The organism is Agrococcus sp. AC640b, from assembly GCF_979255995.1.
In genome coordinates, this window is the sequence record NZ_CEEDMM010000043.1 from 88,524 (window position 1) to 144,239 (window position 55,716).

The following is a 55,716-nucleotide window of genomic DNA, read 5'->3' on the forward strand; positions in this document are numbered from 1 at the left end:
CTCGACACCACCGCGGGCAGCCCCGCCTCGGCGACGATCGCGAGCGCGCGCCGCACGCCACCGAGCGGCTGCGCCTTCACGACGAGCACGTCGGCCGCGCCTGCGGCGACGACCGCCATCGGGTCCTCGGCCTTGCGCACCGACTCGTCCGCGGCGACCGGCACGTCGAGACGATGGATGCGGGCGCGCAGCTCGGCGAGCTCCGGCACGGTCGCGCACGGCTGCTCCACGTACTCGAGATCGAGCGACTCGAGGGCGCGCACCGCCGACTCCGCCTCGTCGACGTTCCAGCCGCCGTTCGCGTCGATGCGGATGCGAGCGTCCGGCAGCAGCGTGCGCACCTCGCGCACGCGGGCGACGTCGTCGTCGAGCGTCTGCCCACGCTCTGCGACCTTCACCTTCACGGTGCGGCAGCCGTCGTAGCGGGCGAGCACGCCTGCGACGTCCTCCGGGGGCACGGCGGGCAGCGTCGCGTTCACCGGGATGCGGTCGCGCAGCGCAGGCGGGCGCGGCAGCCACGCATCCTCGATCGCCGCGGCGAGCCACGTCGAGGCCTCCTCGGCCTCGTACTCGAGGAACGGGCTCCACTCCGCCCAGCCCTCGGGTCCGCGCACGAAGGCCGCCTCGCGCTCGGTCACGCCGCGGAACCGCGTCGCGAGCGGCAGGCGCACGACGTGGAGGGACTCGAGCAGCGCATCGATGGGCGGGAGCATCGCGACCATCCTGGCGCAGCGCACGTCTCCCGTCACCCCGCGACGCGCCTGGCGGCACGACCGGAGCGCGTGTGTGGCGCGTTCGCGGCTGCACGTCAGCCTCGGCGTGCATGCGTACGGCACACTGGTCGCATGACGACGACCGAGATGCCGTGGGTGACCGAGACGCGGCTCGCCCCCGGGCAGCAGCTGAAGCGCAGCCCCGTGTACGGCATCATCGCCGCCGTCGGTGCCGCGCTCGGCGGCCTCATCTTCCTCGTGTCCATCGTGCTGCTGTTCACGCCGCTCGGCGGCCTCCTCATCACGGGCCTGCCCGTGTGGGGCATCCTCACGCTGGGGACCGTCGGCTGCGCCATCGCCGCCCTCGTGCGGCGCGGCCGCCTCAACGTCATCCTGGGCGCGGGCTCCCTCGCGCTCGTCGTGCTCACGAACCCGCTCATCCCGCTCATCGTCGTGCTCGCGCTGGGCATGTGAGCGTCGCTGAGGCGATCCACGCACGGGCACGCGGCCTCGGTCGCCTGTCGCTGCTGATCGTGCCCGTCGGCGTCGTGGGGCAGGTCGTGTCGTTCCTGCAGCAGGTCACGCACCTGTTCGCGCCGGCTCCGGGCGAGCGGCCGGTCGTCATCGGGCTGCTCGTGGCCGTGACGGTGCTGGGGGTCGCGGGCGTCGGCTGCGGACTGCTCGCAGCGTCGTCGCCGAACGGACGCCGCACGGGCGCGCTCGGGGCGTCGCTCGGCGGCGCGACCCTCATCCTCTTCCTCGTCGCGAGCGCGTTCGTGTGGCGGTCGCTCGCGATCTTCTGACGCGCGCGGCGCGTGACGCGGCACGCGGTGCGTCCAGCGGCGGTCGGGGGACGTCTGGAACACTGCACGTCATGGCCGCGCCGATGCCCGACTTCGTGCAGCCGGACGCTGCTGCGTCGAGCGGCCGGCGGCGCAGGAGCATCGGGATCGCCGTCGTCACGGCGGTCGCGCTCGTGGCTGCCGCGCTCGCGATCGGCCTCCCCGCGCTGCAGCGGGATGCGGCCGAGCAGCTCCCGCGGCTCGTCGACGACTACGTCGCGGCGGTCGAGGCAGGCGACGCGGAGGCGGCCGCGGCGCTGCACACGCCGGATGGGGGCGGGGCCGATCTGGCGCTGCTGGGCGTCGCGCGCCCGACCATCCCAGCCGTGCTCGACTGCGCCGACCCGGAGGTCGACGGCGACGTCGCCGACGTGACCTGCGTCGTCGTCGCAGGTGGTCCGGCGGATCGATCCTCGCAGGAGGGCTCGATGACGATCGGCCTCGCACGCGACGGCGACTGGGAGATCGTCGAGGGTCTCGAGCGCCGGGCATCCACGTTCCTCGCCGGCGGCGAGGTCGCCGCCGTCGGAGGCGTCGCGATCCCCGGCGGGTCCGGCGTCACGGGCGGGCCGCTGCTGCTGCCCGGGTTCTACGACGTCGACGTCGCGACCTCCCCGCTCGTGGAGGTCGTGGGCGACGCGGGCATGGTCGTCGGCCCTTCGGGTGCCTCGTTGCTCGTGGGGCGCATGCCGGCTGCCGAGGTGGTCGAGGATGCCGGCGCCGCCGCGCTCGCAGCCGTCGAGGCGTGCGTCGCGGCCGGCGGCGCGGCGGGGGAGTGCACTGCGGTCAGGCTCGCACCGGGTGCGACGCTCGAGGCGTCCCCGGTCGAGGCCGGACCGACGGTCGGCTGGCAGGGCACCGCGTTCGTGCAGCCGGTGCTCGTCGGCGAGGCGGGCGCCGCGCCGCAGGTCGAGGTCGTCGTGCGCGTGCGGTTCACGCCCGATCTCGTGAGCTACGAGCTCGAGATCGAGAGCGCATCGGCGGTGGCTCCGTGAGCGAGCGCATGCCCGACTTCACGATGCCCTCGGACGACGAGGTCGAGCGGGCGCGTGCGCTCGCCGACGACGAGGCACGTGAGCGAGACGCTCGCGTCGAGGCGCTCGCGCTCGAGCATGCGCACGTGCCCGCACCCGCGGTGCGCCGGGCGAACGCCTCCGGGGGCGACGCGCAGCAGCCGCGCCGCGCCCTCGCCCGCATCCTCGCCCTCGGGCGCAACCCGCTCGCGACGTTCATCGCGGGCGCCGCGCTCGTCGCCGCCACGTTCGTCGCCGTGCCCGCCATCCAGCGGCAGGCGGATGCGGGCTCGATGGCCGACCTGGAGCGCGTCGTCGCCGAGCACGTCGCCGCCGTCGAGTCGGGCGACTTCGCGCAGGCGAGCAGCATGGTGCAGCCCGACGCGGAGTACGCGGAGGCCGGGCTGCTCGACGCCGCCGAGCCGACGAGCCTTGCGACGTTCGACTGCGCCGAGCCGCGCGTCGACGACGACCGCGCCACCGTGTCGTGCGGCGTCGCGCTGCCCTCGTTCAGCCAGGGCTCGCCCATCCGCCTCGAGCTCGTGCGCGACGGAGGGTGGCGCCTCGACCGCGGCCTCGCGGTCGCTTCGCCGCTGTGGGTGTCGGTCGCCCGCGTCGAGGCGGTCGGCGGCGTCGAGGCGCCGGAGGGGTTCGCGCAGAGCGAGGATCCCGTCTGGCTGTACCCGGCCGAGTACGAGCTGGGCGTCGTGGCGCCCGTGGGGATGGAGGTCGAGGACACGGCCTTGCTGGTCACCGGCGACGGTGCGATGTGGTTCGGGGGCGTGACGCCGTCCGAGGCGCTCGCGGAGGACGCGCGCGAGGCGGCGGTCGCCTACGTCGACGCATGCGCTGCGACCCCGGCGTCCGGCTGCCCCGACAGCGAGCCGCTCGGCGCAGGCGAGCGCTACGAGGCGACGCTCGACGGCTCCACCTACTTCGGCGACCGGCAGTCGCTCACGTTCGGCGTGAGCGTGCGCGTCGTCGGCGGCTCGCCGGCGAGCTGGCGGCTGCAGGTGACCGTCACGTTCGCGGCCGACCTGCAGTCGTACGAGCTCGTCGCGAGGCCGGAGGGCGGGTTCTGAGCCGACGCTCGGCGAGCCGCGTGGGTGCCCCGGCGTAGGCTTATGGCGTGACCGTCTCCGAGCTGTTCGACCCGAGCGCATGGGTCGTCTCGCCCGAGTCCGAGGGGTTCGCCGACATCACGTCGCACCGCTCGCACGACGGCCGCATCGCCCGCATCGCCTTCGATCGGCCTGAGGTGCGCAACGCCTTCCGGCCGAGCACGGTCGACGAGCTGTACCGCGCCCTCGAGGCCGCACGCGTCGACTCGAAGGTCGGCGTCGTGCTGCTCACCGGCAACGGCCCGAGCCCGAAGGACGGCGGCTGGGCCTTCTGCTCCGGAGGCGACCAGCGCATCCGCGGGCGCGACGGCTACCGGTACGCAGACGGCGACTCGGCCGCGTCGATCGACCCCGCACGCGCCGGCAGGCTGCACATCCTCGAGGTGCAGCGCCTCATCCGCTTCATGCCGAAGGTCGTCATCGCCGTCGTGCCCGGATGGGCGGCAGGCGGCGGCCACTCGCTGCACGTCGTGTGCGACCTCACGATCGCCAGCGCCGAGCACGCGCGCTTCAAGCAGACCGACGCCGACGTCGGCTCGTTCGACGCCGGCTACGGCAGCGCGTACATGGCGAGGCAGACGGGGCAGAAGTTCGCACGCGAGGTGTTCTTCCTGGCCCGCGAGTACTCGGCCGACCGTGCGCTCGCCGCGGGCGCAATCAACGCGTCCGTGCCGCATGCCGAGCTCGAGGCGACGGCCATCGACTGGGCGCGCGAGATCCTCGGCAAGAGCCCCACCGCCATCCGCATGCTCAAGTACGCCTTCAACGCCGTCGACGACGGCCTCGTGGGCCAGCAGCTGTTCGCGGGCGAGGCCACGCGCCTCGCGTACGGCACCGACGAGGCCGTCGAGGGCCGCGACGCGTTCCTCGAGAAGCGCGACCCGGACTGGTCGCCGTTCCCGTGGGCGTACTGATGCTCCGCCGGCAGTCGGGGGCGCGCTGATGCCCGAGATCGTCGCGACCAGCGGCTCGTCCGGCGTGCCCAAGCAGGTGCTGCTCTCCGACGACGCCATCGCCGCCTCCACGGCAGCCGCCAACGAGGCGCTCGGCGGAGCCGGCCAGTGGGTGCTGTCGCTGCCCGAGTCGTTCATCGCCGGCCGCAACGTCATCTGGCGCAACGCCGCATCGGGGGCCGACCTCGTGCGCACCGAGGGCTCCTTCACCGCCGAGGCCTTCGTCGCCGCCGTCGAGTCGCTGGAGCACGACCGCCGCTACACCTCGCTCGTGCCCGCGCAGCTCGCCAGGCTCGTCGACGCCGCACAGCTCGACCGGTCGTTCGCGGCGCCGATCCGCAGGCTCGACCGCATCCTGCTGGGCGGGCAGCGCGCGCCGCTCGGCCTCATCGAACGCGCCTCGCGACTGGGGTGGAAGGTCACGCGCACGTACGGCATGACCGAGACGTGCGGCGGCTGCGTGTGGGACGGCAGGCCGCTGGGCGACACGAAGGTGCGGCTCACCGACCAGATCGAGATCTCGGGTCCGCACCTGGCAGACGGCTACTCCGACGCCGAGCTGACCGCGCGGCGCTTCGTCGAGGACGCGCGCGGCACCCGCTGGTTCCGCACCGGCGACGCCGGATCGCTCATCGGCGGGCAGCTGCAGGTGTCGGGCCGCATCGACGACGTCATCGTCTCGGGCGGCGTCAACGTGTCGCTCGCCGCCGTCGAGCACGTCGTGCAGGTGTTCGCGCCCGACGCCGTCGTCGTCTCTGGCCCGGACGCCGAGTGGGGCGAGGTGCCCGTCGTCGTCACGACGCTGCGACCCGACCTGGCCGAGATGCGGCAGGCCGTGCAGCACGCGCTCGGCAAGCCCGCGCGCCCCAACCACGTCGTCACGGTGTCGGTCATCCCCACGACCCACACCGGCAAGCCCGACCGCAAGCGCCTGGCTCGGCTCGTCGCGAGTCGCATGCGGCAGCGCAGGTCGTGGTGGCGGTCGACGCCCAGCGCCCCGCGCCCCCGCTGACGCGCCTCGCCCGCCGACCCTGCACGTGAGCGGGGTCTCCCGTGCCGCGTGCAGCCGAGGTCCCTCCCAGGTGTCGGTTCGGCGCAGCCGTCCACCGCGGCGGCCCGGTGGGCTGCAGCCCGTACGGCCGCGCGCCGGGCGTCGCGTGGCCGGTGGACGACGTCGATGCGGCGTTCCGATGCCTGCTGCGGTGCGCGACGGAGGAGGAGCTGGTGGTGGTCGCGGATTCGCTGCTGCACCTGCGCCTCGCGACGCGCGACGAGCTCGCGTCGTGGTCGCGCGATGCCCCGTCGACGGTGCAGGCCCTCCTCGAGCGCGTCGATGCCGCGGAGTCGGGGCTCGAGAGCATCGTGCGGCTTCGCCTGCGAGCGCGCCGCATCCGCGTGCGCACGCAGGTCCGCATCGGGCGGCACCGCGTCGACATCCTCGTCGGCGAGCGACTCGTCATCGAGTGCGACGGCGCCGAGCATCACGCCGACTGGCGTGCGCAGGCGGCCGATCGGGAGCGCGACCGCGAGCTCACGGCAGCCGGATACCTCGTGGTGAGGCTCACCGCCGCGCAGATCGTGCACGGATGGGATGCCGTCCAGCAGGACCTGCTCGCCATCATCCGTCGAGGCGACCACCGGGTGTCGCGCGGAACCCGCACGTGAGGAGGCTCTCGCGTGCGAGGGGCCGATGCGGTGGCCGTGGCGTGCAGGTTCGGCGGCGTGCGTGCCGCTCCCGAGCCGTGGCCCCACCCCTGCCCGGGTCGGGGCCCTCGGCTCGCGCAGCGCTCGTGCGGCTACGCTCGACGCCGTGGCGAAGACGAGACAGGCCCAGGGAGGCCGCAAGCAGGTCGAGCGCTCGCGCGAGCGCTCCGGCAACCCGGCCAGGCGCGGCACGGCCGTGCGGCAGGCGAAGCGACCCCCGACCCTCGGCGACTGGATCGCCGCCACGAGACCGCGCACGCTCACGATGGCGATCGCGCCCGTCGCGGTCGGCGTCGGTGCCGCCTTCAACGCCGAGGGCTACCACCTCGGCATCGCACTGCTCGCGCTCGCCGTCGCGCTGCTGCTGCAGATGGGCGTCAACGTCGCCAACGACTACTCCGACGGCATCCGCGGCACCGACCGCGACCGTCAGGGCCCTGCGCGCATCACGAGCTCGACCGCCGTCGACCCGAAGACGGTGCGCACCGTCGCGCTCGTGCTGCTCGGCCTCGGTGCCGCAGCCGGCGTCGCGCTCGCGATCGTGTCGCAGCAGTGGTGGCTGCTCGCGGTCGGCGCCGCATGCGTCGTGCTCGCCTGGTTCTACACCGGCGGCACGCACCCGTACGGCTACTACGGGCTCGGCGAGGTCGTCGTGTTCGTCGTCTTCGGCCTCGTGGCGGTCAACGGCACCGTGTACGCGACGCTCGGTCGGTGGACGGAGGACTCGCTCGTGCTCGGCGCTGCGATGGGCTGCTTCGCCGCCGCGACGATGCTCGTCAACAACATCCGCGACATCGACTCGGATCGCGCCTCCGGCAAGCGCAGCCTGCCGACGCTCATCGGCCGCGTCCCCGCCAAGGTGCTCTACGGCGTGCTCATGCTCGCACCGTTCGGCATCCTCGCCATCTACGCGCTCGCGCTCGCGTACGGCCCGTTCGTGCTGCTGGTGCTCGTCGTCGCGGCTCCCGCCGTCGTCATCGTCGCCATGGGGCGCACGACGCGCGACTACGTGACGGCGCTCGGCCTCACGTCGCTCGCGACGCTGCTCTACGGGCTCGGCACCGCCGTGGCCCTGTGGGGCGGCATCACGGGCTTCACCTTCTAGTCGCGCGAGGGGCTCGCCGCCTCAGCGTTCGGTGCGCTCGTCGGATGCGTCGGCGGGTTCGGCAGCGGCAGGCTCGCCGGAGGCCGTCGGCGACGACGCGTCAGCGTCGGCGTCGGCCGTGCGGTGACGATCGGCGTCGTCGGGTGCCGCGCTCGCGTCGGCACCCTCGGCGTCGATCGCGCGGTCCTCGGCGTCCTCGTCGGCGTTCGAGGCGTCCTCGCCCCGCATGCGGGCGATCTCGGCCGCCGCCGCCACCTTCTGCCTGCGCAGGAAGATGGAGCTCGCGGCGAACGCGAACAGCAGCGCGACGACGAGCGCGACGTACCACGGGACCTGCGCGGCGACGAGGATGGCGAAGGGCACGACGAACAGCGCACCCCTGAGCAGGGCGTAGACGAGGATGGCACGCACCCACCCAGCGTACGCGCGCGGCGGAACCTGCGTCGGCGCATGGGCTCGACGCGTACCATCATCGGCATGGCGCGCTTCTACATCATCGGCGGCATCCTCGCCGTCGCGATGGCGGTGTACGCGATCGTCGACCTCACGATCACCGACGACCGTCGCATCCGCAGGCTCAACCGCGTGCTGTGGGCCGTGCTCATCGTGCTCGTGCCCGTCATCGGTCCGCTGGGCTGGCTGCTGTGGGGCAAGGCGCCGCGCTCCGCTGCACCGCCCGAGGGTCCGGAGGACTCGCCCGCGTTCCGCACCCAGATGGGCACGTGGGTGAGCGCAGACGAGTCCGACCGCCGCATCTCGGAGCTCGAGGCGCAGCTCGCGGCGCTCGACGACGAGGCGCAGGCCGAGCGCACCCGCGACGGCGAGCCCGAGGCCGACGCAGGCAGCGCAGAGGCGGAGGGCGACGACGAGCCTCCGACCGCCGACAGCACGCTGCCCGCAGCCGACGACCGCGACGACGACGACACGCGCCGTGGCTGACGGCGGCTCCGCCGCCTATGCCGACCGACTGCTCGCGGCGCTCGCCGACGCAGGCGTGCACGACGTCGTCGTCTGCCCGGGGTCGCGCTCGCAGGCGCTCGCACTCGCAGCGGCTCGTCTCGCTCGCGACGCCAGGCTGACGCTGCACGTGCGCATCGACGAGCGCTCCGCCGGGTTCCTCGCCATCGGCATCGCGCGCGAGACGCGCACGCCCGTCGCGATCGTCGTCACGAGCGGCACCGCCGTCGCCGAGCTGCACCCCGCGATGCTCGAGGCGCACCACGCCGACCTCCCGGTCATCGCGATCACCGCCGACCGTCCTCCGGAGCTGCAGGGCATCCGCTCCAACCAGACCGCAGCGCAGCCCGGCATCTTCGGTGCCGGCGCGCGCGCGGTCGTCGAGGCGATCGCCGACGCCGATGCGACGCCCGAGGCCGACGCCGTGCGCGCGGTGACGGAGGCGCTCGGCGCTCACGGCATGCGAGAGCCGGGGCCCGTGCAGCTCAACGTCGCGCTGCGCGACCCGCTCTCGGGTGGCCACGTCACCCAGCACACGGCCGTCGAGGCCGTCGCCGCGGTGCCGCGCCCGACGCACCTCATCGCACCCGAGCCCGGCACGGTCGTCGTCGCGGGCGCCGACGCCACGCCCGCGGCATCGGCGCTCGCGATCGGGCTGGGCGCGCCGCTCGTCGCCGAGCCGTCGTCGAACGCGCGCTTCGGCCCCAACCTCGTCGTGCCCGACGTGCTCGCGACCGACCTCGCCGCCGAGGTGCGACGCGTCGTCGTCGTCGGCCACCCCACGCTCACGCGCCTCGTCGTGGGCCTCATGCGCCGCGACGACGTCGAGACGGTCGTCGCCGGACGCCGCGGGCTCGACAACGTGCGCGGCACGGTCGTCGAAGGCGACCTCGTCGCCGACGGCGAGCCCGGCGAGTGGGCACGGGCGTGGGTGGGCAGGTGGGTGCACGCGTCGAGGCGCATCCTCGACGCCGACGCCGCCCCCATCCCCGGTGCCGACCTGTCGCGCGAGCACTACGCGCGCGCCGTGCTCGAGGACGCCCGACGCCCTGTGACGCGCACGATGCTCGCGAGGGCCGTGTGGGAGCACACGTGGCCCCACGACCGACTCGTGCTCGGCGCATCCAGGCTCATCCGCGTGCTCGACCGCAGCGTCGGCGGCAAGCCCGTGACCGTGCACGCCAACCGCGGCCTCGCCGGCATCGACGGCACCGTGTCGACGGCGATCGGCGTCGCGCTCGCCCACGACCGGGCGGGCGGTCGCGGTGTGACGCGTGCGCTCATGGGCGACCTCACGCTGCTGCACGACGTGGGCGGGCTGCACGTGCCCGCCGACGAGCCGAGGCCGCGTCTGCAGCTCGTCGTCGGCAACGACGGCGGTGGCACGATCTTCGACGACCTCGAGGTCGCGGGCACCGCCGACCCCGCCGACTTCGCCCGGGTGCAGCGCACGCCGCAGACCGTCGACCTCGCGGCGCTCGCCGCCGCCTACGGCTGGCAGCACGTGCTCGTCGACGACCGTGCAGGCCTCGAGCGGGCGCTCACGGCCGCGGCGACGTGCCTCATCGAGGTGCGACTGGCGCCGTAGCCTCCGCCTGCGCCGCGCACCCGCGTGACTAGGCTCACGCCATGAGCGCCATCCCCGCAGCCGTCCGTCATCCGCGTCGCGGCATCCGCCTCGCCGAGATCGACACGCGATCGACGCCCGGCTTCGACGGCGACAAGGCGGCAGGGCAGGCGATGCTCGCCGAGCGCGCCGTGCACCTCGCGCAGCTGCAGGAGCGGCTCTTCGCAGCGTCGTCGGCGGGCGGCGCCACCAGCAGCGTGCTCCTGCTGCTGCAGGGCATGGACACCGCAGGCAAGGGTGGGCTCGTGCGCCACGTCGTCGGCGCCGTCGACCCGCAGGGCGTGCGCATCACCTCGTTCAAGCGGCCGACGCCCGCCGAGCGTCGCCACGACTTCCTGTGGCGCATCGAGCGCGCGCTGCCGCAACCTGGCCAGATCGGGGTCTTCGACCGCTCGCACTACGAGGACGTGCTCATCCACCGCGTGCGCGGGCTCTCGAAGCCTGAGACGATCGAGCAGCGCTACGGCCGCATCGTCGACTTCGAGCGGCAGCTGGGCGAGCAGGGCATCCACCTCGTGAAGGTCATGCCGCACATCTCCTACGGCGAGCAGGGCGCGAGGCTGCTGGAGCGCCTGGATCGTGCCGACAAGCACTGGAAGTACAACCCGGGCGACGTCGACGAGCGCACGCTGTGGGACGAGTACCAGCGGGCGTACAAGATCGCGATCGACCGCACGGCGCGTGCGTCGGCCCCGTGGCACGTCGTGCCTGCCGATCGCAAGTGGTACGCGCGGCTGGCGGTGCAGGAGCTGCTCATCGAGGCGCTCGAGGCCATCGACCCGCAGTGGCCGACGGCCGACTACGACGTCGACGCCGAGCGCGAGCGGCTCGTCGCCCTCGGCGGCATCCCCGAGGATGCGCTGGCCGCGTCGGCCGCGGCGTCGGTCGTCGACGACGTGGAAGGGGCGGCCGTCGACGCCGCGATCGGCGAGGGGGAGTCGACGTCGCCGAAGGGGTCGCAGCAGCGCATGGGCGGTGCCGAGCAGGGCAAGGCCAAGGATGGCGGCAAGGGCAAGGGCAAGAAGAAGGGCAAGAACAAGAAGAAGGGCAAGGGCAAGAGCAAGGGCAAGGGCAAGAGCAAGGGCAAGGGCAAGAGCAAGAGCAAGAGCAAGGGCAAGAGCAGCGGCAAGAAGGGCGAGGTCGCGGGCGTCGGCACGCCCACGAGCGCGGCCACGGGCTCGACGCGCACGGGCGGCTCGAAGGGCTCCGAGCGCGGCACGGCCCTGTGATGCTCGAGCTGCGCCCGGGCTGCGAGTGCTGCGACGCCGACCTGCCGCCGGCTGCCGTCGCGTTCATCTGCACATTCGAGTGCACGTGGTGCCCGGCGTGCGCCGACGCCTTCGCGCACGTGTGCCCGAACTGCGGCGGTGACCTCGTGCGCCGTCCGATCCGCCCGGCCGGCCTGCTGGCGGCGAACCCGCCGTCGACGGTCCGCGTCGTCGCGGCAGGCTGCACCGACCGCGTCCCCCTCGAGGCGCCGCTGCGCTGACCCCGACCCCCTCTCGGTTGCGTTTCGCAGGCGATCCGGGGTGGTCGAGGGAAGATACCCCTCGGACCACCCTGATCGCCTGCGAAACGCAATCGGGCGGGCGGATGGGCGCGTCAGGCGCGCACGTCGTGGCCCGATGCGCGCAGGGCTGCGAGGGCGCGATCGCGGTCGTCCTCGCCCACCAGCACGAGATCCGCCGTCGCGGTGCCGACGACGAACACCGCGAGGCCCGCGGCAGACAGCGGTGCGGCGATCGACGCCGTCATGCCAGGCGCGTCGAGGCCGTGGGCCGTGCCGCCCGTCCACAGCGCGATCCATCGCTCGACGTCCGCGTCGATCGCGGCGCGGATCGTCGTCGTCCCGTCGGGAGCCCGCACGAGCGCGACGACGCCCGACGCGTCGACGGCGGCGAGCGGGTCGGCGTCGTGCTCGACGACGAGGGCGAACGGCAGCGCCTCGACGACCTGCGGCACGATCCCGAGGGTCACGGACGGCGAGACGGCTGCGACCGCGGGAGGGCGCACGGCGGCGGCATCGAGCATCCGTCGACCCTAGCCCTGCGCAGACCCGCCGACCCGCGGCCAGCCCAGGTGCGTTTCGCAGGCGATCCGGGGTGGCGGAGGGAAGATGCCCCTCTGACCTCCCGGATCGCCTGCGAAACGCATCGGTGCTCGGGCGGCGCCTGCTACTCGAGCACCGGCCTCGGCGGCAGCGGATCGCCGAACGCGTCGACGATGGGGCGCAGCTTGATCGCCGTCTCGGCGAGCTCGTCGGCCGGCTCCGACTCCGCGACGATGCCCGCACCCGCGAACGCGCGGATGCCGCCGTCGGCCGCGACCTGCGCACCGCGCAGCGCGATGGCCCACTCGCCGCCTCCCGACGCATCCACCCAGCCGACGGGGCCCGCGTAGCGGCCGCGGTCGATGCCCTCGAGCGCACCCAGCAGCGCGAGCGCGTCCGCACGGGGCGTGCCGGCGACGGCAGCGGTCGGATGCAGTGCCTGCAGCGCATCGAGCACGGAGCCGTCGAGCGTGCCCGTGATGTCGGTCGCCAGATGCCACAGGTTCGGCAGGCGCAGCGGGTACGGCCCGCTCGTGGCGAGGTCGTGCGAGATGGGACGCAGCGACTCGAGCGCCGACTCGGCGGCGAGCCGGTGCTCGCCGACGTCCTTCGGATGCTCCGCGAGCGCCTCCGCCGCCTCGCCGTCGAGCTCGGGCGTCGCACCGCGTGCGGCGGTGCCTGCGAGCACACGCGTGAAGCAGTGGCCGTCGCGCGCGGCGACGAGCATCTCGGGGCTCGCGCCCAGCAGCCCGTCGACGGCGTACGTGATGGCGTCGGGGTAGCGGCGCCGCAACCCCAGCAGTGCGCTGCGCTGATCGGCGCCGGCAGGCAGCACCCCGACGAGGTCGCGGGCGAGCACGACCTTCTCGAGGTCGCCGGCGCGGATGGCGGCGACGGCCTCGCCGACGATCGCCTCGTAGCGTGCGGCGTCGATCGCGCCGGGAGCGAGCACCACGCGCACGTCGTCGATCTCGCGCTGCGGCAGCGGCTCCGGCAGCGGCTCGTCGTCGACGGCGATGCGCGTGATCCACGCGTCGTCGCCGCGGCGACCGTGCACGATGCGCGGCACGATGAGCACGCTGGTGGCGGCCGAGTCGTCGGCGAACGCGAAGGTGCCGAAGGCGACGAGTCCCGTGCCGTGCGCGTCGACCTCGTCGACGACGTCGGCTGCGGCGACGAGGTCAGCCCACTGGGCGGCGGCATCCGCGATGCGGCCCGCTCCGGACACCGTGATGCGCACCGACTCGCCCACGCCGACGAGCCCATCTCCCGATCGCACGAAGGCCAGCGGTGCGCCGGCATCCGCATGGGCGATGAGTCGACCGTGGGCGGCGCGCGTCGTCACGACGCGCAGTCGTCGCTGGGTCCGCACGGTGCCCAGCCTACGCTCGCCCGGCTCCGGATCCCACGCGGCTGACGAGCAGGATGCGCGCCACCGTAGGATGGACGTCGTGGGGGCAGCGGACCTGGGCAAGGACCCGAGCGAGGTCGCGGGCATGTTCGACGCGACCGCGAGGCGCTACGACCTCATGAACGGGCTGTTCACGCTCGGCAACGACCGCCTGTGGCGGCTGCAGATGACGCGTGCCGTCGCGCCGCAGCCCGGCGAGCGCATCCTCGACGTCGCAGCGGGCACCGGCACGTCGTCGGCGCCGATGGCGAAGGCGGGCGCGCTCGTGACGGCGCTCGACTTCAGTCGGGGCATGATCGACGAGGGGCGCAGGCGCTACCCGGAGATCGAGTTCGTGCACGGCGACGCGCAGGACCTGCCGTTCGACGCCGACACGTTCGACGCCGTCACCATCTCGTTCGGCTTCCGCAACGTGCAGGACCCGAAGGCGGCGCTGTCGGAGTTCTTCCGCGTGCTGAAGCCCGGCGGCCGCCTGCTCGTGTGCGAGGCGTCGAAGCCGCCGCTGCGCATCGCGCGCGTCGGCCACGCGGCGTTCCTGCGCACGGTGCCGCTCGTCGGCAGGCTCGCCTCGAGCAACCCCGACTCGTACCGGTACCTCGTGGAGTCGATCGCGGCGTGGCCCGATCAGCAGACCCTCTCGCGGTGGATCCGCGGCGCGGGCTTCACGCGTGTCGCCCACCGCGACCTGACGATGGGCGCTGTCGCATTGCACCGCGGCCGCAAGCCCACGGAGCAGACGATCCGCATGGCGACGATGCAGCGCGCGACGCCAGAGGAGACGACGGCGTGAGCGGCCTCGCCGCCTCGCTCGGGATCGCGCTCGACGAGGCCTCCGGCGCCGAGCGCGACCTCGTCGACGCCCTCGAGGCGGGGCTGCGGCGCGTCGAGGCCGCCCTCGATCGCGACGTCGCCCTGACGGATCCCGTGGCCGACTCGATGGCGCGCTACCTGAAGGATGCGGGCGGCAAGCGCACGCGACCCATGCTCGTCATGCTCGCCGCGCAGCTGGGCGACGGCGTGACCGACGACGTCGTGTCGGCTGCGGAGGTCGTCGAGATCACGCATCTCGCGAGCCTCTACCACGACGACGTCATGGATCGCGCGTCGATGCGTCGCGGCGTGCCCGCGGTGCACGAGGTGTGGACGAACTCGATCGCGATCCTCGCGGGCGACCTGCTCTTCGCCCGCGCGGGCGCCGTGGGCGCGCGCCTCGGCACCGAGTTCGCCGCGATCCACGCGAACACGTTCGAGCGCATGTGCCTCGGCCAGCTGCACGAGACGCTCGGGCCCCAGGGCACCGACCCCGTGGAGCACTACATCCGCGTCCTCGCAGACAAGACGGGGTCGCTCATCGCCTCCGCCGCCGAGCTCGGCGCGCTCATGGCGGGCGCCGACGCGGCGTACCGGCAGCCGCTGCGCGACTTCGGCGAGCGCATCGGCGTCGCGTTCCAGCTCGTCGACGACGTGCTCGACCTGTCGGCGTCGACCGAGACGGGCAAGCTGGCCGGCACCGACCTGCGCGCCGGCGTCGTGACGTTGCCGTTGCTGCGCCTGCGTGCCGCTGCCGAGACCGACGCCGACGCCGCTGCGCTGCTGGCCGACATCGAGCGCAAGGGCGACGACTTCCCGGATGTCGTCTCGAGGCTGCGCGAGCATCCCGCGACCCTCGACACCCTCGCGGAGGCCGAGCGCTGGCGCGACGGCGCGCACGAGGCGCTCACGGCACTGCCTGCCGGGGCCGTGCGCGACGCGCTCGACGCCTTCGCGGCCTCGCTCGTCACCCGCACCCGCTGACCACAGGCGCGTGACCGCGCGACCCACGAGAGGATCATCGTGCCCGATGCACTGAGAGTCGCCGTCGTCGGCGCAGGCCCGGCAGGCATCTACGCCGCCGACATCCTGAAGAAGGCCGCCGTGGAGCGTGGCAGCGACGTGTCGATCGATCTGTTCGAGCAGCTGCCGGCGCCGTACGGGCTCGTCCGCTACGGCGTCGCCCCCGACCACCCGCGCATCAAGGGCATCATCTCGGCATTGCGCGAGGTGCTGGAGTCGGGCGTCGTGCGCTTCTTCGGCAACGTGCGCTTCGGCGAGGACGTCACGCTCGACGACCTGCGGCGGCACTACCACGCCGTCATCTTCGCGACGGGTGCCGTGAAGGATGCACCGCTCGACATCCCCGGCGTCGATCTGCCCGGCTCCTACGGCGCCGCGGACTTCGTGTCGTGGTTCGACGGCCACCCCGACGTGCCGCGCACCTGGCCGCTCGAGGCGCAGGGCGTCGCGGTGCTCGGCGTCGGCAACGTCGCGCTCGACGTGGCACGCATGCTCGCGAAGCATCCCGAGGACCTCATGCCCACCGAGGTGCCTGCCAACGTCGTCGAGGGGCTCGAGGCGTCGCCGGTGACCGACGTGCACGTCTTCGGGCGCCGCGGCCCGCTCGACGTGAAGTTCACGCCGCTCGAGCTGCGCGAGCTCGGCGAGCTGCGCGACGTCGACATGATGCTGTACGACGAGGACTTCGGGGTCGACCCCGACGAGGACGCGAGGAAGGCGAACAAGCAGATCCTCGTGATCTCGCGCGTGCTCGAGCAGTGGCGCACGCGCGAGACGGGCGAGGCGTCGCGACGGCTGCACCTGCACTTCTGGTCGCGTCCCGTGGCGATCGTCGGCGACGACGGCGTCACCGCGTTGCGCATCGAGCGCACGCGCCCCGACGGCGAGGGCGGCATCGAGGGCACCGGCGAGCTGCGCGAGGTGCCGGTGCAGGCCGTGTACCGAGCGGTGGGCTACTTCTCGTCGCCGCTCACGGGCGTGCCGTTCGACGAGCTGCGCGGCGTGATCCCCAACGAGGCGGGCCGCGTGATGGACGGCATCCGTCCGCTGCCGGGCGTGTACGCCACGGGGTGGATCAAGCGCGGCCCCGTCGGCCTCATCGGCCACACGAAGTCGGATGCGAAGGAGACGGTCGAGCAGCTGCTCGCCGACGAGCTGTCGTGGTGGACGCCCGAGGACGCGAGCGCCGACGCGATCCCGGCGCTGCTCGCCGAGCGCGGCGTCGACTGGACCGACATCGCCGGCTGGATCCGGCTCGACGAGCACGAGATCAGCCTGGGTGAGCCGCACGGGCGTGCTCGCGTCAAGGTCGTGCCGCGCGAGACCATGGTCGAGATCTCTCGCGCCGGGCAGCACGCGGAGCGCTGACGCGCTCCACGCGCCCGGTCAGCCGGTCGCCTCGAGGTGCAGCAGCGCGAGCTGCTCCGGCAGCAGCGCGGGCGCGCGCATGCCGACGTGCGCGAGGGCGGCGCCCGTGAGCGTGACGCCGTCTGCCCACGGCAGCGGCGACTGCCCCGGCGTCGCGTCGTGGGCGGGGCTCAGCGTCGTCACGCGGTAGGCGCGCTCGGGGTCGAGCCCTGGGATGCGCACGCGAGCGCCGGGATGCGAGCGGCTCGAGGTGACCTGCGTGATCGTCACGAGGGCCTCGGACGCGTCGGCGGCGACGACGCCGCGCACGTCGACGCTCGCATCGGCGAGGTCGGCGTGCACGACGCGGCCCGTCGCGAGCATCCCGCGGTGCCGCCGCCACAGCGCGACCCACGAGGCGACGCGCTCGAGCCCGGCGTCGTCGAGCGCCGTGAGGTCCCATTCGATGCCGAGGTGGCCGAGCACCGCGACGCCGGCGCTCAGCTCGAGCGATGCCGTGCGTCCCGTGGAGTGCACGACGGGGCTCGTGAGGTGCGCGCCCAGCATCTCGGGTGGCACGACGAGGCCCGTGTAGCGCTGGATCTGCAGCCGCTCGATCGGATCGAGGGTGTCGCTCGTCCACACGCGGTGCGTGCGCTCGAGGATGCCGAGGTCGACGCGTGCCCCGCCGGACGCGCACGACTCGATCTCGAGGCCGGGGTGGCGGGCCTGCAGGTCGTCGAGCAGCGCGTAGAGGGCGGTGACGCCTGCGTGCACGCGTGCGCGTCCTCCTGGGCCGTCGCCGGCCTCCAGCAGGTCGCGGTTGTGATCCCACTTGAGGTAGGCGATGTCGTGGTCCGCGAGCAGCGCGTCGAGCCGGTCGCGCACGTACGCCCATGCGTCGGGGTTCGCGAGGTCGAGCACCTGCTGCTGGCGGGCGGAGACGGGCAGCTCGCCGCGGCCGCGCAGGATCCACTCCGGGTGCGCGCGTGCGAGGTCGCTGTCGGGATTCACCATCTCGGGCTCGACCCACAGCCCGAACTCCATGCCGAGCCCGCGCACGTGGCGAACGAGCGGGTCGAGGCCGCCGGGCCACACGGCGGGGTCGACGCTCCAGTCGCCGAGCCCGGCGGTGTCGTCGCGCCTGCCGAGGAACCAGCCGTCGTCGAGCACGAAGCGCTCGACGCCCACGGCCGCCGCGCGATCGGCGAGCGCCGTGAGGCGGCCGAGGTCGTGCGCGAAGTAGACGGCCTCCCACGTGTTGAGGGTCACGGGCCGCGGCCGGCGCGGGTGCTGGGGGCGCGCCCGCAGGTCGTCGTGGAGGCGGTGGGAGAGCGCGGTGAGGCCGTCGCCCCAGCTCGCTACGATCCACGGCGTCTCGTACGCGTCGCCCGGCGTCAGCACGACCTCGCCCGGCAGCAGCAGCTCGCCTGCCGTCAGCAGCGCCTCGCCCGTGACGGTGCGCTCTGCGCTCATGCGGTGGTTGCCGCTCCACGCGACGTGCACGGCGTGCACGACGCCGCGCTCGAACCCGAAGCCGGGCGTGCCGGCCGCCAGCAGCAGGCTCGCGTCGGCGCCGGGGCGGCCCCTGCGGCTCTCGCGCACGTGCGTGCCGATCGTGAGGCGGCGACGCTGCGGGGCGCGCTCGCGGAGGTGGTGGCCCGTGGTGTCGAGGATCTCGTCGGCGTCGTCGGGCAGCGGCAGCGTGACGTGGAGGTCGTCGACGGTGTAGTCGTCGTCGCCGACGTTGGCGATGCGGATGCGCGAGCGCAGCGTGCCACCAGCGGTGAGCTCGAGGCGGATGCTCGCTTCGAGCCCGCTCTCGTCGTCGGCGGCGAGGATCGTGACGCCTGCGTCGTCGGCGGCGACGTCGCCGGTGGCGAGCGCGGTCGTGAACGCACGTCCCGAGCGGTGTCCGGCGAGACCGGGCGTCTGGAGCCAGCCGTCGGACTCCTGCGGCAGCAGCGTGAGCCTGCCTGGGCGGTCGAGTCCGCCGGAGATGCGCTGGGGTCGGGCGGCGGTGGCGAGGGATGCGAGGATCTCGGGGGCGACGTCGCCGAGGTCGGCGCCCCAGTGCACGATGGCGGGCAGGTGTCCGGCGTCGAGGTCGACGACGACGCTCGTGCCGCCCGAGCGCAGGTGCAGCACCCGGTCCAGGGGGTCGGTGGGGGTCATGGCGGGGGTGCTCCTTCGCATCCGAGATGTTCACTTCTCTTCGCTATTGTGCGTTTCCGTTCTGTTCTGATAGGTTAGCCCCATCGCCGCGAGCCCGCGGCAGGAGCCTCGCACGACCACCGCGCGAGACGAGCGACACCGCGACGCTGCGGGTCGAGGAGGTTCGATGACGAGCATGACGCGCACTCGACGCGCAGGCGCCCCGCGCCTGGCGGGGCTCGGCTTCCTCGCCCCCTTCGCGATCGTCTTCGCGCTCGTCTTCCTGGCCCCCATCGCCTACGCGCTGTTCCTCAGCCTCTTCGCCGACCGCCTCGTCGGCGGCGTGCAGTTCGTCGGACTCGACAACTTCGCCCGCATCCTCGGCGATGCACGATTCTGGTCGGGCGTCGGCAACGTCATCCTGTTCCTGGTCGTGCAGGTGCCGATCATGCTGTTCCTCTCGTTGCTCGTCGCGCTCGCGATCGACTCCGGCCGGCTGCACGGCTCCGCCTTCGTGCGGCTGTCGGTGTTCCTGCCGTACGCGGTGCCGGCCGTCGTCGCCACCCTCATGTGGGGCTTCATGTACGGCGACCGGTTCGGGCTCGTGCGATCGTTCAACGAGCTCCTCGGCACGTCGATCGCATCGCCCCTCGCGCCCGACACCGTGCTCGCCGCCATCGGCAACATCGTCACGTGGCAGTTCGTCGGCTACAACATGCTCATCTTCTTCGCAGCGCTGCGCACGGTGCCGACCTCGCTCTACGAGGCGGCGGAGATCGACGGCGCGGGCGAGCTGCGCGTCATCACGGCGATCAAGCTGCCCGCGATCCGCGGAGCCCTCGTCATCGCGACGATCTTCTCGATCATCGGCAGCTTCCAGCTGTTCAACGAGCCGAGCATCCTGCGAAACCTCGCACCCAACGCCATCACGAGCTACTTCACGCCCAACATCTGGGCGTACGAGCTGTCCTTCTCCGGCCAGCAGCAGGGGCTCGCCGCCGCGGTCGCCATCCTCATGGGCATCCTGACCGCCGTCATCGCCTACCTCGTGCAGCTGCGCGGGATGCGGAGGGAGCAGCGATGAGCGCACCCGTCATCGTGCCGGGCGTCACCGGTCGCAGGCCGTCGTCGCTGCGCCCCACGTCCGCGCGCGCGCACCGCCGCCGCACGCCCGTCGGCGGGCCGCGCAAGCGTCGCAGCCTGCTGCTGACGATCGCGATGGCCGTCATCGTGATCTACACGCTGCTGCCGCTCGTGTGGCTCGTCATCAACGCCACGAAGACGCAGGCCGACCTCTTCTCGACGTTCGGGCTGTGGTTCGGCGGTGAGTTCGCCCTCTTCGACAACATCGGCCGCGTGCTGGCGTACGGCGACGGCATCTTCGGTCGCTGGCTCGCCAACACGCTGCTGTACGTCGTGCTCGGCGCGGGCGGCGCGACGCTGCTCGCGACGCTCGGCGGCTACGCGATCGCGAAGTTCCGCTTCCGCGGCCGCTCGGCGGCCATCGCGGTCGTGCTCGGCGCCGTCGCGATCCCCGGCACGGCGCTCGCGGTGCCGACGTTCCTCATGTTCGCGCGGATCGGCATCACCGACACCCCGCTCGCGGTCATCCTGCCGTCGCTCATCTCGCCGTTCGGCCTCTACCTCATGTGGGTCTTCGCGAGCGAGTCGATCCCCGACGAGCTCATCGAGGCGGCGCGCGTCGACGGCGCGAGCGAGCTGCGCATCTTCCGCTCCGTGTGCCTGCCGCTGCTGGGCCCCGGCATCGTCACCGTGCTGCTGTTCACGACGGTCGCGACGTGGAACAACTACTTCCTGCCGCTCATCATGCTCAGGAACCCCGACTGGTACCCGCTGACCATCGGCCTGAACGCCTGGAACAACCAGGCCACCACCGCAGGTGGCGACGCGATCTTCGATCTCGTCATCACCGGCTCGCTCCTCGCGATCATCCCGCTCATCGCCCTGTTCCTGCTGCTCCAGCGCTTCTGGCAGTCGGGCCTCGCGGCCGGGAGCGTCAAGGAATGAGCACCCCAGACCCCCGATCGCAGCACCGATCGGCGCCCACCCCGATGAAGAGACGAGGGCATGCCATGAAGCACCACCACAGCACCGCACTGCGAGCGGGAGCCATCGCCGGCGCGAGCCTCATCGCGCTGGCAGGCTGCTCCGCAGGCACCGAGGACCCCGACGCGGCCGCCGAGGCCGGCGGCACGCTCACCGTCTGGGCCTGGGAGCCGACGCTCGAGGCCGTCGTCGAGGCGTACGAGGCCGAGCACGAGGACGTCGACATCGAGCTCGTCAACGCCGGCACCGGCAACGACCAGTACACGGCGCTGCAGAACGCCATCCAGGCAGGCAGCGGCGTCCCCGACATCGCGCAGATCGAGTACTTCGCGGTGCCGCAGTTCGCCATCGCCGAGTCGCTCGCCGACATCTCCGACCTCGGTGCCGCAGACCTCGACGGCACGTTCGCGCCCGGCCCGTGGTCCGCCGTCTCGCAGGGCGACGCGATCGTCGGCATGCCGATGGACTCCGGCCCCATGGCGATGTTCTACAACGCCGAGGTCTTCGAGCGGCTCGGCGTCGCCGTGCCCACGACGTGGGAGGAGTACCTCCAGGCGGCCCGCGACCTGCGCGCGGCCGACCCGTCGGTCTCGATCACGAACGACACCGGCGACGCCGGCCTCGCGACGAGCCTCATGTGGCAGTCCGGCGCCGAGCCCTTCGCCGTCGACGGCACCACGGTGGGCGTCGACCTCGAGGGTGACGCCGCGCAGTACGCCGAGATCTGGCAGCCGATGCTCGACGAGGACCTCTTCGCACCCGTGTCGAGCTGGTCGGACGAGTGGTTCGCAGGCATGAACGACGGCACGATCGCGTCGATCACCACGGGCGCCTGGATGCCCGCCAACCTCGAGTCGGGTGCCCCCGACGCCGCGGGCGACTGGCGCGTCGCACCCATGCCGCAGTGGGAGGCAGGCGGGGCCGCGTCCGCCGAGAACGGCGGCTCGTCGCTCGCGGTCACCGCGGCGAGCGAGCAGGCAGCGCTCGCGTACGACTTCCTCGAGTTCGCGACGACGGGCGACGGCGTGCAGCTGCGCCTCGACGCCGGCGCCTTCCCGGCGACGACGGCCGACCTCGAGTCCGACGAGTTCCTCGACGTCGAGTTCGACTACTTCGGCGGCCAGCAGGCGAACCAGGTGTTCGCCGAGTCGTCGGCGAACGTCGTCGAGGGCTGGAGCTACCTGCCCTACCAGGTCTACGCGAACTCGATCTTCAACGACACCGTCGGACAGGCGTACGTCGGCGACACGACGATCGTCGAGGGCCTCGCCGCATGGCAGGAGCAGATCGACACGTACGGCACCGAGCAGGGCTTCACGATCGAGTGACCCGTCGGCTCGTGGATGGGCGGCTGCGGAGCCGCCCATCCACGAGCCCTCCTTCGACCCGCAGCGACTCGACGAAGAGGACCCCATGACCCGCGTGCAGCGCTGGGTGCACTGGCCGGACGGCCGCACCCGCATCGGCTACGGCGCCGACTACAACCCCGAGCAGTGGGACCGCGAGGTCTGGCGCGACGACGTCGCGCTCATGCGCGAGGCAGGCGTCTCGATCGTCACGGTCGGCGTCTTCTCCTGGGCGATGCTGCAGCCGGAGCCCGAGCGGTTCGACTGGGGCTGGCTCGACGAGGTCATGGACCTGCTCCACGAGCACGGCATCGCCGTCGACCTCGCGACGGCGACGGCGTCGCCGCCGCCGTGGCTCACGCGGATGCACCCCGAGGTGCTGCCGGTCGACGAGCGCGGCACCGTGCTCTCGCCCGGTGCCCGCCAGCACTGGCGCCCCACCTCCCGCGTCTTCCGCGAGCACGCGCTCGCGCTCGTCGAGCGCATGGCCGAGCGCTACGGCTCGCATCCCGCGCTCGCCGCATGGCACATCAGCAACGAGCTCGGCTGCCACAACGTGCACGACTACTCCGACGAGGCTGCGGACGAGTTCCGCGTCTGGCTCGCGAGGCGCTACGGCGACGTCGCGACCCTCAACGACGCATGGTCGACCACGTTCTGGTCGCAGCGCTACGCCGACTTCGCCGAGGTGCTGCCGCCGCGCGCGACGACGTCGTTCGCGAACCCCACGCAGCAGCTCGACTTCGCACGCTTCTCCTCCGACGCGCTCAAGGACTACCTCGTTGCCGAGCGCGAGGTGCTGCGCCGCGCGACGCCCGACGTGCCCATCACGACGAACTTCATGATCATGGGCGAGACGAAGGCGATGGACTACGCCGACTGGGCTGGCGAGCTCGACTTCATCTCGAACGACCACTACCGGCACCCCGGCCCGCAGGATCTCGACGAGCTGAGCTTCTCGGCGAACCTCACGAGCGGCGTCGCCGGCGGCGAGCCGTGGTATCTCATGGAGCACTCGCCCAGCGCCGTCAACTGGCAGCACGTCAACGTGGCGAAGCACGAGGGCGAGCTCGCGCGCGACGCCCTCACGCACCTCGCGCACGGTGCCGACGCCATCGCCTACTTCCAGTGGCGGCAGTCGCGCGGCGGCGCCGAGCGCCACCACTCCGCGATGGTGCCGCACGCCGGACGCGACTCGCGCATCTTCCGCGAGGTCGTCGGGCTCGGCGGGGTGCTCGATCGGCTCGCCGACGTCGCGGGCGCGCCCAGGCACGCCGCCGACGTCGCGATCCTCTTCGACTGGCAGTCGTGGTGGGCGGTCGACCTCGACTCCCAGCCGTCGTCGCTGCTGCGCTACAAGCAGGAGGCGCTCGACTGGTACACGGCGCTGCTCGACGCGGGCGTGCGCGCCGACGTCGTGCCCGCCTCCGCGCCGCTGCCCGGTCGCGGGCTCGTGATCGTCCCCATGCTCCACATCGTCACCGACGAGCTGCGCGACCGTCTCGACGCCCACGTCGCCGCGGGCGGCTCGGTGCTCGTCACCGCGTACGCAGGCATCGCCGACGAGCGCCTGCACACCGAGCTCGGCGGCTACCCGGGGCGGCTGCGGCACCTGCTGGGCGTGCGCGTCGACGAGCTGCTGCCGGTGCTGCCCGGCGAGCACGTGCACGTCGACGGAGCCGACGCGACGCTCTGGAGCGAGCGCGTGGAGGTCGCGCACGACGCCGAGGTGCTCGCGCGCTTCGACGACGGGCCCGCCGCCGGCGGACCCGCGGCGACGCTGCGCCCAGGCGCCGACGGTGCAGGCGCCGCCGCCTACGTCGCGACGATCCCCGGCGCCGAGCTGCGCGCGAGCCTGCTCGCACGCGTGCTCGAGGCCGCAGGCGTCGCGAGCACGCTGCCCGAGCACCTGCGCGGCCGCGTCGAGCTCGTCGAGCGCGGAGAGCGCGGCGCGTGGCGGTTCCTCGTGAACCGCGGCGCCGAGCCCATCGCGATCGACGACGACGCGCTCGGCAGCGTGCACGTCGCCTCCGACGGCTCCACCGACGCCGTCGTGCCCCCGCGCGGCGTGCTCGTGCTGCGCGCCCACGACTGACCCGCCTCCCGACGACCACCGCCAGACGAACCCGCAGGATCCGACTCGGCACCGCCGAGCCGATCGACCATGCCCCGACGAAGGAGTCGAGACGATGCACGCACCCAGACGACGTGGCCTCGCGGTCGCGCTCGCGGTCGCGACCGCCGTGTCAGGAGGGGTGCTCGTCACCGCTCCGGCACCGCCGGCGAGCGCAGCGACCGAGGTCACGATCACCCCCAACCCCGGCTACCGGCTGAGCGACTTCCAAGGATGGGGCACCTCGCTCGTCTGGTTCGCGAACGCCACGGGCGACTACCCGCCCGAGCTGCGCCAGGAGCTCTTCGACCGCCTGTTCGGCGAGGAGGGCCTCGACCTCAACGTCGCCAGGTACAACATCGGCGGCGGCAACGCGAGCGACGTCCCCGACTACCTGCGTCCCGGCGCCGCCGTCGAGGGCTGGTGGGCAGAGAACCTCGATCCCGAGGCGGGTGCGACGTCGACGTACGACGACCGCGCCGACTTCCTCGCCGAGTGGGATGCGACCGACCCCGACTCGTACGACATGGACGCCGACGCCACGCAGCGCTGGTGGGTCGACGCGATCGCCGAGGAGCAGGGCGACGAGATGGTGTGGGAGGCCTTCAGCAACTCGCCGCCGTACTTCATGACCAACAGCGGCTTCTCGACCGGCAGCCTCACGTCGACGGACGAGTCGGTCATCCCCGACCCCGCCGTCGCCGAGGCCTTCGCCACCTACCTCGCGACGGTCGTGGCCGAGATGGAGTCGTCGCACGGCATCGACTTCCAGACGCTCGCGCCGTTCAACGAGCCCTGCAACGGCTACTGGGGCACGAGCCTGCCGCCCGGCCAGCAGTTCCCGGCGCTCGGCGGTCGCACCCAGGAGGGTGCGCAGATCTGCCCCGGCCCCGGGCCCGGGCAGCAGCAGGCGATCCTCGCCGAGGTCGAGCAGGCGCTCGCCGCCGAGGGCCTCGACACCGCGATCTCGTCGAACGACGAGACGAACCCCGGCCGCTTCAACACGGCGTGGGGCTCGTACTCCGCTGAGGCGCGCGACGACGTCGACCAGATCAACGTGCACACGTACGGCACGAACGGCCGCGAGCTCACGCGCGACATCGCACGTGCGGAGGGCCTGCCGCTGTGGATGAGCGAGGTCGGTGGCAACTGGGTGAGCGGCTCCGGCTTCGACCCGCTCACGATCGAGGGCGGCATCGGCATCGCGCAGCACATCACGAACGACCTGCGCATCCTGCAGCCCGACGCGTACGTGCTGTGGCAGGAGGTGGAGGACCTCTACAACATGGAGCAGGTCGAGCGGCTCAACTGGGGCTCGGTCTTCATCGACTTCGACTGCGCCGAGCCGGGCACCGAGGGCTACTCGGTGCGCAGGCTCGACGACGCCGGCTGGTCGCAGGGCGACGCGTTCCCCGAGTCGGCACGGTGCCAGGTGGTGACGAACGCGAAGTTCGACACCCTGCGCAACTTCACGCACTACATCCAGCCCGGCTCGACGATCATCGCGACCGACGACGCGCAGACGACCTCGGCGATCACGCCGGAGGGCGACGGCGCGGCGATCGTGCACGTCAACGCAGGTGACGCTCGCGTCGTGACGCTCGACCTGTCGCGCTTCGCGAACCTCGCGCCCGGTGCGACCGTGACGCCGGTCGTGACGACCGAGGCCGACTCGATCGACGCACCGTCGTCGAACGCGCTCGTGGAGGGCGCGCCCGTCGCGATCGATCCGACGACGATGACGGCGACCCTCGAGGTGCCCGCCGAGTCGGTGACGACGTTCGTCGTCGAGGGCGTCTCCGGCGTCGCCGACGACGCGCTCGCGTTCGACGACGGCGACGCCGTCTCGCTCGCCGGCGTGCAGAGCGGCCTGCCGCTGTCGGCGCAGGCGCCGGCGACGAGCGGCAACGCGCTGTCGCTGCAGGGGCTGCCGACGACGCAGGACGCGGCGCAGGCGCAGGCGTTCACGTTCCACGCCGCACCGGCTGCGGAGGGCAGGCCCAACGACCTCCGCTTCGCGATCGAGTCGGGCGACGGGCGCTTCCTCGCCGCAGCCGACTCCGGCACGCAGCTCGTCGAGGCGTCGGAGGCCGATGCCATCGCGCAGCCGTCGACGACGTGGGTGGCGACGACGCGCGACGGCGAGACGTTCTCGTTCCTCAACGTCGCGACCGGTCGCGTGCTCGACGTGAACGGCCAGGGCACGACGCCCGGCACCGCCGTGGGCGTCTGGACGACCTCCGATGCCACGAACCAGCGGTGGACGCCGCGCACGCTGACGGCGCTCGGCGCGGCCGACGTCGTCGTGCAGACGCCCGTCGGCGTCGCGCCGACGCTGCCGACGACCGTCGAGCCCATCTACGCCTGGGGCGCGGGCGCACCTGTGGCCGCGACGTGGAGCACCGACGGCCTCGACTGGTCGCAGGCGGGCACGGTCGCCGTGGCAGGCAGCGCCGTCGACCTCTACGGGCAGCCGCTCGCCGTCGAGGCGACGGTCGAGGTCGGCGCGTTCACGCGCACCGATCCCGTGTCGATCACGGTCGTCGAGGGCACGACGGCGGCGGCGCTCGCCGACGCGGTCCCTGCGACGGTGCCCGCGCGCGTGGGTGCGTCGGCATCGACGTTCGACGTGCCGGTCTCGTGGGAGCTCTCCGGGCTCGACGACGCCGCGCTCGCGCAGCCGGGCTCGGTGCCCGTGGCAGGCACGGCCGACGCGGCGGGCACGCAGCTCGCAGCGACCCTCACGGTGCTCGTCACCGAGGGGGCGCCCGCCAACCTCCTGACGCTCGACGGCGTCGTCGCCTCCGCGACGTACACCGAGCCGGGCTACTCGGCGGATGCGACGCGCAACGGCGACGCGGCCGACAAGGGCTGGTCGAACTGGCTGAGCGGCACGAAGCGGCCAGCCGACACGCTCTCGTACGAGCTGGTCGAGCCTGCGACGCTCGTCGACGGCCGCGTGCTGTTCTTCCGCGACGGGTCGTCGTGGGCGAGCAGCGTGCAGTTCGAGGCCCGCGTCGACGGCGCGTGGACGCCCGTGGGCGCCCCGGTGCCCGTGACGGTGCCGGGCTCCGGCGCCCCGTACGCCGAGGCCGACCTGTCGGGCGTGCGTGCGGATGCGGTGCGGGTCGTCATGACGGCGCAGCCGAGCTCGCACATGGTGGTGTCGGAGGTCGAGGTGCGCGGGCTGCTCGTGGCTCCCGCCTCGACGGCGTCGCTCGTGGAGCTGCGCATCGACGGCGAGCCGATCGAGGGGTTCGATCCCAGCACGTTCGCGTACGACGTCGCCTCGGAGGGCTCGGCGTATCCGCGGGTCGACGCGTTCGCGCTCGACGCGGCCGCGACGGTCACCGTGACGCAGGCGAGCGATGCGCTCGCAGGCACCGCTGAGGTGGTCGTGACGTCGGCGGACGGCACGCAGACGCAGACGACGACGGTCGTCTTCGACCGCCGTGCGGTCGTGACGGGCGTCGAGCTCGTGGGCGAGGTCGTCGCAGGCGGCAGCGTCGCGGTGGCGGCGTCGACGGATCCCGCGGGCGCCGACCTGTCGGTGCGATGGCTGCTCGACGGACAGCCGCTCGAGTCGGGCGATGCGACGACCGCAGCGGTCTCGGGCCCGGTGACGGTGCCTGCCGACGCGGTGGGAGCTCGCCTGACGGCCGAGGTGGTCGCGGTCGCCGACGGGTTCGACGCGAGCGAGGTGCGGGTGCTCGACGCCGGCGTCGTCGCTGCCGCACCCGTCGTGCCGGAGCCGGAGCCGGAGCAGCCCGGTCCTGGTCAGCCGGGTCAGCCGGGTCAGCCTGGTCAGCCGGGTCAGCCGGGTCAGCCGGGTCAGCCGGGCCAGCCTGGCCAGCCGACGCAGCCCGGCCAGCCGGGAGCCGGCGCCGGCTCGCTGCCGGCGACGGGCGCAGACGCCTCGGTGCTGGTGCCGCTGCTGGCGCTCGCGGGGCTCCTCGCCGCCGCCGGCATCGGCATGGCGGTCAGGACGCGGGTGCGTGCGCGCGACTGAGCGATGCGCACGTGGCGGCGGGGTCGGTCCTTCGGGTCCGGCCCCGCCGTCGTGCGTGCACCCCGTATCCCTCCGCGACGAGGCGCGACCGACTGGTCGCCAGTGGTCGCGACGAGCGACCGATCACCGCCACGCGCGACCACCGCCACGCGACGAGCGACCAGTCGGCGGGACGAGCGAGCGCGCGTGCGCCGGGTGGGGCCTGGGTCAGGCCGTGCCGACCTGGGCGGCCGACCACGCCGAGGCCACCATGGCGTCGATCGTGTGGCGCATCCGCCAGTCGAGGTCGCGGGCAGCGAGGGTGCCGTCGGCGACGATCGAGGCCGGGTCGCCCGCGCGACGCGGCGCGACGACCGGCTCGAAGTCGATGCCGGTCGCGGCAGCGATCGCGCGCATGAGGTCGCGGTTCGACGCGCCCTCGCCCGAGCCGAGGTTGTAGACCTGCTCGAGCGGCTCGTCGCGCTCGAGTCGGGCGGCGGCGGCGACGTGCGCGAGGGCGACGTCGGCGACGTGGACGTAGTCGCGCACGTTCGTGCCGTCCGGCGTGGGGTAGTCGTCGCCGTTGATCTGCGGCGTGCCGCCGTCCGCGAGCGTCTGCAGCACCTTCGGGATGAGGTTGTGCGGGCTCGTGTCGCGGATGCGATCGCTGCCGGAGCCGATGACGTTGAAGTAGCGCAGCGCGACGCCCGTGAACGGGCGTCCCTCCGCTGCGGCCGCTACCGTCTCGTCGCGCAGCAGCCACTCGCCGACGAGCTTCGACTCGCCGTAGGGCGACTGCGGCGCGGTCGGCGTCGACTCGGTGACGCGATCGACGTCGGGGGTGCCGTACACGCCGGCGCTCGACGAGAAGACGATGCGAGCCACGGCGTGCTCGCGCATCGCCTCGAGCAGCTCGACGGTGCCGGAGACGTTCTGCCGGTAGGTGTGGAGGGGGCGGCGCACGGACTCGCCCGCGTACTTGTAGCCCGCGAGGTGCACGACCCCCGCGACGTCGCCGGCGAGCGCTCGGTCGAGGGCTGCGCGGTCGAGGAGCGAGCCGTGCACGAGGGTCGCCGCGTCGGGCACGAACGCGGCGTGCCCGCTCGAGAGGTCGTCGAGCACGACGACGTCGCGTCCCGACGCCAGCAGCGCCTCGGCGACGTGCGCGCCGATGTAGCCTGCACCGCCGGTGACGAGCCACGCGCTCATGCGTCCCCCTCGCGTCGTGCGCCGCCGGATGCGCGCACGGTGAAGTGCCGAGGCCGTGGATGGCCGGCGGCGGCGACGCGCTCGGCGACCTCGTCGCCGATGGCCGAGGCGCGGTCGGCATCGACGAGCGCGATGCACGACCCGCCGAATCCGCCTCCCGTGATGCGGGCGCCGAGGGCGCCTGCCAGCACGGCCGCGTCGGCAGCCGCGTCGACGGCGGGCGCCGACGCCTCGAAGTCGTCGCGCATCGACGCGTGCGATGCGGTGAGGATGGGGCCGAGGTCGCGCGGGCGCCCGTCGCGGACGACGTCCGCTGCGGCACGGCACCTGGCGGTGTCGGAGACGATGTGGCGTGCACGGCGCGCGAGCGCGTCCGGCAGCGGCGCGAGCGCGGTCTCGAGGCCCTCGAGCGGCACCTCGCCGAGCTCGGCGACGCCGAGCAGCGCGGCTGCCTCCTCGCATTCGCGCCTGCGGGTGCCGTAGCCGCCGGTGGTGTGATCGTGGCGCACCATCGAGTCGATGACGAGCACGGCGAGGCCCGCGCCGTCGAATCCGAGCGGCACCTGCTCGATCGCGTCGGCGCCGAAGTCGATGAGCAGCGCCGCGTCGGCGGAGGACAGCAGCGCTGCCGACTGGTCGAGGGTGCCGGTGGGAGCGCCGGCGACGACGTTCTCGGCTCGCTGGCAGATCGTCACCATCGCCTCCCGCGTCGTCGGCAGGCCCCAGAGGTCCACGGCGGCGACGCACACGGCTGCCTCGAGCGCAGCCGACGACGAGACGCCGGCACCGACGGGCACGTCCGAGTCGATCCACAGGTCGAGCCCCGTCGCGCCGTCGGTCGCCTGCTCGGCGTCGAGCAGCGCCCACAGCACGCCGAGCGGGTACGCGCTCCAGCCGGAGGCGCCTGCGAGGTCGCGGATGCGGCACTCGACGACGCCGTCCGCCCCCGTCGAGCCGACGCGCACGACGTCGTCGTCGCGCAGCGCGGCTGCGACGGTCGTGCGGCGGTCGATCGCGATCGGCAGGCTCGCGCCGCCGTTGTAGTCGGTGTGCTCGCCGACGAGGTTCACGCGTCCCGGCGCCGACCACGTGCCCGTCGGGGTCGCGCCGTACGCGCGAGCGAAGGCCGCCTCGACGTCAGGCACGACGAGCCTGCGTGGTGAGCTCGCGCGCGTCGACGATCGCGAGCGCCTCGCGGAGACGGCCTGCGACCTCCTCGGGCGTGGTGTCGCCGACCCATGCGCCCATGGCGGCCTCGGAGCCCGCGAGGTACTTGAGCCGGTCGGCCGAGCGCCTGGGCGACGTGATCTGCCAGGTGAGGCGCACGAGGTCGCGGTCGGCGCGCACGGGTGCCTGATGCCAGGCGGCGATGTAGGGCGTCGGGGTGGCGTAGAGGGCGTCGACCGCGCCGAGGAGTCGCAGCGACAGCATGGCGAGGTCGTCGCGCTCGCCGTCGTCGAGCGCTGCGAGGTCGGGCACGTGCCTGCGCGGCTGCACGTGCAGCTCGAGCGGCCAGCGCGCCGCGAACGGCACGTACGCGATCCAGTGCTCGGTGGCGGCGACGAGCCGCGCGCCGTCGCGCTCGGCGTCGAGCACCTCGCCCTGCAGGTCGCCTCCGTGCTCGCGGATGGCCCGCACGAGCTGCTGCGTGCGCGGCGTCACGTACGGGTAGGCGTAGATCTGACCGTGGGGGTGGTGCAGCGTGACGCCGATCTCGACGCCGCGGTTCTCGAACACGAACACCTGCTCGATGCCGGGGAGCGCGCTGAGCGCTGCCGTGCGGTGCGCCCACGCGTCGACGATCGTGCGTGCGCGCGCGACGGTCTGCGTCGCGAAGGATCCCGTCTGCTCGGGGCTGAAGCACACGACCTCGCAGCGGCCGATGGCGGGCTGCACCCGCTCGAGGCCGTGCGCGGCGTCGCCCGCGACCCGGTCGGCGTCGAGCGCGGGGCCGAACGCGGGGGAGCGGTTCTCGAAGACGGCGACCTGGTAGGCGTCGGGGATCTCGCTCGGGTTCGTGGGGCTCTGCGGCGCGAGGGGGTCGAGGTCGGCTGGCGGCAGGTGCACGCGCCCCTGGCGCGCTGCGGCGAACGTGATCCACTCGCCGGTGAGCGGGTCCTGTCGCAGCATCGGCGTCGCGGGTCGGGGGTCGAGGATGCGACGGTCTGCGCTGGGGGTGCGCTCGGGGCTCTCGTCCTCGTCGAAGTAGAGCAGCTCGCGACCATCGGCCAGGGCGGTGGCGGTCACTCGGGTCATCAGGTCTCCTCGATCCACCGCGCGCTGGATGCGCGCCGGTGCACGGGACCGATACTATTGCATTCTGTTCGCTTTCGTGTGCTTTTGTGGGCGAATCTGTTCGAAGGAGTCGCATGGTGCACGTCCCACTCGCCGCGGACCGGCGCGAGCAGATCCTCGACCTCCTGCGCAGGCAGCGCGCCGTGCGGGTGTCCGAGCTCGCGGAGTCGTTCGGCGTCTCTCCCATGACGGTGCGCCGCGACATCGAGGCGCTCGAGGCCGACGGCGTCGTCGAACGCGTGCACGGCGGCGCACGCCTGCCCGTGCCGCACGAGCACGCCGAGCCCGAGCCGAGGCAGAAGGCGCTCCTGCAGCCGGGCGAGAAGCACGCCATCGCGCGCGCGGCCGCCGAGCTCGTCGTGCCGGGCACGGCGGTGGGCATCGGCTCGGGCACCACGACGCTCGAGCTCGCCCGCGTGCTCGCCGACCGGGAGGATCTCGACGGACTCACGGTCGTCACGAACGCGCCGGCCGTCGCCGACGTGCTCGACGGCGTCGACGGCGTCGGCGTCGTGCTCATCGGCGGCGTGCGCACCATCTCCGGCGCGCTCGTGGGGCCCATCGCCACGAGCGGCATCCGTCAGCTCAACCTGCACACGCTCGTCATCGGCTGCCACGGCATCGACCCCGAGCGAGGCGCGACGGCACCCAACCTGCTCGAGGCGGAGGCGAATCGCGCGTTCATGGCGCAGGCGGCGACGACCGTCGTGCTCGCCGATGCCACGAAGTGGGGCGTGACGGGGCTCGCGACCTTCGCGACGTTCGACGACATCGACGTGCTCGTCACCGACGAGGCCCTCGCCGACGGTCACGCGCACGCATTGGCCGAGCAGGTCGAGCGGGTGCTGCTCGTCGACCCGGGCACCGGCGGCGTGCGACGCGCGTAGCCCGCGCCTCAGCCCAGCAGCTGCGCGTGCCCCTCGGGGCTCGAGTCGCGCAGGAAGGTCGCGCAACGCTCCGCCTCGGCCTCGTCGCCGAGCAGCGCAGACGCGCGGCCGAGCATCGCGAGCGACCGCAGGAAGCCGCGGTTCGGCTCGTGCGACCACGGCACGGGGCCGTGCCCCTTCCAGCCGCCTCGGCGCAGCGCGTCGAGCGAGCGGTGGTAGCCGGTGCGCGCGAACGCGTAGCCCTCGAGCGTGCTGCCCTCGGCGAGCGCCACCTCCGCGAGCAGGCTCCATGCGAGCACCGAGTCGGGATGCGCGGCGGCGACGTCGCGCACGTCGTCGCCGGCGGCGAGCGCCTCCGCGCCGGGGTCGGCGGGCAGGAGGGTCTCGGGCGGGCCGTCGAGGAGGTTCTGCATGCCTCGACCCTACGAGGCGCGCGCGCTCACTGCAGCGCCGACGTGAGTCGTGCGACGTTGTCGAACATCTGGCCGACGCGCGGGCGCTCGAGCCATGCCTCGAGCGTCAGCTCGCTGGACTCCCGCCGGTAGCGCTCGGCGATCTCCTGCATCCGCGACGCCATCTCGGGGCCCTCGAGCAGCATCGAGATCTCGAAGTTCAGGCCGAACGAGCGCATGTCGATGTTCGACGAGCCGAAGATCGTGTGCTCGCCGTCGAACACCATGAACTTCGAGTGCAGCACGACCGGCTCGCGGTAGAGCCAGATGCGCACGCCCGTGCGCAGCAGCGTCTCGTAGTACGAGCGCTGCGCGTGGAAGGTCCAGAACTGGTCGCCGATCGCGCTCGCGAACAGGTCGACGCGCACGCCCCGCATCGCGGCCGAGGTGATCGCGTACGACATCGCGTCGTCTGGGACGAAGTAGGGGCTCACGATCGTGATGCGGTCGACGGCGGCGTGGATGCACTCGAGGAACAGGCGCAGGTTGTTCTCGCCCTCGAACCCGGGCCCGCTGGGCACGACCGAGGCCTCGACGTCGCCTGGCCGCGCCGGGTCGCCCTGCCCCTGGTCGACGAGCTCGTTCGTCTCCGCCCACCAGTCGCTGAGGAACAGCACGTCGATCTCGCGCACCACGGGGCCGCGCACCTCGAGCCACGTGTCCTTCCACTCGAGCCCGCGCTTGACGTTCTTCGCCCACAGGTACGACGGGTCGACGAGGTTGAGCGAGCCCGTGAAGCCGATGTCGCCGTCGATGACGACGAGCTTGCGGTGGTTGCGCAGGTCGGGGCGCTGCCATTGCCCGCGCAGCGGCCGCAGCGGCAGCATGTCCTGCCACTGCGCACCCATCGCCTCGAGCCGATCCACCGTCTCCGAGCGCCTCGGGTAGCGCACGCTCGTGACGTGGTCGACGAGCACCTTCACCTCGACGCCGCGGCCGCGTGCGCGTTCGAGCGCCGCGAAGAACGGCTCGGTGGCCTCGCTCGCGACGATCAGGTAGAACTCCACGTGCACGTACTGGCGTGCCTCGTCGATCGCACGCGCCATCGCCTCGACCTGCTCGGCGAAGTCGTCGTACACGACGCACGCGTTGCCGCCCAGGTGCGGCAGCGACGTCTGCGCGCGCAGCAGCTGCAGCACGCCTGGCAGCCACGCTGCGCTGCGCTGCGGATCCTCCTCGTCGGGGATGTCGCGCGTCACCTCGCCGATGACGCCCTGCAGGGCGCGCATCTTGCGCCGTCTGCCGCGCGGCAGACGGTTGTGGCCGAGGGTGGCGAAGATGATCCACCCGAGGATGGGCTGCACCATGATGAGCAGCAGCCACGCCATCGCCGCGGGCGGTCGTCGGTTGTACGGCACGACGACGACCGCTGCGATGCGCAGCAGGATGTCGAGGGCGACGAACGCGACGGCGATGCCCTGCCCGAGCGCCGTGTCGGGCAGGAGGTCGAGCATCAGCGGAAGTTCACGAACTGCAGCGCGATGTCGACGTCCGCGGACTTCAGGAGGCGGATCGTGCTCTGCAGGTCGTCGCGGTTCTTCGACGAGACGCGCAGCTCGTCGCCCTGGATCTGGCTCTTCACCGTCTTCGGCGCCTGCTCGCGGATGATCTTCTGCACCTTCTTCGCCTCGTCGGTGCCGATGCCGTTCTTCAGGCCCACCTCGATGCGGTGCTCCTTGCCGGAGGGGTAGGCGTCGCCGACGTCGAGCTGCTTGAGCTCGATGCCGCGCTTGACGAACTTCGACTGCACGACGTCGAGCACCGCCTCGACTCGCTCCTTGGAGGACGCCTTCAGCAGGATGCGCTCACCCTGCCAGGAGACGTCGGCGCCGACGCCCTTGAAGTCGTAGCGCTGCTCGACCTCCTTGCGCGCCTGGTTGACCGCGTTCTCGGCCTCCATGGGGTCGACCTTGCTGACGACGTCGAACGAGGAATCTGCCATGCATCCGAGTATGGCGGATGCCTCCGGCGCGACTGCTGCAGGCGTGCATGCGGCCGCGTGGTCGTCGCCGGTCGCGCGGCTTGCTATCCTTGCTTCTGCCCTCAGCGGCATCGGCGAGTTACCCAAGCGGCCAAAGGGATCTGACTGTAAATCAGACTGCTCAGCATTCGGGGGTTCGAATCCCTCACTCGCCACGTGCAAGGCCCACCCTCGAGGTGGGCCTTCGTCGTCGCAGGGGCCGCGGTCTTGCCGGGCTCGTTACCGTTCTGTTATCTTGGTCGCTGCTGCCTGCCCGGGTCGCGGGTACCCTCGGGAGGCAGGCGGCATTCCCCCCAGCAGCTTTCGTAAGGACCTCACGACGTGACACGCAAGGACCAGTCGGCACCCGCCGACGCGGACCACGCAGTGCCGTCGACCCGTCGCAGCCGCCGTGACGGCGAGCGCGAGGCCGCGCATCGCGTGTTGTACTCGGATGCCGCAGAGGCTTCGTCGCCGATGCGCGTCGTGGATGGCCAGGCGCCGATGTACCGCACGCGACGCGAGATGCGCGAGTCCGCCTCGCGCCTCGCACGTGACCTTCCCGTGATCGTCGAGCCCGTGGCCGCCGAGTCGGCAGCCATCGAGCCCGCCTCCGGCGAGCCCGCGGCTTCGGTCGAGCCTGCAGCACCCGTCGACCCTGCAGGCCCAGTGGACACCGCGCCGTCGCGTCGCGCACGCAGGCTCGCAGCGAGCGCCGCATCCCCCACCGACCTCGGTGCCTCGCCCGCCGACGCCGAGCCGGTCGCGGACGCCGCACCGCCGGTCGCGCAGCCGGCCCGCACGCGGCGGTCGCAGACGGCTGCCGCGCCCGCGGCAGCGTGGGGCGAGCTCGTCGCCGCGTCGACGCGCGAGGCGACCGAGGCCGTCGACGTCGTCGCAGCATCGGTCGTCGCAGCACCGCAGGCCGAGGCGGCAGTCGACGCACCGGCGTCCGTCGCGGCATCCGCCGTCGCGGCGACGTCTGCCCCGGCCGCCGAGCGCGTCGTGACGCGTGCCGAGCGCCGCGCGGCCTCGGCCGCGAGCAGCACCGAGGTCTCCGCCGCCGTCGCCGCCGTGCTCGGCAGCGAGCAGGAGGACGTCGCCTCGACGCCCGTGCGCAGTCCGCTGCGCAAGGAGGCGCGCCCGCCGCGCGTGGCCGTGGTCGCCCGCCGACCCGTCGCCGTCGCCCCCGTCGTGCGACCCAGCCGTCGCGCACGCTCGAGCGCCGCACGCAAGGCGGTGCAGCGCCTCGGTGCCGCTGGCGTCATCCTCGCGATCGGATCGTTCGTGGCCGTGACGTCGCTGCCCGCGCAGGCGTTCTCGCCCAGCGCCTCGCCCGCCGAGGAGGCGTACGGCGACGTGCAGGTCGAGCAGCAGCTCGACGTCACCTCCGGCTCCGGCGCGCACGGCGACGAGGAGGTCACGGCGGTGCTGAGCCGCGAGGACTTCAACGTCGACGACGAGATCGCCTCGACCCGCATGGACGCCGGCGAGATCGCCGCGCTGCAGGCCGTCGCCGACACCGACACGATCGGGCCCTACTACGACGGCGAGCCGTCGATGTCGAACGTGTGGGCGCAGCTGGAGACGAGCTACACGCAGTCGCCGTTCCCCTCGCTCGCCGAGGTGCCCGTGTCGAGCGGCTTCGGCTACCGCTGGGGCTCGTTCCACGGTGGCGTCGACCTCATCCCCGGAGCGGGCACCCCCGTGTACCCGGTCGCGAACGGCGTCGTCGTCGCCGTCTGGCAGGGCAACAACCCCGGTGGCGGCGGCTACGAGGTCATCGTCGAGCACAACATCGACGGCGAGTTCTTCCAGTCCTGGTACCCGCACATGGAGGCGGGATCGATCCTCGTCGAGGAGGGCCAGGTCGTCGACATCTCGACGCAGCTCGGCGCTGTCGGCTCCACCGGCCGCTCCACCGGCGCGCACCTGCACCTCGAGATCAAGAACGCCGACTACGTCTCGGTCGACCCGCTCGTCTGGCTCGCGACGCGCGAGCAGATCCTCGAGCCGTAGCGCCCGCAGCCCGGCGCCCTCGCTCCCTCCGGCCTCGCGCCCTCCGGCCTCGCGCCCTCCGGCCTCGCGCCCCATTCGCGTTTCGCAGGCGATCAGGTGGGTTCGAGGGAAGATACCCCTCAGACCCCCGTGATCGCCTGCGAAACGCAGTCGCGCGGACCCCCGTGATCGCCTGCGAAACGCAATCGCGCGGACGCCGCGAGGCGTGACGCCGAGCGCGGGGGTCAGCGCACGCGCACCCAGGCGGTCTCGTCGGCCCGCAGCGACGCCGCATGGAGCTCGGTGGATGCCAGCAGCAGCTCGCCGGCGGGCAGGTCGATCGCGTCGTGGCCGATGTTCGCGATGACGACGACGTCGCCGTTGCGGAACGCGACCGCGCCGGGGCCCGCATCGATCCACTCGAGCGTGCCCGCCCCGAGGCCGTGCTCGCGGCGCAGGCGCAGCGCCGTGCGGTACAGCTCGAGCGTCGAGCCCTCGACGCCCTCCTGCGCATCGCGCGCGTAGCCCGCCCACGATCCCGGCTGCGGCAGCCACGACTCGCCCGTGGGGCTGAAGCCGTACGCGGGCGCCTCGGCCTCCCACGGGATGGGCACGCGGCAGCCGTCACGACCCCACATCTCGCCCTGCGTGCGATGGAACGTCGGATCCTGTCGCGCCTCGGCGGGGATGTCGACGACCTCGGGCAGCCCGAGCTCCTCGCCCTGGTACACGTAGGCGCTGCCGGGCAGCGCGAGCATGAGCGCCGTCGCGGCGCGGCCGCGGCGCAGCGACACCTCGGGGTCGGCCTTCGACGCGCTCGTGGGCCCGATGCCGACGCCGTGCGCGGGCTGCGGCACGAGCGCGAGGCGCGTGCGGTGGCGGATGGTGTCGTGGTTCGACAGCACCCACGTCGACGGGGCGCCGACGGCGCCGAACTCGGCGATCGACTCGTCGATGACGCTGCGCAGCCTGCGTGCATCCCACGGCGTCTCGAGGTAGACGAAGTTGAACGCCTGATGCATCTCGTCCGGCCGCACGAAGCGTGCCATCTTCGACAGCGGATGCACCCATGCCTCCGCGCACAGCACGCGGTCGCCGTCGTACTGGGCGAGCACGTCGTGCCAGCGCCGGTACACCTCGTGCACCGACTCCTGGCCGAAGAACGGCGACTCCATCGACCCCGTCGACACGGCATCCTCGTCGATGTCGGGGAGTCCGGGGGCCTTCATGAGTCCGTGGGCCACGTCGACGCGGAAGCCGTCGACGCCGCGGTCGAGCCAGAACCGCAGCACGCCCTCGAACATGTCGCCCACCTCGGGGTTCGTCCAGTCGAGGTCGGGCTGCGACGTGTCGAAGATGTGCAGGTACCACTCGCCGTCGGCGACGCGCGTCCACGCGGGGCCGCCGAAGACCGACTGCCAGTTGTTCGGCGGCTCCGACCCATCGGGCCCTGCGCCGTCGCGGAAGACGTACCGGGCACGCTCGGGCGATCCGGGTGCGGCCTGCAGCGCCTGCTGGAACCACTCGTGCTCGTTCGAGGTGTGGTTCGGCACGAGGTCGACGATGACCTTGAGGCCGAGGTCGTGCGCCTCGGCGAGCAGCCGATCCGCGTCCGCGAGGGTGCCGAACAGCGGGTCGACGTCGCGGTAGTCGGCGACGTCGTAGCCGGCGTCGCGCTGCGGCGAACGGTAGAACGGGCTGAGCCACACCGCGTCGACGCCGAGCGCGGCGAGGTGGGGGAGGCGGTCGGCGATGCCGGCGAGATCGCCGACGCCGTCGCCGGAGGCGTCAGCGAAGCTGCGCGGATACACCTGGTAGATCACGGCGGTGCGCCACCACTCGGCGCCGGACTGCGTCGTCGACTCGTCGGACATGCTCCAAGGCTATGGGGATGCTCGCTCCCGCAGCGCGCGCACGCGCGGATCCGAGGCGCGTGGATCTGGGTGCTGTGCATCCGAGCGCTGCCGGGGTACGGTGCCCAGTGGTAGTTCAGAGTCGAACGACACCCCAGTCGATCGACGCCCTCGATGGAGAGAGCGACACATGACGACCCCCGACCATCTCGCCGACCGCAGCATCGCGGTGCAGGCCAGCCCGGAGTTCCAAGGGCTGCGGCGATCCTTCTTCACGTTCATCCTGCCGCTGACGGCGCTGTTCCTGCTCTGGTACCTCGCGTACGTGCTGCTCGCAGGCTTCGCGCCCGACTTCTTCGCGATCCGCGTCGGCGACTCGACCATCACGGTCGGCCTGCTGTTCGGGCTGGGGCAGTTCGTCACGACGTTCGGCATCACGATGCTCTACCGGTCGTGGGCGAACCGGCGCTACGACGCCCATGCGGCGGCGATTCGCGAGGAGATGGAGCGCGGCGAGCTCACGGGCGACGCGACGGACGAGGAGGCGGCGCGATGAGCGACGAGATCAACCCGGTCATCAACATGGTCGTCTTCGGCATCTTCGTCGTCGCGACGCTCATCATCGTGTTCCGCGTGTCGAAGCGGAACGCGACCGCCACGGAGTTCTTCGCTGGCGGCCGCTCCTTCTCCGGCCCCCAGAACGGCGTCGCGATCGCAGGCGACTACCTGTCGGCCGCGTCGTTCCTCGGCATCTGCGGCGCCATCGCCGTCGCCGGCTACGACGGCTTCCTCTACTCGATCGGCTTCCTCGTCGCGTGGCTCGTCGCGCTGCTGCTCGTCGCAGAGCTGCTGCGCAACACCGGCCGGTTCACGATGGCCGACGTGCTGTCGTTCCGCCTCAAGCAGCGGCCGGTGCGCATGGCTGCGGCGCTCGCGACCCTCGTGGTCTGCTTCTTCTACCTCGTCGCGCAGATGGCGGGCGCCGGCGGCCTCGTCGCGCTGCTGCTGGGACTGTCGGGCCCGGTGCCGACGGGCATCACGGTCGCGATCGTCGGCGTCGTCATGATCGTCTACGTCATCGTCGGCGGCATGAAGGGCACCACGTGGGTGCAGATCATCAAGGCCGTGCTGCTCGTGGCCGGTGCCGGCATCCTCACGATCGTCGTGCTGATCGGCGTGAACTTCGACGTCTCCGAGCTGCTGCAGCGCGCCGTGGATGCGTCGCCCGAGGGCGAGGCGATCCTCTCGCCCGGCCTGCAGTACCCGAATCCGATCGACTTCCTGTCGCTCGGCCTCGCCCTCGTGCTCGGCACGGCGGGCCTGCCGCACGTGCTCATGCGCTTCTACACGGTGCCGACCGGCAAGGAGGCGCGTCGCAGCGTCGTGTGGGCGATCTGGATCATCGGCATCTTCTACCTGTTCACGCTCGTGCTCGGCTACGCCGCCGCAGCGCTCGTCGGCCCGGAGGTGCTCACCGACCCGGCGACGCCCGGCGGGCAGAACGCCGCAGCGCCGCTGCTGGCGCTCGAGCTCGGTGGGCCCGTGCTCATGGCGGTGATCTCGGCGATCGCGTTCGCGACGATCCTCGCGGTCGTCGCGGGCCTCGCGATCACGGCGGCGACGTCGTTCGCGCACGACATCTACGCATCCGTCATCAAGAAGGGCAAGGCCGACCCGAAGCAGGAGGTGAAGGTCGCGCGTCGCACGGTCGTGGTGATCGGCGTCGTCGCGATCCTCGGTGGCATCGTCGCGCAGGGCCAGAACGTGGCGTTCCTCGTGGCGCTCGCGTTCGCGGTCGCGGCGAGCGCGAACCTGCCGACGATCCTGTACTCGCTGTTCTGGAAGCGCTTCAACACGACGGGCGCGCTGTGGTCGATGTACGGCGGCCTCGCCAGCTGCATCCTGCTGATCGTCTTCTCGCCCGCGGTCTCGGGCGGACCGAAGGCGATGTTCCCTGGGCTCGACTTCGACCTGTTCCCGCTGTCGAATCCCGGCATCGTGTCGATCCCGCTCGCGTTCCTCCTCGGCATCGTCGGCACGTTCGTCGGCAAGCCCGAGGCGGACCACGACGCGAAGCAGGCCGAGATGGAGGTGCGCTCCTTCACGGGCGCGAACGCCGAGAAGGCGAGCGACCACTGATCGCGTGACGACCGGCCGGGTCGCGATCCGGCCACGATCACCGGGCGGCGCGTGCCACGGCTTGCCGTGGGCGCGCCGCCTCGGTGCGTGCGCGCGCACGCACGCGCACCTGCACGTGCAGGTGCACGTGCACGTGCACGTGGAGGGATTGGCGACGACACGCGCGCACGAGCCGCCAATCGTCTCCCAGAGCCGCCAATCGCCTGCCAGACGTCGCCGATCCTCTTCCGGAGTCGCCAATCACCTGACGCGCGGGGGCCGGCGGCCGGTCAGCGCGCGCGCATCCCCGCCCACACCTCGGCGAGGGCGCCGCGCAGCGTCGGATGCTGGAACACGTAGCCCGTCTGGGTCAGCACGCCGGGCAGCACCCACCGCGACTTCAGCACGAGCTCGCTCTCGGTGCCCAGCACCGCCATCGCCGGCTCGAGCATGAACCGCCCAGCCGGCAATCCCACCGGCATCCCCACGGTCGAGCGCAGCAGCGACATGAGCTCCGCGTTCGTCACCGGATCGGGCGCCGCGAGGTTCACGGGGCCGGAGATCTCGGGATGCGCCTCGATGTGCGAGATCGCGCCCACGACGTCGTCGACGTGGATCCACGAGAACCGTTGACGGCCGCGGGTGCCGCGTCCGCGGCTCGGTGCGGTCGCAGCCGGGTCGTCCTTCGCCACGCCCACGCCGCGATAGCGCGTGTGCGGCAGCCACGGCCCGTCGAACTGGGTGCCGCCGATGCCGAGCCGTGCGAGGCGGAACAGCATCGCCGTCGCCGGCCCGTCCGCCCCGAGCGCGATCGTGATGCGCAGCGGCACGCGCCGCGTCGCGGGCAGGTCCTCCTCGGCGAGCGCCGCCTCCCATGCACGGGCGACGTCCTCCGAGAAGCCCTTCTCGCCGGCGGGGTCGGCCTCGGTGTGGGGGCGGTCGGTCGTGTGCGAGTAGGTGGTGGCGGTGGAGGCGTTCAGCCACAGCGGCGGGGGAGCGTCGACGGCCGCGATCGCCGCACCGAGCGCTCGCGTGGTGTCGACGCGAGAGTCGAGGATCTCGGCACGGTTCGCGTCCGTGTACCTGCAGTTCACCGAGCGGCCGGCGAGGTTCACGACGAGCGAGGCCCCATCGACGAGCCGTGCGATGCCGGCATCGTCGCCCCAGCGCGCATCCGCCGACGATCCGCGGCCGATGGTGCGCACCTCGCGGACGTCGGCGGCCATGCGCGCGGCGATGGCCTTGCCGATGAATCCGGATCCTCCTGCGAGCACGACGCGACCAGTCATGGGTCCATGGTGGCCTGCTGCGCGGCACGCCGCGGAACCCCTCGCCGACGTGACGTCGACGCCCGTCTCGGTGCTATGCTCATTCGGTTGCCTGGCGCGCTCGAGCGCGCGACGGCATCGCCCCGATAGCTCAGCGGTAGAGCACTTCCATGGTAAGGAAGGGGTCGCGAGTTCGATCCTCGCTCGGGGCTCGCTCCTGCTTGACGCCTCGTGCTCGGGTGGGCGCAGTGGCGGGGTAGCTCAGCTGGTAAGAGCGCACGACTCATAATCGTGAGGTCGCGGGTTCGAGCCCCGCCCTCGCTACGACAGCCCCCGGATCCTCGCGGATCCGGGGGCTTCCTGCGTTCCACGGGGTGCTCGCGCGATGCCGCCTCGCTCGCGGGCCTACGCCGATGGTCGCTGGACGCTGCCAGCGCCAGCCGAGACCATGGAGGCATGGATGCGCAGGCGTGGGCGTGGGTGATCTTCATCGTCGGGCAGGGCGCACTGCTGCCCGGCGTCGTCGCGGTGCAGCGCGCGACCGATCCGCGCGATCGCGACGGCAGGAAGGCGCCGTTCGATGCCGGCCGGGTCGCGTCGGCGAAGCGTCTGCAGGCGTGGACGATCGGAGCCTGGGCTGCGTGCGTGCTCGTGTCGTGCGCGATCCGCGTGGTGGACGAGCCTGCGCAGCTGGCGTGGGTGGGTCCGATGCTCGCGGTGCTCGCGCTCGCGGTCGGCGGCGTGACGATCTGGCGGCTCGTGCGTGCCGGCAGGCGCGAGCGGAGCGACGCCGTCGGCGACGCCGACGGTGGCGGAGCCTAGGTCGACGCTCCATGTGCACGGCCGACCCGGCAGGAGGAGCCCGAGGCATCCCTGCCCCGCGCGCACCCCGGCGGTAGGCTCGCTGCGTGCCTGTCGCCTCTGATCTGACCGGGCGCACCTACCCGCCGACCGCCCCCTACGCGGTCGGTCGAGAGAAGGTGCGCGAGTTCGCCGCAGCCGTCGGCGCCCAGCATCCCGTGCACCACGACGTCGAGGCCGCCCGCGCCGCGGGCTACGCCGACGTCGTCGCACCGCCGACGTTCGCGATCGTCGTGTCGCAGCGCGGCCTCGACCAGCTGCTCGCCGACGAGACGGCAGGCATCGAGCTCTCTCGCGTCGTGCACGGCGACCAGCGCTTCACGATCGAGCGGCCCATCGTCGCAGGCGACGAGCTGCAGGTCGCGTTCGGCGTCACGAACGTGCGAGCCCTCGGCGGCAACGCGATGGTGTCGACCGAGGCGCGCATCACCGACGCCGGCGGCGCGCTCGTCGCGACCGCCTTCTCGAGCCTCGTGGTGGGAGCGGACGCATGAGCATCGACGCGAGCGCCCTCGAGGTCGGCACCGTGGTCGCGACGCGCGACCTCTACCTCTCCCGCGAGTCGCTCGTGCGCTACGCGGGCGCGTCTGGCGACTTCAACCCCATCCACTACCGCGACGACGTCGCCGTCGCCGTCGGGCTGCCCGGCGTGCTCGCGCACGGCATGCTCACGATGGGGCAGGCCGTGCAGCCCGTCGTCGACTGGATCGGCGACCCCGGCCGAGTGCGCGACTACCAGGTGCGCTTCACGCGCCCCGTCGTCGTCGACGCGGACGCGGGCGCCGACGTCTCGGTCGAGGCGAAGGTGGGTGCGCTGCCCGGCGATGGCACGGCACGCATCGACCTGACGGTGACCTTCGGCGGGCAGACGGTGCTCGCGAAGGCGCAGGTCGTGGTGCGCCTGCCATGAGGTTCGCGGATGCGACGACCATGCGCGTCGGCGGCGAGGCCGAGCGGTGGATCGACGCGTCGACGCGTGACGAGGCGATCGCCGCGTACGCGCAGCTGATCGGCGACGCCGAGCCGCACGTGCTGCTCGGCGGAGGCTCGAACACCGTCGCCTCCGACGAGCCGTTCGACGGCACGGTGCTGCGCATGCGCACGACGGGCGTCGAGGTGCTGCCCGCCGTCGCACGCCGCGAGCGCCCGGTGGGCGACGAGGAGCCCGCCGACGACTCGATCGTCGTGCGCGTCGAGGCGGGGGAGTCGTGGGAGGCGCTCGTCGAGCGCGCCGTCGCCGAGGGGTGGGCTGGCATCGAGGCGCTCAGCGGCATCCCCGGCTCGGTCGGCGCCGCCCCCATCCAGAACATCGGCGCGTACGGGCAGGAGGTCGGCGCGTGCCTCGTGGGCGTCGAGCTGCTCGACGCCGACACGCTCGAGGTGCGCCACGTGCCCGCGTCGCAGCTGCGGCTCGGCTACCGCGACAGCGCGTTGAAGCGCGGCGACCTGCAGGGGCTCGTGCTCGCGGTCGACCTGCGGCTGCGGCATGCGAGGGATGGGCTGAGCCAGCCCATCGCGTACGGCCAGCTCGCGCAGGCGCTCGGCGTCGACCTCGGCAGGCGCGTGCCGCTCGACGCCGTCCGCGAGAGCGTGCTGGCGTTGCGGTCGTCGAAGGGCATGGTGCTCTCGGACGACCCCGACTCGGTGTCGGCGGGCTCGTTCTTCACGAACCCGATCGTGTCCGGCCGGTTCGCCGCGCAGCTGCCGCAGGATGCGCCGCGCTGGTCGACGACCCCGGAGGCGCAGGCGACGGTCGTGCCGCTCGGTGCAGACGCGCCCGTGCCGGTGCGCGAGCCGGTGGAGTCGCGCGTGAAGCTGTCGGCGGCGTGGCTCATCGAGCGCGCCGGCATCGGCAGGGGCTTCGCGCTGCCGCACTCGAACGCGGCGATCTCGTCGAAGCACACGCTCGCGATCACGAACCGCGGCGGTGCGACGGGCGAGCAGGTGGCGGATCTGGCGCGCTTCGTGCAGACGCGCGTCGAGGGTGAGCTCGGCGTGCGCCTGGCGCCCGAGCCGGTGCTCGTCGGCGTCGAGCTCTAGTCGCGGCGACGCCACGCGCAGACGTGGCGTGCGCGCAAGCGCTTGTGCCCACGCCCGGTGGCGTGCAGCCTGGGGGAGCCATGGATGCTGCAGACACAGACCAGCCGACCGCCGACGCCCCCCGCGACACCGCCGCGACCGACGATGCGCACGTGCGTCTCGAGCTGCACGTCTCGCGCTCCCGCGCGTTCGACGCCTACGTGCGCGACTTCGGATCGTGGTGGCAGCACGGCCGCGCCGCTCGCGCCGACCTGCACGTCGAGCAGCAGCCTGGCGGCGCGATCGTCGAGCACGCGCCTGGCGGCGAGGAGACCCGCTGGGGCGAGGTGCACGACATCGAGATCGGCAGTCGCATCCGCCACTCGTACCGCCACGGCGGCGAGCACCCCGCGACGGTGACGGCCGAGTTCGCGGACGGCGAGCACGGCGGCGCCGTCGTCGACATCCGACACGAGCCGTGGGAGGTCGACGACGACGAGCGTGCGGCGCTGCAGCAGGCGTGGACGCTGGCGTTGCGTCGCCTGCAGGACGACGCGAGCGCCGTCTGACCTGCCGCCCCAGGCTGATGGTGCGTGCTGCAGGGCTGCGCGCACCGCGACGCGCGGATCCCTTGCCCGCTCGCTCGGCGCGGACCTATCGTGGCCACGGGGCCGGGCTCATGCGGCCCTGAGGATCGCGGGTCGGCGACCGCCGGCCCGATGCACCACGCGTGGACGACGAAGAGGATGCACCATGTTCGAGGCCGCCAACATCCGCGACTGGATCGGGTCGAGCGTCGTCGACCCTGCCGGCGACACCGTCGGACCGCTCGAGAGCATCTACTTCGACACCGCGACGGACGCGCCGGCCTTCGCCGCGGTCAGGACCGGCATGCTCGGCAGGCACAAGCTGAGCTTCGTGCCGCTCGATGGCGCGACCGTGACCCCCAAGCACCTCGTGGTCACCTACGACAAGCGGCTGGTCAAGGATGCCCCCTCGATCCCGACCGACGGCGAGCTCGAGGCGACGCAGGAGCCCGAGCTCTACGCCCACTACGGGCTGTCGTACGCGACGGGCGCCGCGGGCGAGCGTCGACTCGGTCGCCGCTAGTCGCGAGCGTTCGCGCGCCGCGCGTGCGACGCGGGCGTCCGCCGCGAGCGGGTGCCGCGACCGTGCGGGTCAGCCGGGCTCGTCGCCCGGCATGCCGCGCAGCCTGCCCGCGATGCGGGCGAGCGCGCGCTGGTCGGCGGCCGTGATGCGGTCGAGCACGAGGCGTCGCACCGACTCGACGTGCGTGGGTGCCGCCGCGACGACGAGCGCGAAGCCCTCTTCGAGAAGATGGACGAGGGTCACGCGGCGGTCGTCCGGGTCGGGGAGGCGCTCGACGAGTCCGCGCTGCTCGAAGCGCGCCACGACGTTCGACAGCCGCGAGAGGGAGCCGTTGGCGAGGTAGGCGAGCTCGCTCATGCGCATCGTGCGCTCCGGCGCCTCCGAGATGTGGCTGAGCGTGAGGTACTCGAAGAGCGTGAGGCCGTGCTGCCGCAGTGGCTGCTCGAGGCGGCCGGGCATGAGCAGCGCGAGCGAGACGAGGCCGGTCCAGGCCTCCTTCTCCTCGGCGTCGAGCCAGCGCGGCTCGGTCGCGCTCGCCGGGCTCGGATCCGTCACGCTCTCAGCATAGAGGCGCGAAGGATGCTTCACGTGTGAAGCGATCCCATGCTACGTTCGCTTCATGCATGAACTGAATGACCGTCGACCGCGCTTCACGGACACCCCCGGCGACCACGCCGTCTCGCGCATGCAGCGCGACCTCCGCTACAGCCAGGCCGTCCGATACGCGCCCGCCGCGTACGACCGCGTCGAGATCTCGGGACAGGGCGGCTGGGACCTCGAGCTCCGCTTCCCCGACGACCTCGGCGACGAGATCGCCCGCGCGTTCGACAACGTCGAGACGATCCTGCGCGAGGCGGGCGCCACCTGGGAGCACGTCATCGCCATCGACACGTTCCACGTCACGGTCTCCGACGTCGCGATCGAGGGCGAGCACACCGATGCCGTCGTCGCGCAGCTGCACGCGCGCATGCCGCATCGTCGCCCCATCTGGACCGAGCTCGGCGTGCGCACCCTCGGCGCGCCGGGCATGCGGGTCGAGATCCGCGTCACCGCGCTCGTGCCGCACGACGAGGCCGCGGGCGGCGCCGCGTGAGCACGCTGGTCGTCACCGCGCATCCCGACGCCGACTCGCTCGTGCACGAGGCCGCTCGGCGCCTGCACGAGCGTCTCGGCACCGAGCGCGCGACGCTCGCGCACCTCGCGCAGGAGGGCTTCGACCCGAGCTTCTCGGTCGCCGATCGGCGTGCGTATCTCGACGACGCCACCCCGCCGCCCCAGGAGGACGTCGCGGCCGAGCAGCGCAGGATCGACGACGCCGAGCACCTCGTGCTCGTCTTCCCCGTGCACTGGTGGTCGATGCCTGCGCAGCTCAAGGGATGGATCGATCGCGTCTTCGTGCGCGGCTGGGCCTTCTCGCTCGACGACGGGCGCCTCGTGCCGATGCTGCAGCGGCTGACGATCCATCTGCTGCCTGTCGCGGGCTTCGGGGCCGAGCCGTTCGCGAGGCACGGCTACCTGCGCGCGTTCACGACCCAGATCGAGCACGGCATCGTCGAGTACGTCGGCAGCGGCGTCGGCGTCACGGCGTTCGTGCACGACTCGGACGACCTGGATCGCGACGAGGCCGACGTGCGCGTCGACGCGGCGGTCGCGGCCATCACGTCCGCCATCGAGCAGGCGGCGCTCGTGGACGAGGGCGCGGCGCGGCGCGCGTGATGGCGCGCCGGGGCGGACCGAGCGGCGGCGGGCTCGACCGCCAGCGGTGCGCGCTCGCGTCAGGAGGCGAAGAGGCGCTGCAGGCGCTGGATGCCCTCGAGCAGCGGTGCGTCGCCGAGCGCGTACGACAGGCGCAGGTAGCCGGAGGGGCCGAACGCCTCACCGGGCACGGCAGCCACCTCGGCCTGCTCGAGCATGAGGTCGGCGAGCTCGAGCGACGTGGTCGGCGTCACGCCGCCCCACTCGCGACCCAGCAGCCCCTGCACGTCGGCGTAGACGTAGAAGGCGCCCTCGGGGGTCGGCACCGTGATGCCCTCGATGCGCGAGAGCTCGGCCACGGCGACGCGGCGACGACGGTCGAACGCCTGCCGCATCTCCTCGACCGCGTCCTGCGGGCCGGTGAGCGCCTCGATGGCGGCGCGCTGGGCGATGTTGCTCACGTTCGACGTCAGGTGCGACTGCAGGTTCGCCGCAGCCGCGATCGCGTCCTTCGGCCCCACCATCCATCCCAGGCGCCATCCGGTCATGGCGTAGCTCTTCGCGACGCCGTTCACGAGGATCGTGCGGTCGGCGAGCGCAGGCACGGCCTCGGTGATCGACACGGCGCGCACGCCGTCGTAGACGAGGTTCTGGTAGATCTCGTCGCTCACGACCCAGAGGCCGTTCGCCTCGGCCCACTCGCCGATGGCGCGCACCTCGTCGGGCGAGTACACCGCGCCGGTCGGGTTCGACGGGCTCACGAACAGCAGCACCTTGGTCTTGGGCGTGCGTGCGGCCTCGAGCTGGTCGACCGTGACCTTGTAGCCCTGGTCGGCGCCCGCGAAGACGTCGACCTGCGTCGCGCCGGTGAGGGCGATCGCCTCGGGGTAGGTCGTCCAGTACGGCGTGGGCACGAGCACCTCGTCGCCCGGGTCGAGCAGCACCTGGAACGCCTGGTAGACGGCCTGCTTGCCGCCGTTGGTCACCACGACCTGGCCGGCGTCGACGGGCGTGCCCGAGTCGCGCAGCGTCTTCGCGGCGATCGCCTCGCGCAGATCCGGCAGGCCGGCGGCCGGCGTGTAGCGATGGTTCGCCGGGTCGAGCACGGCGCGCGAGGCGGCCTCGACGACGTTCGCGGGCGTCGGGAAGTCGGGCTCGCCCGCGGCGTACGAGATGACGTCGCGGCCCTGGGCCTTGAGGGCCTTCGCCTTCGCGTCGACCTTCAGGGTGGCGGACTCGGCGATGGCGGCGATGCGCTGGGAGATGCGGCTCACGAGGCCCAAGGCTAGCGAGCGGAGGATGTGGGCACGAGGGGCCACGCGGGCGTGGGTGGTGCACGCTGCACGCCCCGCCCTCGCGGCGCGCCGCGACCGCGGCGCCAGGTGGACAGCACGCCCGCGAGGCCCGTATGCTGGTTCCTCGGTGGTTGACAACTGCCATGATCTCGCGCGCCTTCGAGGCACGATCCAAGCCAGTCCGGGTCGGCGAAGCCATGGAGTCGATCACTCGCCGAGGGCGGTGGCTCAATTGGTAGAGCAGCGGTCTCCAAAACCGCAGGTTGCAGGTTCGAGTCCTGTCCGCCCTGCTCGGCCCGTCGTTCGACGGGCAGCGGCACCCCGACGGGGGTGTCGTGCAGAAGAAGAAGGGTCCCCGTGGCACAGAACGCGATCGACGAGCAGCGCCCGTCGACCAAGCGCCCGCGCCGAGCCAACCCCTTCGCAGCAGTCGCCCGCTTCTTCGGCGGCATCGTCCTGTTCCTGAAGCAGGTCATGGACGAGCTGCGCAAGGTCGTGACGCCGACGTGGCGCGAGCTGCTGAGCTACACGCTCGTCGTGCTGGTGTTCGTCGTCATCATGATGGCGCTCGTCACGGGGCTCGACCAGGTCTTCGGACGACTCGTGGCATGGATCTTCGCCGGCCGCTCGCCGTTCGAGGGCTGACAAGAGGACCACGGGGGAGAGCATCATGACCGACGCCAACGACATCGACCGCAACCTGCAGACCGCGCTCGACGACATCGCACCGCAGTCGCGCGACGAGGCCGCGGAGCCCGAGGCCGACCCGTACGCCGAGTTCAAGCGCGAGCTGCGCATGCGCCCGGGCAAGTGGTTCGTCATCCACTCGTACGCCGGCTACGAGAAGAAGGTCAAGGCGAACATCGCCAGCCGCGCCGAGAACATGCAGGTCGACGGCATCTACGAGATCCAGGTCCCCACCGAGGACGTGCTCGAGGTCAAGAACGGCGTCGGCAAGCGCGTCAACCGCGTCCGCGTGCCCGGCTACGTGCTCGTGCGCATGGACCTCGACGAGGACACCTGGAGCGTCGTGCGGCACACGCCCGGCGTCACCGGCTTCGTCGGCAACGCCCACAACCCGGCACCGCTGCGCTTCAACGAGGCGTTCACGATGCTCAAGCCCATCGCCGACGCCGAGCTCGCGGAGCAGCAGCAGGGCGCCCCGCAGCAGGAGCGCACCGTCGTCACCGACGTCGACTACGAGGTCGGCGAGACCATCACGATCACCGAGGGCTCGTTCGCGGGCTTCCCCGGCACGATCTCCGAGATCCAGCCCGCGTCCGGCAAGCTCACGGTCCTCGTGAGCCTCTTCGAGCGCGAGACGCCCGTCGAGCTCGGATTCGGGCAGGTCACCAAGCTCTAGCCCCTGCCAGGGCTGGTTCGCCGGCCCGAGGGGCGGCGTGAAGACAGAAGGAAGAGACATGGCATCCAAGAAGAAGGTCACGGGTCTGATCAAGCTCCAGATCCAGGCCGGCGCAGCGAACCCCGCGCCCCCCGTGGGTCCGGCGCTGGGTCAGCACGGCGTGAACATCATGGAGTTCTGCAAGGCGTACAACGCCGCGACGGAGAACCAGCGCGGCAACGTCATCCCGGTCGAGATCACCGTCTACGAGGACCGCTCGTTCGACTTCGTGCTCAAGACCCCGCCGGCTGCAGAGCTCATCAAGAAGGCTGCAGGCGTGAAGAAGGGCTCGGGCGTCCCGCACACCGAGAAGGTCGGCAAGATCACCGACGCCCAGGTCGCCGAGATCGCGGAGCAGAAGATGCCCGACCTCAACGCGAACGACATCGACGGCGCGAAGCTCATCATCGCGGGCACCGCCCGTTCGATGGGCATCACGGTCGAGGGCTGATCGCAGCATCATCCGGAGCCTGATGGCTCCACCAGTGGGAGCGCCTGCCAGGCGCGCACCGCGACTCTGAAGGAGAGAACAATGGCACAGAAGTCCAAGGCGTACCGCGCCGCGGCGGCTCGGCTCGAGGCCGACCGTCACTACACCCCGGAGGAGGCCGTCGCGATCGCTCGCGAGACCGGCTCCACCAAGACCGACTCCACCGTCGAGGTGGCGCTGAAGCTCGGCGTCGACCCGCGCAAGGCCGACCAGATGGTCCGTGGCACCGTGTCTCTTCCCCACGGCACGGGCAAGACGCAGCGCGTCATCGTCTTCGCGCAGGGCCCTGCAGCGCAGGCAGCCCTCGACGCGGGCGCCGACGAGGTGGGCTCCGACGAGCTCATCGAGAAGGTGGCCGCCGGCTACACGTCGTTCGACGCCGCCGTCGCGAGCCCCGAGCTCATGGGCAAGGTCGGTCGACTCGGCAAGGTGCTCGGTCCTCGTGGCCTCATGCCGAACCCGCGCACGGGCACCGTCACGCCCGACGTGGCCAAGGCCGTGACCGACATCAAGGGCGGTCGCATCGAGTTCCGCGTCGACAAGCACGCGAACGTGCACTTCGTCGTGGGCAAGGCGTCGTTCTCGCAGGAGCAGCTCAACGAGAACGTCCGTGCCGCGCTCGACGAGATCGTGCGTCTCAAGCCGTCGTCGTCGAAGGGCCGCTACGTGCAGAAGGCGACGGTCTCGACGACCTTCGGCCCCGGCATCCCCGTGGACGTCGCGACCGTCTGAGTCGCTGACGCTGCACGAAGGGCCTCGCCGTCAGGCGGGGCCCTTCGTCGTGCGCATGGTGCGCCGCCTCGGTCGCTACTGCACGAGCCGATGCTCGTACGCGAACGCGATGAGCTGGATGCGGGATGCGAGGCCCAGCTTGCCGAGGATCGCCCGCATGTGCGTCTTCACGGTCGTCTCGGCGACGAACAGCTCGGCGCCGATCTCGGCGTTCGACCGGCCGCGTGCGGCGAGGGCGAACAGCTCGCGCTCACGCTCGGTGAGCGTGGCCAGCACCGACCATTCCGGCTGCGGCCGCACGATCGCGGCGGCACGCAGCAGGTCGAACGTCTCGGCGGGTGCGATGACCTGCTGCCCGTCGACGACGGCCCGGATCGCCTGTGCGAGGAACTCGGGCCGCGCATCCTTGAGCAGGAACCCGCTCGCGCCAGCGCGGATCGCGTCGAGCACCGCGCGGTCGTGCCGCACCGTCGTGAGCACGACCACGTGCGGTGGCGGCTGCGGATGCTCGGAGCGGATCGTTCGCGTCGCGGCGATGCCGTCGATGCCGGGCATGCGGATGTCCATGAGCACGACGTCGGGCCGCACGGCACGGCAGGCGGCGATGGCCTCGGCGCCGCCGGCCGCCGTGCCGACGACCTCGAAGCCGTCCTGCGCCTCGAGGATCATGCGCATCCCGTCGACGAACAGCGCCTGGTCGTCGACGACGAGGATGCGGATCACGCGGGCCCATCGGGGGTGCCGAGTCGCACCTCGCGGGCGTTCGCCTCACCCCACGTCGCGGCGGGCGTCGGCGTGGTCGGCGGTGCAGGCATCGGGCCCGTCGCCGCATCCGGTGCCGCCGACCACGTCGGGGGCCCGGGCGGCGCTGCCTGCGGCGTCTGCCACGGCGGTGCCGGCACGACGGCGACCGGCACCGTCGGCAGCTGATCCTCGTCGAGGATGGTCGAGCCGCGCGACTCGGGCTCGTACGGCAGGTACGCCGTGACGACGAACCGATCGCCGTCGGCGTCGACGTCGACCCACCCGCCCGCCTGCCTGGCTCGCTCGTGCATGCCCGCGATGCCTCGACCCATGGGGCCGAGCCCGGCGCGGTCGCGGATGGGCGACGAGACGGCGAGCGAGAGCCCCGGGCCCGTCCACGACATCGTCACGACGACGTCGGCATCGGCGCCCGCGTGCCGCAGCGCGTTCGTGAGGGCCTCCTGCACCACGCGGTACGCGGCGATGCCGCCGATGCGCGGCAGGGCGCCGTGCCTGCCCGCGTCGTGGAACGCGACGGTGGGCCCGGCGGTGCGCGTCTGGTCGATGAGCGCGGGGATGTCCTCGATCGTCGGCTGCGGCCTGCGCGCGTCGTCGTCGACGCGCTCGAGCAGCTGCCGCACCTCCACGAGCGCGAGCCTCGCGGTGTCGGAGATCGTCGTGAGCACGGGGCCGATGCGCTCGGGATGCTCGGCGTGCGTGAGCCGCAACCCCTCGGCCTGCGCGGCGAGCACGGCGAGCGAGTGCGCCATGACGTCGTGGAAGTCGTGCGTGAGGTCGGCGCGCAGCCGCTCGTCGCGCAGCTCCGACTCGACGACGACCGTGCGTGCCTGCACCGTCGTCTTGTCGCGCTCCGCGTGCAGCGCCGCCCGGAACGCCCGCAGCCCGAACGGGATCGCCCAGACGAGCAGCCCGAGCACGAGGTAGCCGAGGACGCCGCCCAGGATGAGCCCGGCGCCCTGACCCGTGGAGTACGTCGCGATCTCGAGCGCGGTGCGCGTCGCGCCGGTGAGCGCGGCGACCGTCACGATGGCGCCGCCCGCGTACAGCCTCCACTCCATGGGCTCGAGCTCGAAGACGGCGATGGCGATGGCGAGGCCGGCGACGAGCAGGGGGCCGGCGAAGCCGCCACCCCACGCCGGCGCGCTGATCGCGGCGATCGGGGCCGAGAGCAGCGCGACCGCGAGCGCGACGAGCGGCCATCGACGGACGACCGCGAGCGCTCCGCACGCGAGCATGGCTGCCGGCATGAGCGGCAGGTACGTCAGGGCGATCGCGAGGAAGGCGATGGCAGCGATGGGTGCCGTCCACCACCGCGCGGCGATGGTGGTGAGCCGGGTGAGCGTCATGGTCGTCACGCTAGCCCCGCATCCCGCGAGATCACGGCGCACGGCGACGCATCTCATCCCTGGGGATGAGCGCCCCATCCCACCCGTCCCAATGGCGCGAATGCGTTGTGCAGGCGATCCGGGGTGGCCGAGGGAGGATACCCCTCGAACCACCCTGATCGCCTGCGAAACGCAACTCGCGGCGGCACTCAGCGCAGCTGCAGCACGACCTTGCCGCGGGCGTGGCCCGACTCGACGCGCTCGAAGGCCGTGACGACGTCGTCGAGCGCATGGATGGCGTCGATGCGCACGCGCACGTCGCCGGCCTCGATGAGCCTGCCGACGATGCCGAGGTTCGCGCCGTCGGGCTCGACGGCCAAGGACGACGACCGCATGCCGGCTGCGGCGCACGCGGCCGCGTGGTCGGGCCAGGAGCCCGTGGGCACGTTGACGTACAGCCCACCGGGCCGCAGCACGTCGAGGGAGCGCGAGCCGGTGTCGTCGTGCACGTTGCCGACGAGGTCGATGACGACGTCGACCTTCTGCGTCGTCTCCTCGAAGCGCTGCCGCGTGTGATCGACCACCTCGTCGGCGCCGAGGTCGCGCAGCAGGTCGAGGTTCGCCTCGGAGGCGGTCGCGACGACGCGCGCGCCGAAGTACCTCGCGAGCTGCACGGCGAAGTGGCCGACGCCGCCGGCTCCCGCGTGCACGAGCACCCGCTGCCCACCGTGCGCGCGGGCGACGCGCACGACCGCGTCCCATGCGGTGAGCGCCGCGAGCGGCACGGCCGCGGCCTCCTCCCACGTGAGCGACGTCGGCTTGCGTGCGAGGCTCAACGACGAGACGGCCGCTCGCTCGGCGAACGAGCCCCACCCGCGAGCGGGGTTCGCGATGCCGAACACGGCGTCGCCCACCTGCAGGTCGTGCATCTCGTAGGCGGCCTCGGCGACGGTGCCCGCGAGGTCGTGGCCGCCCACCCACGGGAACGCCTGGATGCCTGCGGCCGCACCGGCGCCGGCACGCGTCGCGACGTCGATGGGGTTGATGCCGGCGGCGCGCACGTCGACGAGCACCTCCGACATGAGGCGCACGGGCGCGTCGACCTCGCCGACGCGCGCCACGGTCGCCGGGCCGTGCTCGTCGATGAGCACCGCGCGCATGCGAGTGGGGTCCATGCTGGGGAACCTATCGGCGCGGCGTGACGCGGAGGTTTCGGGCGTGCTGCGATCGCTAGCCTGGTGCGATGCCTCGCGTGCGCGCCTCCCGATCCGACCACGTCGTCGGGGCGGTCGCGACGCTGGCGCTCGTCGCGGGCGCCGTCATCATCGGCACGCAGCGAGCCCGCTACGAGCGGTACCTGTACATCTCCGAGCTCGGCGCGGTCGACATGCGCACCGAGGAGTGGTTCCGCTGGGGCTTCGTGCTCGTCGTGGTGGGCATCGCGCTCGTGGCGTGGGTCGTGCGCGACGTGCGTTCGCGGGGCCGCGTGCTGGATCGGTGGCGTCCGGCGGTCTCGCTGCTGGTGTCGGCGGCGTGGTTCCTCGTGGCGTCGCAGGTGACGTGCACCGACGGCTGCCCCGCACCGTTCACGTCGGCGTCGACGCCGCGCGACACGGTGCACATCGCCGCGGCCGTGCT

Annotated in this window: 53 protein-coding genes, 4 tRNA genes and 2 pseudogenes (1 of these 59 cut by a window edge); 41 read left to right on the top strand and 18 right to left on the bottom strand. The window is 72.7% G+C overall.

Annotated features, from left to right (window positions below):
• The coding region (locus tag ACZ6H8_RS14340) for an o-succinylbenzoate synthase (protein ID WP_464147587.1) at positions 1-713 on the bottom strand (713 nt) is incomplete at its 3' end.
• Between the two features lie 132 nt (positions 714-845).
• On the opposite strand from ACZ6H8_RS14340, the gene ACZ6H8_RS14345 reads away from it, so the two are divergent.
• The 8 genes from ACZ6H8_RS14345 (at position 846) to ACZ6H8_RS14380 (ending at position 7,451) form a co-directional block, all read left to right on the top strand.
• Positions 846-1,187 (top strand): hypothetical protein, encoded by a 342-nt coding sequence (locus ACZ6H8_RS14345; RefSeq protein ID WP_464147588.1) that lies wholly within the window; start codon positions 846-848, stop codon positions 1,185-1,187.
• Positions 1,184-1,516: a hypothetical protein gene (locus tag ACZ6H8_RS14350; RefSeq protein WP_464147589.1), complete on the top strand. Its 333-nt coding sequence runs from the start codon at positions 1,184-1,186 to the stop codon at positions 1,514-1,516. Before ACZ6H8_RS14345 ends, ACZ6H8_RS14350 begins: the two co-directional genes overlap by 4 nt.
• A 71-nt stretch (positions 1,517-1,587) precedes the next feature.
• Positions 1,588-2,550, top strand: coding sequence for a hypothetical protein (locus ACZ6H8_RS14355; RefSeq protein ID WP_464147591.1), 963 nt, complete (start codon positions 1,588-1,590; stop codon positions 2,548-2,550).
• Positions 2,547-3,650: a hypothetical protein gene (locus ACZ6H8_RS14360; RefSeq protein WP_464147592.1), complete on the top strand. Its 1,104-nt coding sequence runs from the start codon at positions 2,547-2,549 to the stop codon at positions 3,648-3,650. The genes ACZ6H8_RS14355 and ACZ6H8_RS14360 overlap by 4 nt, the downstream gene beginning before the upstream one ends.
• Positions 3,651-3,697: 47 nt before the next feature.
• Positions 3,698-4,603, top strand: coding sequence for a 1,4-dihydroxy-2-naphthoyl-CoA synthase (locus ACZ6H8_RS14365; protein WP_464147593.1), 906 nt, complete (start codon positions 3,698-3,700; stop codon positions 4,601-4,603).
• A 28-nt stretch (positions 4,604-4,631) separates the two neighbouring features.
• Positions 4,632-5,654 carry an AMP-binding protein gene (locus tag ACZ6H8_RS14370; RefSeq protein ID WP_464147594.1) on the top strand — a complete coding sequence of 341 codons (1,023 nt, stop codon included), beginning with the start codon at positions 4,632-4,634 and terminating at the stop codon, positions 5,652-5,654.
• 212 nt (positions 5,655-5,866) lie between these two features.
• A complete protein-coding gene (locus tag ACZ6H8_RS14375) occupies positions 5,867-6,307 on the top strand; it encodes an endonuclease domain-containing protein (RefSeq protein ID WP_464147595.1) in 441 nt (146 codons plus the stop codon).
• 145 nt (positions 6,308-6,452) lie between these two features.
• Positions 6,453-7,451 carry a 1,4-dihydroxy-2-naphthoate polyprenyltransferase gene (locus tag ACZ6H8_RS14380; RefSeq protein ID WP_464147596.1) on the top strand — a complete coding sequence of 333 codons (999 nt, stop codon included), beginning with the start codon at positions 6,453-6,455 and terminating at the stop codon, positions 7,449-7,451.
• A 21-nt stretch (positions 7,452-7,472) separates the two neighbouring features.
• Here the strand turns inward: ACZ6H8_RS14380 and ACZ6H8_RS14385 are convergent, their stop codons facing one another.
• A complete protein-coding gene (locus ACZ6H8_RS14385) occupies positions 7,473-7,862 on the bottom strand; it encodes a DUF4229 domain-containing protein (protein WP_464147597.1) in 390 nt (129 codons plus the stop codon).
• A 66-nt stretch (positions 7,863-7,928) separates the two neighbouring features.
• On the opposite strand from ACZ6H8_RS14385, the gene ACZ6H8_RS14390 reads away from it, so the two are divergent.
• The 4 genes and pseudogenes from ACZ6H8_RS14390 (at position 7,929) to ACZ6H8_RS14405 (ending at position 11,524) form a co-directional block, all read left to right on the top strand.
• The gene (locus ACZ6H8_RS14390; protein ID WP_464147598.1) at positions 7,929-8,390 is read left to right on the top strand and encodes a PLD nuclease N-terminal domain-containing protein; all 462 of its coding nucleotides are present in this window, start codon (positions 7,929-7,931) and stop codon (positions 8,388-8,390) included.
• Positions 8,383-9,996: a 2-succinyl-5-enolpyruvyl-6-hydroxy-3-cyclohexene-1-carboxylic-acid synthase gene (gene menD, locus ACZ6H8_RS14395; RefSeq protein WP_464147599.1), complete on the top strand. Its 1,614-nt coding sequence runs from the start codon at positions 8,383-8,385 to the stop codon at positions 9,994-9,996. The genes ACZ6H8_RS14390 and menD overlap by 8 nt, the downstream gene beginning before the upstream one ends.
• A 41-nt stretch (positions 9,997-10,037) precedes the next feature.
• Positions 10,038-10,871: pseudogene (locus ACZ6H8_RS14400) on the top strand (PPK2 family polyphosphate kinase); the annotation flags it as partial.
• A 392-nt stretch (positions 10,872-11,263) separates the two neighbouring features.
• The gene (locus ACZ6H8_RS14405) at positions 11,264-11,524 is read left to right on the top strand and encodes a DUF1272 domain-containing protein (RefSeq protein ID WP_464147600.1); all 261 of its coding nucleotides are present in this window, start codon (positions 11,264-11,266) and stop codon (positions 11,522-11,524) included.
• Between the two features lie 113 nt (positions 11,525-11,637).
• On the opposite strand, the gene ACZ6H8_RS14410 is transcribed toward ACZ6H8_RS14405, so the two are convergent.
• Positions 11,638-12,066: an ACT domain-containing protein gene (locus ACZ6H8_RS14410; protein WP_464147601.1), complete on the bottom strand. Its 429-nt coding sequence runs from the start codon at positions 12,064-12,066 to the stop codon at positions 11,638-11,640.
• 143 nt (positions 12,067-12,209) lie between these two features.
• Positions 12,210-13,457 (bottom strand): isochorismate synthase, encoded by a 1,248-nt coding sequence (locus tag ACZ6H8_RS14415; RefSeq protein ID WP_464147602.1) that lies wholly within the window; start codon positions 13,455-13,457, stop codon positions 12,210-12,212.
• 79 nt (positions 13,458-13,536) lie between these two features.
• On the opposite strand from ACZ6H8_RS14415, the gene ACZ6H8_RS14420 reads away from it, so the two are divergent.
• The 3 genes from ACZ6H8_RS14420 to ACZ6H8_RS14430 are packed head-to-tail and all read left to right on the top strand — an operon-like array spanning position 13,537 to position 16,697.
• The gene (locus ACZ6H8_RS14420; RefSeq protein ID WP_464147603.1) at positions 13,537-14,286 is read left to right on the top strand and encodes a class I SAM-dependent methyltransferase; all 750 of its coding nucleotides are present in this window, start codon (positions 13,537-13,539) and stop codon (positions 14,284-14,286) included.
• Positions 14,283-15,290, top strand: a complete 1,008-nt coding sequence (locus ACZ6H8_RS14425) for a polyprenyl synthetase family protein (RefSeq protein ID WP_464147604.1) — start codon at positions 14,283-14,285, stop codon at positions 15,288-15,290. Before ACZ6H8_RS14420 ends, ACZ6H8_RS14425 begins: the two co-directional genes overlap by 4 nt.
• A gap of 39 nt (positions 15,291-15,329) precedes the next feature.
• Positions 15,330-16,697 carry an FAD-dependent oxidoreductase gene (locus ACZ6H8_RS14430; RefSeq protein WP_464147605.1) on the top strand — a complete coding sequence of 456 codons (1,368 nt, stop codon included), beginning with the start codon at positions 15,330-15,332 and terminating at the stop codon, positions 16,695-16,697.
• Between the two features lie 18 nt (positions 16,698-16,715).
• On the opposite strand, the gene ACZ6H8_RS14435 is transcribed toward ACZ6H8_RS14430, so the two are convergent.
• Entirely contained in the window at positions 16,716-18,851 is a 2,136-nt protein-coding gene (locus ACZ6H8_RS14435; protein ID WP_464147606.1) for an alpha-galactosidase, read from the bottom strand.
• 166 nt (positions 18,852-19,017) lie between these two features.
• Here ACZ6H8_RS14435 and ACZ6H8_RS14440 point away from each other — a divergent pair, with 166 nt between their 5' ends.
• The 5 genes from ACZ6H8_RS14440 to ACZ6H8_RS14460 all read left to right on the top strand — a co-directional run bounded on the left by ACZ6H8_RS14440 (position 19,018) and on the right by ACZ6H8_RS14460 (position 28,365).
• Entirely contained in the window at positions 19,018-19,914 is an 897-nt protein-coding gene (locus ACZ6H8_RS14440) for a carbohydrate ABC transporter permease (RefSeq protein ID WP_464147607.1), read from the top strand.
• Positions 19,911-20,858 (top strand): carbohydrate ABC transporter permease, encoded by a 948-nt coding sequence (locus ACZ6H8_RS14445; protein WP_464147608.1) that lies wholly within the window; start codon positions 19,911-19,913, stop codon positions 20,856-20,858. The genes ACZ6H8_RS14440 and ACZ6H8_RS14445 overlap by 4 nt, the downstream gene beginning before the upstream one ends.
• A 65-nt stretch (positions 20,859-20,923) precedes the next feature.
• Positions 20,924-22,225: an ABC transporter substrate-binding protein gene (locus ACZ6H8_RS14450; protein ID WP_464147609.1), complete on the top strand. Its 1,302-nt coding sequence runs from the start codon at positions 20,924-20,926 to the stop codon at positions 22,223-22,225.
• A gap of 85 nt (positions 22,226-22,310) precedes the next feature.
• Positions 22,311-24,338, top strand: a complete 2,028-nt coding sequence (locus ACZ6H8_RS14455; protein WP_464147611.1) for a beta-galactosidase — start codon at positions 22,311-22,313, stop codon at positions 24,336-24,338.
• A gap of 94 nt (positions 24,339-24,432) precedes the next feature.
• Positions 24,433-28,365, top strand: coding sequence for a glycoside hydrolase (locus ACZ6H8_RS14460; protein WP_464147612.1), 3,933 nt, complete (start codon positions 24,433-24,435; stop codon positions 28,363-28,365).
• Positions 28,366-28,572: 207 nt separating this feature from the next.
• On the opposite strand, the gene galE is transcribed toward ACZ6H8_RS14460, so the two are convergent.
• Genes galE through galT form a run of 3 tightly spaced genes read right to left on the bottom strand, consistent with a single transcriptional unit; the run spans position 28,573 to position 31,809 of the window.
• Positions 28,573-29,553 (bottom strand): UDP-glucose 4-epimerase GalE, encoded by a 981-nt coding sequence (galE, locus tag ACZ6H8_RS14465; RefSeq protein ID WP_464147613.1) that lies wholly within the window; start codon positions 29,551-29,553, stop codon positions 28,573-28,575.
• Positions 29,550-30,698 (bottom strand): galactokinase, encoded by a 1,149-nt coding sequence (galK, locus tag ACZ6H8_RS14470; protein ID WP_464147614.1) that lies wholly within the window; start codon positions 30,696-30,698, stop codon positions 29,550-29,552. Before galK ends, galE begins: the two co-directional genes overlap by 4 nt.
• Positions 30,691-31,809: a galactose-1-phosphate uridylyltransferase gene (gene galT / locus ACZ6H8_RS14475; RefSeq protein WP_464147615.1), complete on the bottom strand. Its 1,119-nt coding sequence runs from the start codon at positions 31,807-31,809 to the stop codon at positions 30,691-30,693. Before galT ends, galK begins: the two co-directional genes overlap by 8 nt.
• A gap of 113 nt (positions 31,810-31,922) precedes the next feature.
• Between galT and ACZ6H8_RS14480 the strand changes: the two genes are divergently transcribed.
• A complete protein-coding gene (locus ACZ6H8_RS14480) occupies positions 31,923-32,735 on the top strand; it encodes a DeoR/GlpR family DNA-binding transcription regulator (protein ID WP_464147616.1) in 813 nt (270 codons plus the stop codon).
• 8 nt (positions 32,736-32,743) lie between these two features.
• On the opposite strand, the gene ACZ6H8_RS14485 is transcribed toward ACZ6H8_RS14480, so the two are convergent.
• The 3 genes from ACZ6H8_RS14485 to ACZ6H8_RS14495 are packed head-to-tail and all read right to left on the bottom strand — an operon-like array spanning position 32,744 to position 35,129.
• Complete coding sequence (locus tag ACZ6H8_RS14485) at positions 32,744-33,148, bottom strand: DUF3151 domain-containing protein (protein ID WP_464147617.1); 405 nt, start codon at positions 33,146-33,148, stop codon at positions 32,744-32,746.
• A gap of 26 nt (positions 33,149-33,174) precedes the next feature.
• Positions 33,175-34,641, bottom strand: a complete 1,467-nt coding sequence (locus ACZ6H8_RS14490; protein ID WP_464147618.1) for a phospholipase D-like domain-containing protein — start codon at positions 34,639-34,641, stop codon at positions 33,175-33,177.
• Complete coding sequence (locus ACZ6H8_RS14495) at positions 34,641-35,129, bottom strand: YajQ family cyclic di-GMP-binding protein (RefSeq protein ID WP_464147619.1); 489 nt, start codon at positions 35,127-35,129, stop codon at positions 34,641-34,643. Before ACZ6H8_RS14495 ends, ACZ6H8_RS14490 begins: the two co-directional genes overlap by 1 nt.
• 112 nt (positions 35,130-35,241) lie before the next feature.
• Here ACZ6H8_RS14495 and ACZ6H8_RS14500 point away from each other — a divergent pair.
• Positions 35,242-35,323: transfer RNA gene (locus ACZ6H8_RS14500), tRNA-Tyr, on the top strand.
• 166 nt (positions 35,324-35,489) lie between these two features.
• Positions 35,490-37,166 carry a M23 family metallopeptidase gene (locus ACZ6H8_RS14505; RefSeq protein ID WP_464147620.1) on the top strand — a complete coding sequence of 559 codons (1,677 nt, stop codon included), beginning with the start codon at positions 35,490-35,492 and terminating at the stop codon, positions 37,164-37,166.
• Between the two features lie 224 nt (positions 37,167-37,390).
• Here the strand turns inward: ACZ6H8_RS14505 and ACZ6H8_RS14510 are convergent, their stop codons facing one another.
• Positions 37,391-39,019: a glycoside hydrolase family 13 protein gene (locus ACZ6H8_RS14510; protein WP_464147621.1), complete on the bottom strand. Its 1,629-nt coding sequence runs from the start codon at positions 39,017-39,019 to the stop codon at positions 37,391-37,393.
• Between the two features lie 169 nt (positions 39,020-39,188).
• On the opposite strand from ACZ6H8_RS14510, the gene ACZ6H8_RS14515 reads away from it, so the two are divergent.
• Positions 39,189-39,554: a DUF485 domain-containing protein gene (locus ACZ6H8_RS14515; RefSeq protein WP_464147622.1), complete on the top strand. Its 366-nt coding sequence runs from the start codon at positions 39,189-39,191 to the stop codon at positions 39,552-39,554.
• Positions 39,551-41,137, top strand: a complete 1,587-nt coding sequence (locus ACZ6H8_RS14520) for a solute symporter family protein (protein WP_464147623.1) — start codon at positions 39,551-39,553, stop codon at positions 41,135-41,137. Before ACZ6H8_RS14515 ends, ACZ6H8_RS14520 begins: the two co-directional genes overlap by 4 nt.
• Before the next feature lie 269 nt (positions 41,138-41,406).
• On the opposite strand, the gene ACZ6H8_RS14525 is transcribed toward ACZ6H8_RS14520, so the two are convergent.
• Positions 41,407-42,405, bottom strand: coding sequence for an epimerase (locus tag ACZ6H8_RS14525; protein ID WP_464147624.1), 999 nt, complete (start codon positions 42,403-42,405; stop codon positions 41,407-41,409).
• Positions 42,406-42,524: 119 nt separating this feature from the next.
• Here ACZ6H8_RS14525 and ACZ6H8_RS14530 point away from each other — a divergent pair.
• The 8 genes from ACZ6H8_RS14530 (at position 42,525) to ACZ6H8_RS14565 (ending at position 46,374) form a co-directional block, all read left to right on the top strand.
• A tRNA-Thr gene (locus ACZ6H8_RS14530) sits at positions 42,525-42,596 on the top strand.
• A gap of 38 nt (positions 42,597-42,634) precedes the next feature.
• Positions 42,635-42,708, top strand: a tRNA-Met gene (locus ACZ6H8_RS14535).
• 132 nt (positions 42,709-42,840) lie between these two features.
• Positions 42,841-43,206 (top strand): hypothetical protein, encoded by a 366-nt coding sequence (locus ACZ6H8_RS14540; RefSeq protein WP_464147625.1) that lies wholly within the window; start codon positions 42,841-42,843, stop codon positions 43,204-43,206.
• Between the two features lie 86 nt (positions 43,207-43,292).
• Positions 43,293-43,739 carry an FAS1-like dehydratase domain-containing protein gene (locus ACZ6H8_RS14545; RefSeq protein ID WP_464147626.1) on the top strand — a complete coding sequence of 149 codons (447 nt, stop codon included), beginning with the start codon at positions 43,293-43,295 and terminating at the stop codon, positions 43,737-43,739.
• Positions 43,736-44,155, top strand: a complete 420-nt coding sequence (locus ACZ6H8_RS14550) for a MaoC/PaaZ C-terminal domain-containing protein (protein WP_464147627.1) — start codon at positions 43,736-43,738, stop codon at positions 44,153-44,155. Before ACZ6H8_RS14545 ends, ACZ6H8_RS14550 begins: the two co-directional genes overlap by 4 nt.
• Positions 44,152-45,285, top strand: a complete 1,134-nt coding sequence (locus ACZ6H8_RS14555) for a UDP-N-acetylmuramate dehydrogenase (RefSeq protein WP_464147628.1) — start codon at positions 44,152-44,154, stop codon at positions 45,283-45,285. The genes ACZ6H8_RS14550 and ACZ6H8_RS14555 overlap by 4 nt, the downstream gene beginning before the upstream one ends.
• A gap of 80 nt (positions 45,286-45,365) precedes the next feature.
• Positions 45,366-45,833: an SRPBCC domain-containing protein gene (locus tag ACZ6H8_RS14560; RefSeq protein WP_464147629.1), complete on the top strand. Its 468-nt coding sequence runs from the start codon at positions 45,366-45,368 to the stop codon at positions 45,831-45,833.
• A 184-nt stretch (positions 45,834-46,017) separates the two neighbouring features.
• Positions 46,018-46,374 carry a PRC-barrel domain-containing protein gene (locus ACZ6H8_RS14565; RefSeq protein WP_464147630.1) on the top strand — a complete coding sequence of 119 codons (357 nt, stop codon included), beginning with the start codon at positions 46,018-46,020 and terminating at the stop codon, positions 46,372-46,374.
• Between the two features lie 69 nt (positions 46,375-46,443).
• Here ACZ6H8_RS14565 and ACZ6H8_RS14570 read toward each other — a convergent pair whose 3' ends face one another.
• Positions 46,444-46,929: a MarR family winged helix-turn-helix transcriptional regulator gene (locus ACZ6H8_RS14570; RefSeq protein WP_464147631.1), complete on the bottom strand. Its 486-nt coding sequence runs from the start codon at positions 46,927-46,929 to the stop codon at positions 46,444-46,446.
• 64 nt (positions 46,930-46,993) lie between these two features.
• On the opposite strand from ACZ6H8_RS14570, the gene ACZ6H8_RS14575 reads away from it, so the two are divergent.
• Together ACZ6H8_RS14575 and ACZ6H8_RS14580 are read left to right on the top strand one after the other, a co-directional pair.
• Complete coding sequence (locus tag ACZ6H8_RS14575; RefSeq protein WP_464147632.1) at positions 46,994-47,467, top strand: Rid family hydrolase; 474 nt, start codon at positions 46,994-46,996, stop codon at positions 47,465-47,467.
• A complete protein-coding gene (locus ACZ6H8_RS14580) occupies positions 47,464-48,090 on the top strand; it encodes an NAD(P)H-dependent oxidoreductase (protein WP_464147633.1) in 627 nt (208 codons plus the stop codon). The genes ACZ6H8_RS14575 and ACZ6H8_RS14580 overlap by 4 nt, the downstream gene beginning before the upstream one ends.
• 59 nt (positions 48,091-48,149) lie before the next feature.
• Here ACZ6H8_RS14580 and ACZ6H8_RS14585 read toward each other — a convergent pair whose 3' ends face one another.
• Positions 48,150-49,343 carry a pyridoxal phosphate-dependent aminotransferase gene (locus ACZ6H8_RS14585; RefSeq protein ID WP_464147635.1) on the bottom strand — a complete coding sequence of 398 codons (1,194 nt, stop codon included), beginning with the start codon at positions 49,341-49,343 and terminating at the stop codon, positions 48,150-48,152.
• Positions 49,344-49,581: 238 nt separating this feature from the next.
• Between ACZ6H8_RS14585 and ACZ6H8_RS14590 the strand changes: the two genes are divergently transcribed.
• The 5 genes and pseudogenes from ACZ6H8_RS14590 to rplA all read left to right on the top strand — a co-directional run bounded on the left by ACZ6H8_RS14590 (position 49,582) and on the right by rplA (position 51,988).
• Positions 49,582-49,654 (top strand) — tRNA-Trp (locus tag ACZ6H8_RS14590).
• A gap of 67 nt (positions 49,655-49,721) precedes the next feature.
• Complete coding sequence (gene secE / locus ACZ6H8_RS14595) at positions 49,722-50,009, top strand: preprotein translocase subunit SecE (protein ID WP_464147636.1); 288 nt, start codon at positions 49,722-49,724, stop codon at positions 50,007-50,009.
• 115 nt (positions 50,010-50,124) lie between these two features.
• Positions 50,125-50,727, top strand: a pseudogene (gene nusG, locus ACZ6H8_RS14600) (transcription termination/antitermination protein NusG); the annotation flags it as partial.
• A gap of 58 nt (positions 50,728-50,785) precedes the next feature.
• Positions 50,786-51,217 carry a 50S ribosomal protein L11 gene (gene rplK, locus ACZ6H8_RS14605; protein ID WP_464147637.1) on the top strand — a complete coding sequence of 144 codons (432 nt, stop codon included), beginning with the start codon at positions 50,786-50,788 and terminating at the stop codon, positions 51,215-51,217.
• An 81-nt stretch (positions 51,218-51,298) separates the two neighbouring features.
• Positions 51,299-51,988, top strand: coding sequence for a 50S ribosomal protein L1 (gene rplA / locus ACZ6H8_RS14610; protein ID WP_464147638.1), 690 nt, complete (start codon positions 51,299-51,301; stop codon positions 51,986-51,988).
• 75 nt (positions 51,989-52,063) lie between these two features.
• Here the strand turns inward: rplA and ACZ6H8_RS14615 are convergent, their stop codons facing one another.
• The 3 genes from ACZ6H8_RS14615 to ACZ6H8_RS14625 all read right to left on the bottom strand — a co-directional run bounded on the left by ACZ6H8_RS14615 (position 52,064) and on the right by ACZ6H8_RS14625 (position 55,253).
• On the bottom strand, positions 52,064-52,711 hold the full coding sequence (locus tag ACZ6H8_RS14615) for a response regulator (protein WP_464147639.1): 648 nt from the start codon (positions 52,709-52,711) through the stop codon (positions 52,064-52,066).
• The gene (locus ACZ6H8_RS14620) at positions 52,708-54,099 is read right to left on the bottom strand and encodes a sensor histidine kinase (protein ID WP_464147640.1); all 1,392 of its coding nucleotides are present in this window, start codon (positions 54,097-54,099) and stop codon (positions 52,708-52,710) included. The genes ACZ6H8_RS14615 and ACZ6H8_RS14620 overlap by 4 nt, the downstream gene beginning before the upstream one ends.
• 188 nt (positions 54,100-54,287) lie before the next feature.
• Positions 54,288-55,253 (bottom strand): NADP-dependent oxidoreductase, encoded by a 966-nt coding sequence (locus ACZ6H8_RS14625; RefSeq protein WP_464147642.1) that lies wholly within the window; start codon positions 55,251-55,253, stop codon positions 54,288-54,290.
• 68 nt (positions 55,254-55,321) lie between these two features.
• Here ACZ6H8_RS14625 and ACZ6H8_RS14630 point away from each other — a divergent pair, with 68 nt between their 5' ends.
• Positions 55,322-55,716, top strand: partial view of a DUF998 domain-containing protein gene (locus tag ACZ6H8_RS14630; RefSeq protein ID WP_464147643.1) — the 5' portion only. It continues 307 nt past the right edge of the window; 395 of the gene's 702 nt are visible here — the first part of the coding sequence; its start codon is at positions 55,322-55,324; its stop codon lies beyond the right edge, outside the window.

Coding starts and splice junctions, on each gene's coding strand:
- ACZ6H8_RS14345 (WP_464147588.1), top strand. CDS start 846: ATGACGACGACCGAGATGCCGTGGGTGACCGAGACGCGGCTCGCCCCC.
- ACZ6H8_RS14355 (WP_464147591.1), top strand. CDS start 1,588: ATGGCCGCGCCGATGCCCGACTTCGTGCAGCCGGACGCTGCTGCGTCG.
- ACZ6H8_RS14370 (WP_464147594.1), top strand. CDS start 4,632: ATGCCCGAGATCGTCGCGACCAGCGGCTCGTCCGGCGTGCCCAAGCAG.
- ACZ6H8_RS14390 (WP_464147598.1), top strand. CDS start 7,929: ATGGCGCGCTTCTACATCATCGGCGGCATCCTCGCCGTCGCGATGGCG.
- ACZ6H8_RS14405 (WP_464147600.1), top strand. CDS start 11,264: ATGCTCGAGCTGCGCCCGGGCTGCGAGTGCTGCGACGCCGACCTGCCG.
- ACZ6H8_RS14410 (WP_464147601.1), bottom strand. CDS start 12,066: ATGCTCGATGCCGCCGCCGTGCGCCCTCCCGCGGTCGCAGCCGTCTCG.
- ACZ6H8_RS14435 (WP_464147606.1), bottom strand. CDS start 18,851: ATGACCCCCACCGACCCCCTGGACCGGGTGCTGCACCTGCGCTCGGGC.
- ACZ6H8_RS14440 (WP_464147607.1), top strand. CDS start 19,018: ATGACGAGCATGACGCGCACTCGACGCGCAGGCGCCCCGCGCCTGGCG.
- ACZ6H8_RS14445 (WP_464147608.1), top strand. CDS start 19,911: ATGAGCGCACCCGTCATCGTGCCGGGCGTCACCGGTCGCAGGCCGTCG.
- ACZ6H8_RS14450 (WP_464147609.1), top strand. CDS start 20,924: ATGAAGCACCACCACAGCACCGCACTGCGAGCGGGAGCCATCGCCGGC.
- ACZ6H8_RS14455 (WP_464147611.1), top strand. CDS start 22,311: ATGACCCGCGTGCAGCGCTGGGTGCACTGGCCGGACGGCCGCACCCGC.
- ACZ6H8_RS14460 (WP_464147612.1), top strand. CDS start 24,433: ATGCACGCACCCAGACGACGTGGCCTCGCGGTCGCGCTCGCGGTCGCG.
- galE (WP_464147613.1), bottom strand. CDS start 29,553: ATGAGCGCGTGGCTCGTCACCGGCGGTGCAGGCTACATCGGCGCGCAC.
- galT (WP_464147615.1), bottom strand. CDS start 31,809: ATGACCCGAGTGACCGCCACCGCCCTGGCCGATGGTCGCGAGCTGCTC.
- ACZ6H8_RS14480 (WP_464147616.1), top strand. CDS start 31,923: ATGGTGCACGTCCCACTCGCCGCGGACCGGCGCGAGCAGATCCTCGAC.
- ACZ6H8_RS14485 (WP_464147617.1), bottom strand. CDS start 33,148: ATGCAGAACCTCCTCGACGGCCCGCCCGAGACCCTCCTGCCCGCCGAC.
- ACZ6H8_RS14490 (WP_464147618.1), bottom strand. CDS start 34,641: ATGCTCGACCTCCTGCCCGACACGGCGCTCGGGCAGGGCATCGCCGTC.
- ACZ6H8_RS14495 (WP_464147619.1), bottom strand. CDS start 35,129: ATGGCAGATTCCTCGTTCGACGTCGTCAGCAAGGTCGACCCCATGGAG.
- ACZ6H8_RS14510 (WP_464147621.1), bottom strand. CDS start 39,019: ATGTCCGACGAGTCGACGACGCAGTCCGGCGCCGAGTGGTGGCGCACC.
- ACZ6H8_RS14515 (WP_464147622.1), top strand. CDS start 39,189: ATGACGACCCCCGACCATCTCGCCGACCGCAGCATCGCGGTGCAGGCC.
- ACZ6H8_RS14520 (WP_464147623.1), top strand. CDS start 39,551: ATGAGCGACGAGATCAACCCGGTCATCAACATGGTCGTCTTCGGCATC.
- ACZ6H8_RS14525 (WP_464147624.1), bottom strand. CDS start 42,405: ATGACTGGTCGCGTCGTGCTCGCAGGAGGATCCGGATTCATCGGCAAG.
- ACZ6H8_RS14540 (WP_464147625.1), top strand. CDS start 42,841: ATGGATGCGCAGGCGTGGGCGTGGGTGATCTTCATCGTCGGGCAGGGC.
- ACZ6H8_RS14550 (WP_464147627.1), top strand. CDS start 43,736: ATGAGCATCGACGCGAGCGCCCTCGAGGTCGGCACCGTGGTCGCGACG.
- ACZ6H8_RS14555 (WP_464147628.1), top strand. CDS start 44,152: ATGAGGTTCGCGGATGCGACGACCATGCGCGTCGGCGGCGAGGCCGAG.
- ACZ6H8_RS14560 (WP_464147629.1), top strand. CDS start 45,366: ATGGATGCTGCAGACACAGACCAGCCGACCGCCGACGCCCCCCGCGAC.
- ACZ6H8_RS14565 (WP_464147630.1), top strand. CDS start 46,018: ATGTTCGAGGCCGCCAACATCCGCGACTGGATCGGGTCGAGCGTCGTC.
- ACZ6H8_RS14575 (WP_464147632.1), top strand. CDS start 46,994: ATGCATGAACTGAATGACCGTCGACCGCGCTTCACGGACACCCCCGGC.
- rplK (WP_464147637.1), top strand. CDS start 50,786: ATGGCATCCAAGAAGAAGGTCACGGGTCTGATCAAGCTCCAGATCCAG.
- rplA (WP_464147638.1), top strand. CDS start 51,299: ATGGCACAGAAGTCCAAGGCGTACCGCGCCGCGGCGGCTCGGCTCGAG.
- ACZ6H8_RS14620 (WP_464147640.1), bottom strand. CDS start 54,099: ATGACGCTCACCCGGCTCACCACCATCGCCGCGCGGTGGTGGACGGCA.
- ACZ6H8_RS14625 (WP_464147642.1), bottom strand. CDS start 55,253: ATGGACCCCACTCGCATGCGCGCGGTGCTCATCGACGAGCACGGCCCG.